The organism is Vibrio chagasii (assembly GCA_041879415.1).
GTDB lineage: Bacteria > Pseudomonadota > Gammaproteobacteria > Enterobacterales > Vibrionaceae > Vibrio.
The window spans coordinates 2,477,838-2,535,508 of sequence record CP090851.1 but is presented as its reverse complement, the minus strand read 5'-3'; the positions used below and the strand labels follow the sequence as shown (position 1 = coordinate 2,535,508).

Here is a 57,671-nt window from a genome sequence, read left to right as displayed (position 1 = left end):
GGCGTACTGAGTGATTTGTGCCACTCTTGCCACACTCGCTCAGCAGTAAGATGCGCAAGCTCTCCTGATTCAACGATTGTCGCCATCATGGCCATGGTTTCCGGTGCAACGCTAAAGCCGAGGTGGTGAAGCTTGGCTGCGAAGCGCGCAACTCGCAGCACTCGAAGTGGATCTTCGACAAAGGCATCGGATACGTGTCTAAGAATACGATCGGAGAGATCTTGCTGGCCGTGGTAAGGATCGTGAAGGTTGCCAGCATCATCTTGAGCGATGGCGTTGATCGTTAGATCGCGGCGCATGAGATCTTCTTCTAGGCTAACATCTGGCGCGAAGTAACATTCGAAGCCTGTGTAACCAGAGCCTGACTTCCTTTCTGTGCGCGCCAGTGCGTGCTCTTCCTTGGTTTTTGGATGCAGGAAGACTGGGAAGTCTTTACCCACTGCAGTGAAGCCAAGGCTTTCCATCTCTTGAGGGGTACTGCCAACAACTACCCAATCTTTATCGTAGCTATCAATATTGAGTAGCTTATCGCGCACCGCTCCACCGACTAGATAGCGCTGTAGCCCATTCTCTTTTGGTAGGCTATCGTATATTTGCAACTTATCACCTCGAAATGTTTTATCACTGCTGGACTTTACGGCAAGCAATGGTACTTTCCATTAATCGTAATTATAGGGCAGCACATGTATAAGGAATATTTTGGCTTCGTTGAGATGCCATTTTCGATTGTACCAAATTCTCGCTACTTGTTTTTGAGTCAGCGCCACCAAGAGGCGATGCAAAACCTACAAGCCGGTTTAGGCGAGGGTGGGGGCTTTGCAATGCTCACTGGTGAGGTGGGAACCGGTAAAACAACGGTCGCTAAGGCGATGTTGTCCTCCCTTGATAGCCATACTCAAGCTGGCCTTATACTCAACCCTACATTTTCCAATACTGATTTGCTTGAAGCTATCTGTGATGAGTTCGAGATCGACTATCCGCAGCAGGCATCACTCAAACAGCTGAGTCAGGCGATTCACTATTTCTTACTAGATAGCCATGCCGAAGGTATTCAAACCTTATTGGTGATAGATGAAGCTCAGCACTTAGCTGCCGATGTGTTGGAGCAGCTACGGCTTTTAACGAACTTGGAAACTGACAGCCGCAAGCTATTAAAAGTATTGCTGGTTGGCCAACCTGAATTACAACAGCACCTGCAGACTACGCAATTGCGCCAACTAGCGCAGCGTATTACGGGACGCTATCATTTGTTGCCGCTCAACATTCAAGAGACAGGTAAGTACATCGCGTTTCGTTTAGAGACGGCTGGTGGCGAGCAGATGCTGTTTTCGAATCGTTCCGTTAAGCTGATTGCTCAATATACTCATGGTATTCCAAGATTGATTAACTTGGTGTGTGATAAGGCGCTGCAGCTAGCGTTTCATGATGGAGAGCCAACACCGAGCAATGACACGGTCAACAAAGCGTGTCAGCAGATCATGGCGTTTCAAGCCGAGGTTTACCATGTTGAAAAACCTCGAGTAGCGAGCGCGCTACCAAAACTAGTTAAATACGCGAGTGCTACTACCTTGAGTGTTGTGCTTGCGATGGCGACCTTCCACTTTGCTCCAACCTACATTGACACATGGCTAACAACTCAACCTTCGAATGAAGCCCAAGCATTAAGCTCAGCAAAAATGCAGCGTTCGTCAATCGCAGATATGCCTAAGGTGGTTGTTGAGTCTGAGACAGACAAGTTCGCACTGCCAACACATATTCAGCAACACTTGATGCAAGGAACTAACCGTTCGCTGGCGATCAAGGACTTATATACGCTTTGGGGATACCAATCCTCCCTCCGTGATGGTTTATGTCTGAGCGAGCCACAAAGCGTGTTCGTATGTGAGCAACAACAAGCAAGCTTAGATGACCTTCTAGAGTTAGGCGTTCCTGTGGTATTGAACCTAGATGTAGAGCAAGAGCCTGTGTTTGCGGTGCTTTATGGTGCATCACAAGACGCTGTCGAGTTACTGGTGAATGAAAAACTGTTAGTCATGCCGAAGCAGTCTCTAGAGAAGGTTTGGCATGGCGATTATGTCGCGATTTGGAAACAGCCGCTGCGAGAGACGTTGAAAGAGGGCTATCAGGGTGAAGCTGTCGCTTTGCTTGATTTGTTGCTTTCTGAGGTTCTTGGAGAGGTTGTATCTGGTAGTGATGTATTTGATTACGAATTAAAAATGAAAGTCGAAGCATTTCAAACTTGGCAGGGCATGTCGGTCGACGGTATTGCTGGTCAACGAACTTTAGCTAGGCTACAAAGATTAGCTCAGCTAGATTCTCCTAAGTTAATGTCATTAAGCGGAGGAGCGAGCTAATGTCACGCATTATGCATGAGTTGAATCAGTCCCCAGACAAATCTAGCTTCAAGGGCTACCAAAACCATCAAGTGTCGAGTTCTGCAAAGGGTATAAGCAACAAACGCGGTTCGTCGTTGGCTATGGGGTTGCTTGTTTTACTTGTGCCTTCTCTGTTGGTAGGTGGTGCCTTGGTGTATCAATCTTACTATCAACAGCAAACGGCTAACCAAGCTGGTATTAGTTCGAGTTCAGAATCAGAAACCCAGCCTGTTCAAGCTAAAGATATCGAAACGATTGATTTGAATGCCGAAGAAGAAGTCGAAGATGAGCCTCTGTTTGTGGTGCGCCCAGCACCGACTGGCAAGACGCTAAAATCGTTACCTCGCCAAGAGGTTTATGCTCAGGTTAATTCTGACAGCTCTAACTTTTCTGGTGGAGTTACCGTACCGGTAGTCACTGCCGAGAGCAGTGCGCGAACGGCCGATGATTCGGAACTGGCATTTGTTGAGCCGAAAGTTGAACCTGGTGTCAGCAATGAAAGCAATTACCAGCAATCAGACAGCGACCTACTACAAGGGCTAGACTTGACCGAGTTACCGCCTGACTTAGCATTGAAGCTAGAAACGATTATGGATCAGCAGCCAAATGAGCCTGAGCCAATGGATTCGCGACCAGCAAGCCAGATGGAACCTCAAGTTATTGAGATCGAAAATCACGTTAACAGTTTGTCTGGTGTATTACCTAAGCTCGATTTGCAAACCCATATGTATTCAAGCAGTGAGAACAAGCGTTGGGTTAAAGTGAATGGGCAAGAGGTGTCGCAGGGAGATTGGATTGGCAACGATGTGCAATTGCTAGAGATAAAGCCGCAATCTGTGGTTGTTGAGTTTAACCAGCAGAAGATAGAGATTCCTGCTTTGTATGAGTGGAAGGGCTAACCTAAGGCTGCAGCAAGCACTTTGATAATATGCTGAGATAAATAAAAAGGAGCACTTAGGTGCTCCTTTTTGGTATTCGAGATTGAATTTACTTTGCTTAACGCAAAACAGTCAAACGAAACGCTTACGCCCAGCCGTTTGGTGACTTTTTACGACGAGGAATGATGTGTGGCAGAACAAGGCCTAGAAGTAGACCGATACCAGCAACACCACCACCGTACATGAAGTACTTCAATAGTAGGTCATCTTTCTGCGTGTCTAGCTTAGCGCGTAGCTCACGGTTTTCTGTTTGAGAGCTTGTTAGCTGTTGGCTAATCTCGCTGTAGTTCTGTTCTAGTTCAGCAATCTGCTTATTACGAGAATCTAGAGAACTTGCTAGGCCTGCCTTTTCGCTGTCAGCTGTTTGACGTGCATTAGCCAGCTTAGTTTTCACTTCTGTCAGCTCTTTTTCAAGCTTAGGCATACGCAGAGCCATGCTTTCTCTTGTGCTTACAAATTTGCTCTCAACCCAACCTTTACGGCCACGGTTGTCTTGGATCTGAGTGTAACCTGTGCTCTTGTTTGCTTGCAGGTAAGTGATCTTCTCACCAGCATCAACACTGCCGATGATACGGTAGGTGTTGTTTGGGCCAGAATGCATATAAGTAAATAGTTTGTCAGCAATATAACGGTCTTGTGCAAAGGCAGCTGGAGCCGCAAGCATTGCGAACAAAACTAAGCTAATCAGTTTTTTCACAGTAAATCCCTTAACGATTCAAGTTGGGTAGGCGGATGAGTCAGCCTCAATGAGCAAATAATATTTAGTTTCTTTATGCGGTGCAACAAAGAAGGGAGGCAAAGCCTCCCTTTCTGTGCGTTTGAGTCAATAATGACATGGCATTTACATATCGTTACTGAAGCTCACATAACTCTGACGCTAGCATTGGCTAACGCAGTGGCACTTACATGCTAAACATAGCCTGAATACCGTAGAAGAACACAACAGCAAGTAGAGCACCTGCTGGCAGTGTCACAATCCACGAAGCTACGATATTACGTACAACACCTAAGTTCAGTGCCGCGATACCACGAGCAAAACCAACACCCAATACCGCACCAACTAGTGTTTGTGTCGTAGAGATTGGAAGACCAGTACCTGATGCTAGAACAACCGTACATGCTGTAGCAAGTTGCGCTGCAAAGCCACGGCTTGGTGTTAGTTCAGTGATACCAGTACCAACCGTTGCCATTACCTTATGACCAAGAGTCGCAAGACCAACAACGATACCAAAACCACCTAGAGGAAGAATCCACCATGCGATAGTGCTCTTACCCGTGATTTCGCCCATGTGCTCAACCGTTGATACAACAGCAGACAGTGGACCAATCGCGTTTGCAACGTCGTTTGAACCGTGTGCGAATGCCATCGCACAAGCTGTGATAACCATTAGTACAGAGAAGATGCCTTCAACACCAGCAAAGCCGTGGTCTTCTTCGCGGTTAGCGAATTTCTTCTGGATGTATAGGTAACCACCAATCATTACAACAGCAGATACGCCTGCAGCCCAAACCCATGCTTCAGTGTTGCTTAGGTGAAGACCAACGTGCTTAAGACCTTTCTTGATTGTTACCAGTGCAATTACCATCGTTGTGATGAACATGTACACAGGAACGAAACGTTTAGCGTTAAATAGTGGGTTCTCAGTATCAAAGATCAGTCGCTGAGCACTCACAAAGATAACGTAAGCGAAGAAACCAGAGATGACAGGAGTAATAATCCAACTACCCACGATACCTTGAACGCTGCCCCAGTCTACCGCTTCAGTACCTACAGATACGCAAGCGAAACCGATGATTGCACCGATGATTGAGTGAGTAGTAGAAACAGGCCAGCCCATGTATGAAGCTAGAAGTAACCATGTACCAGCAGCAAGAAGCGCTGACATCATACCGAATACAAGTACGTCTGGTTGATGTGCGAATAGAGACGTCTCGATAACACCTTTACGGATCGTATCGGTAACTTCGCCACCAGCAAGATATGCACCAGCGAATTCAAAGATCATTGCGATAATGATCGCTTGTTTAACGGTTAGAGCTTTAGAGCCTACTGAGGTGCCCATTGCATTCGCAACGTCATTTGCACCAATACCAATAGCCATCAAGAAACCGAAAGCTGCTGCAACAATAATCAGGACAGTGCCGTAGTTAGCAAGGATATCCATCGTAATACCTAGTTGTTTGATAACAAGCGGAACAAATTTAGACGCAAAAAACCGCTCAGCGAGAGAAATACTCAACGCATAAGTGGTTTGTTCAAAAAATGCTCTTCGTTATATGGTTAACGTATGATTTAAGATCGAGAAAGCATTACTTCAAGACGAGCGCCTACACGCTGTGCTTGATCTGCAATACCACCAACCCATTCAAGAATTTTGTATAAGAACATGATATCAACTGGATTCAGATCGCCTTCAATCGCCATTAGTTGTTGGCGTAGTTCGATCTGCATCGCATCCGTGTCATCTTCAATTACATCTAATTGATGAATCATTTCAGCAACGAGTGTTACTTCGCGGCCTTTAAAGCCAGTCTCAAGTAATTCGTCTAGTTCATTGATTACGTTTTGTGCTTGGTTCGCTGCATCTAGACAACGTTTAACGTAAGCGATGAAGTTTTCTTGTAGAGGAGCAGGAATGACAAGTTGACGACCATATACACGGCCAGCAATGTCTTTCGCTAGGTTTGCTAGTTTGTCTTGCTGAGTTAATAGCTCCAACATGTCGGTGCGATCAACAGGCATAAACAAACCACGAGGAAGTTTAAGGCGAATTTCACGTTTTAGTACGTCAGCTTCTTTCTCAAGGTGAGAAATCTGAGCTCGAATTTCAGCTGCTTTTTCCCAGTCACCCTTTGAAGAAACTTCAAAGAAATTAACCAGGTGAGAACAACATTCGTTCACGCATACTACGTGACGCTGCAAAGGTTTAATTGGGGACTTTGCAAATAACCCCATAATTGTATTTACTGGCATGGTCATCCAACCTAATAAATAATAACCTTAAAACAACATACACCATATTCATGGTGAAATGTTAAGCGATGGCTACAAAGTCGCGCATGTTAACCTAATCAATCTCTCATTAAAACTGTTTTAGATCATCATAAGGGCGATATTTCTGACTTGCCGACTTTGAAAATTGGCAATATCCTGTCCCTATCTTCACAGAAAGGTATAACTATGGAAACCGAGATAGAACTGAAGTTTTTTGTTTCTCCTGATTTTTCAGAGACTTTACGCAATAAAATTGCTGAAACTAAAGTACTTCAGCACAGTTGTCGTGAGCTAGGTAACATCTACTTTGACACCCCTGACAACTGGCTACGCAAGCATGATACCGGCTTGCGCATTCGACGCTTTGATGACGTATTTGTACAAACGGTAAAGACAGCTGGTCGCGTTGTTGCAGGTCTACACCAAAGGCCTGAATACAATGCAGAACACGACAGCAATCAGCCCAAGCTTGCCTTGCATCCAGAAGATATCTGGCCTGAAGGTAAAGACATCGAAACACTGGAAGCCGAGCTTACTCCACTCTTCTCTACTAACTTCACACGAGAGCAGTGGCTGATTGGTATGCCTGATGGTAGCCAAGTTGAGGTTGCCTTTGACCAAGGTTTCGTTGAGTCAGGCGATCAGCAAGAGCCGATTTGCGAGGTTGAACTCGAACTTAAATCCGGTCAAACCGATGCTCTGTTTACACTGTCTCGCCAATTCTGCGAACAAGGTGGTATGCGCTTAGGTAACTTAAGCAAAGCTGCTAAGGGTTACCGACTTGCTCAAGGTTATCAAGGCGATGAAGTTACTCCTTTGACCTTAGTTGATACTGACAAAACTGACACCGTTGAATCGTGTTTCATTCAATCTTTAGAGCATGCTCTCGCTCATTGGCATTACCACGAGCAAATTTTCACCGAGCGTCAGTCGATTGAAGCCCTTCATGAGATCAGCCATTCACTAAGCTTTATTCGCCAGACTTTCACCATTTATGGCGGCATTGTGCCAAGACGTGCCAGTGCAATTTTACGCCAAGAGCTGAAGTGGTTAGAACAAGAGTTGGATTGGCTAAAAAGCTATGACCATTTTGAGGATTTGCTAGAAGATAAAGGCCACGTTCTGCGTAAGCTTGATGCTCGTAAATTCTTAGTGGCTGAGCTAAAAGAGATGCAAGAGCAATTGCCAGATCGTGAAGAGTTACTGACTCTCTTGAGCTCTGCTCGTTACACCGGTCTTCTGCTTGATTTAAGCCGTTGGATTCTTACTCGAGGTTGGCAACCATTCTTGGACGACAAAGCGCGTGAGCAAATGGGACGCGGGATTGAATGGTTCTCTGTGAAGCAGCTTGATCGCACCTGGGCGGAGTTGATGGAAGCTTTTCCACCAGAGCGCGTGATGACAAGCCAAGCCTACATCGATCAGCAGTATCGTTTGATGCGTAACCTGTACTCTGGTGTTGGCTTTGCGAGCTTATACGATGACGATGAGCGTAATAGCTTCCGTTTACCTTGGGCAGACATGGTGCAAGGTATTGACGATTTGCTGATGCTGCGAACCTTACAGCCACTCACTGAGAAGTTAGAAGGTGACGAGAAGGATCAGTTAGAACGTTGGCTTGCTCGACAAGAAGTTTCGATTCTGCATGCGATGGAGCAGACTCGCCAAATCAGTGTTGAAGTTGAGCCATACTGGCAAGACTAGTCTCGACACTAATATCCATTTTTAAATAGGGCTTCGGCCCTATTTTTTTGTCTGTCGTTCAAGTGACTCGAGCCGTTCAAGTATCTGTTGTTGCTGTTCTAAAATCTTATCCAGCTTGCGTTCTTTGTTTTCTAACTGTTGGTTTTGAAGGTCGGTTGGCTCGGTAATTAGCGAGGTGATTAGACCTGAGATCATACCAAATACCCCAACCCCACAGATGATCACAATCGACGCGATTAACTGACCTGCAGTGGTTACTGGATAGTGGTCACCATAGCCAACAGTACTTATGGTGACGAAAGCCCACCATAATGCATCATGGCCAGTCGTGATATTGGCATTAGGATCTTTGTGTTCCAATAGCAGGATCGTGCCAGCCCCGATCGTCAGTAAGATCACCAAAAGCAGAATGATGGAAGCGAAAGTGGTCTCTTTTCTATTACGAAACAACTCTCTGAAAATACGTTTGCTTGAACGCAGAACCAAGATGACTCGCAGAATTTGAAAAATACGAGCGAAACGGAGTGGCTCGATCATTGGGATGCTTGCCAAGAAATCGATCCAGTGTACTTTGAGGTATTCTTTCTTGTTTTGTGATCTGAATAGATCAATCGTGAGCTGAAAAAGAAAAACACTACAGATTATAAAATCGAGGCCGATAAGGACTTGTTTCGATTCTTTATCGATAGGCGCAAACAACAAGCCAGAGATCACAAATAACGCTAAGAAAGAGAGAATCAGTGATAATAAGCTCATCGGCTTAGGTGTGTCTTTGATACTATTTAACATTCATACGAGGCTCAAAATAAATCGCGAACCTGAATAAATCAGCCATCTCGCGGGTATAGAAGCCATCAATATATAAGAGTTAATGGAGAACTGACAATGACTAAACTGTCATTCAAGCCGTGGGAAAGGGTAATCTCTGATATTCGTCTCGTTCCGAAAATGATCATGCTAATGGTGTTCAGTACCATCTTGATCATTGCTAAGCAGTTATGGGATGCGAGCACGTTTTACGATTCATTGCTTGCTGCAACGAACAATGCTCAGGTTGCACAGCAGCATTACGAGACTTACCTAGTTCAAGTCGCTTGGCAGACAGGCTTGATGATCATTGTGTTTGTGGTTCTTCTATTAGCGGCGGCTCGTGTGATGCTGCGTCAAACTCAATACCTCAGTGATGCTATCAAAACGATGGCAGACAAAAACCTATCTGTGCCGATTCACATGGATTGTAAAGATGAGTACGGCGATGTAGCACGTGAGCTAGAAAAAACACGAGTGCAGCTACACGATATGGTGAAAGCTCAATTGGCTTCTTCTGATGAGCTATTTGCTCTAACAGAAGTGATGACCATCAGCATGTCAGAGACCAAAGAGTCTGCTCAAGAAGAGTTTAACGAGATCGACCAACTGGCAACGGCAATGAGTGAAATGACCTCTACCGTTCAAACGGTTGCTGAACATGCACAAAGCGCTTCTTCTCTTACTGAACAAGCATCAGGCCAAGCATTGACGGGGCAGAAGTTCGTTCAGGGCTCTGTATCTAAGATGAGTGAACTCTCTTCAGATATCGCAGCATCTGCAGCAGCGGTAAACCAAGTTGAAGAGCGCGTTGATTCAATCGGTAGCGTTGTCGGTACTATCCAAGGCATTTCAGAACAAACCAACTTATTGGCACTAAACGCAGCGATTGAAGCAGCGCGTGCAGGTGAAGCTGGTCGTGGTTTTGCTGTGGTTGCTGATGAGGTTCGTAACCTTGCACAGCGTACTCAGCAAGCAACCGTTGAGATTCAAGATATGATCAGCCATCTACAAAGCAGTGCAAATTCTGCGGTAGAGCTGATGGAAAAGAGTGTTGTTGAAGCGGCTGAAGGCGTAGACCTTGTGACTAACGCAGGCTCTGAGCTTGATGGCATCGTAAGCCAAGTGAACCAAATCAATGACATGAACTTCCAGATTGCTACGGCTGCAGGCCAGCAGAGCAGCGTTGCGGAAGAGATGAGTGTTAATCTGACCAATGTTCGCGAGCTTGTTGAAGCTTCGGTTGTAGTGGTTGGTGAGCTGCTAGAAACTTCTCAAATCATGCAAAGTAACGCAGAAGAACTGGACGGTAAGATTAAGCAATTTAAGGTATAGCCTTACTTGCTCAATCCCCGTTGTTAGTGCCTGTTTTCTAGAGAGAAAGGTCTAACTCGATAAGTTAACCGATAAAACGCCCACATTACTGATGTGGGCGTTTTTTATTAGCGTAACTTTGGTATAACTTATGTTTAATCATGAAAACTCGTTATTGAAAAACTGAACCGATAAATTGATTGTTCGCGCGCAGCTTATACAAGGAAGAAACATGCCATTGCCTCCTCAACTCGTCACTCATTCGCAGTCAGCTTATGAGCAATTATTAGAGCACCAAAGTGAAGCCATTAATGCTTGGCCAGAGCCGCTAATTGAAGACCTTAAACGCGTCTTAGGATTAAGCTGCTTTATTGGTGATTGCTTACAACGTGACACGACCTTATCGACGACTCTACCGGATATGTTGGAATGTGAGGGGCGTGCAGAAGGGTATCGTGGACGATTGGCTGAGCTGCTTTCAGATTGCACTGACGAAATGAGCGGCCAGCGAGTGCTGCGTCAATTCCGCAACCGAGAAATGACCTATATTGCATGGCGTGACTTTATGGGCTCTTGGGAGCTTGAGCAGAGCTTAAGCCATCTCTCTATGTTGGCAGAAGCGATGATCTTCGAGACCTACCAATGGCAGTACGACATTTGCTGTAAAGAGTGGGGCACACCCTGTAATGAACAGGGTGAAGCACAACCGATGCTTATCATTGGTATGGGCAAGCTCGGTGGTGGTGAGCTCAATTTTTCTTCTGACATCGACCTTATTTTTACTTACCCTGAAAATGGTGAGACCCAAGGTGCAAGACGCAGTATCGCTAATGCGCAGTTCTTCACTCGCTTAGGGCAGCGAATTATCAAAGCGCTCGATCAACAAACCTTTGATGGGTTCTGCTATCGAGTCGACATGCGCCTGCGTCCGTTTGGGGAGAGTGGTCCATTGGTTATGAGTTACGCTGCACTGGAAGATTACTACCAAGAGCAGGGTAGAGACTGGGAACGCTACGCCATGGTTAAGGCGCGTGTTATGGGCAGTGAGATGTACCCAGAATATCAAGAGTTGCGCAAGATGCTACGCCCGTTTGTATTCCGTCGTTATATCGATTTTAGTGCGATTCAATCTCTGCGTCGCATGAAATCGATGATCAGTAGTGAAGTGCGTCGTCGTGGCTTATCCAATAACATCAAGCTCGGCTCAGGCGGTATTCGTGAAGTTGAGTTCATTGCACAAGTCTTTCAACTGATTCGTGGTGGTCGTGAGCCAAGTCTACGTGGACGAGGGCTTTTAGAGACATTAACCGCCATTGACTCTTTGCATCTGCTAGAACCCAAAGAAGTAGCTGACTTGCGCGATGCTTACCTATTTTTACGTCGCCTAGAGAACTTGTTACAGGCGATGGCTGACAAGCAAACCCAGACACTACCGGATGGTGAGTTTGAACAGCTTCAGCTTGCGGTTGCTATGCAATTCAATGATTGGGAGAGTTTGATTACTGCAACTCGCACTCATATGGCGAATGTACATGGTGTCTTCGAAGAGCTGATTGGGATTGATGAAGAGGACGCTAACCCAATCGCGAGTCACTTCATCGAGTTGTGGGATATGGCCCATAAGCCGGATGTTATCGAGCATGTATTGGAGCATGATATTGCTATCGCCAACCCGCCAGAGGCGGCGAAAACCATCATTCAATTTAAAGCGGATATTGCTAAGAAAACTCTTGGCCCGCGTGGACGTGAAGTTCTCAATAGACTGATGCCGAAAGTCTTTCAGGCTTTGTATACTGCTAAAGACGCTGAGTTTGGCTTATCGCGTGTACTGCATCTACTGCATAAAATCGTCACACGCACCACTTACCTTGAGTTGCTCGATGAGCACCCTGCCGCGTTGACTCAACTTGTTCGTTTGTGTACGGCGAGCCCGATGATTTCAGAACAGCTGGGACGTTACCCAATTCTGTTAGATGAACTTATCGACCCTCAACAGCTCTATAATCCAGTGCCACTCGAGTCTTACAAGACAGAATTACGTGATTACCTTGCTCGTATTCCTGAAGACGACATGGAGCAGCAGATGGAAGGCCTGCGTCAGTTTAAGCAGACCTGTATTCTGAGAATTGCCGCAGCTGACATTGCTGGTGTGCTGCCAGTTATGAAGGTGAGTGATCACCTAACTTACTTAGCGGAAGCGATTGTTGAAGCTGGCGTAAACCAAGCTTGGTTACAGGTGTCGGCTAAGTTTGGTGAGCCTACTCACCTTAAAGACCGTGAAGGTCGCGGCTTTGCTGTTGTCGGCTACGGTAAAGTTGGCGGCTGGGAGCTAGGTTACAACTCAGACCTAGATATTGTGTTTATGCACGACTGTCCGGTACACATCTATACTGATGGTAAGAAAGAGATTGATGGGCGCCAATTTTATCTAAGGTTGGCTCAGCGTATTATTCATATCTTCTCGACCAGAACCGCGTCGGGAATCCTGTATGAAGTCGATACTCGCTTGCGTCCATCGGGTGCATCAGGCTTGTTGGTTAGTCCAACGGATGCCTTTGATGAGTATCAACACAACGATGCGTGGACATGGGAGCATCAAGCTCTGACTCGAGCTCGTATGATCTACGGTGATGAGCAATTGGCTTCCGCGTTCAATAAAACACGTCATGAAGTGTTGTGCCTGCCACGTGATGAAGCCACGCTGAAAAAAGAGGTGGTGGATATGCGAGAAAAAATGCGTGATCACCTTGGCGGCAAAAAAGCCGATCGATTCATGCTCAAACAGGACGCTGGTGGTATTACTGATGTTGAGTTTTTGGCGCAATACTTGGTGTTACGATACAGTCATGAGAAGCCAAAACTGACACGTTGGTGTGACAATGTCAGAATCTTTGAGAGCTTGTTATCACAAGGAATCATGGACGAGCAACAAGGCATGTTATTGACTCATGCGTACACAACGCTACGTGATGAAATACATCACCGTAATCTCCTCAACCTAGACGCGGATGTGGCGATTGATAAGTTCGAAATGGAAAGAGAACATGTGGTCCAAGCATGGAAGCAGTGGATGGAAGCGTAACTTGTCTTGCGCTTAGCTATCACAGTGCCTATCGAGATAGGCTTTACTCATTTTTCTATGGTTTAGCCACTGTAATCAGTGTGCTAGACTCTAGCCAGATTCGATTTTTGGAGATCCATAATGAAACCAATTCTACCTGACTACAGCCAATCAGGCGTTCTTGTTGTCGGTGATGTCATGCTTGACCGTTACTGGTATGGTCCGACTGGCCGTATTTCACCAGAAGCGCCCGTGCCCGTGGTAAAAGTAGAAAATAACGAGGAGCGTCCTGGCGGTGCTGCTAACGTTGCAATGAACATTGCTTCGCTTGGTGGTCATGCTCATATCGTTGGTTTGACTGGAAAGGATGAACCTGCTGAAGTGCTAAAAAATACCCTAGGTGCACTAAAGGTTAAGTGTGACTTTGTTGAGTTAGAAGACTATCCAACGATCACCAAACTGCGTGTGATGAGCCGCGGTCAGCAGTTAATTCGTCTTGATTTTGAAGACAAATTTGAAAACACTGACCCTGAGTTAGTTCTATCTCGTATGGAGCAAGCGCTACCAAATGTCCGTTCGGTGATCTTGTCAGATTACGCGAAAGGGGCATTGGAGCACGTACAGGCTTTTATTCAGAAAGCACGTGCAGCGAATGTACCGGTATTCATCGATCCAAAAGGTGCTGACTTTGAACGTTACCGTGGTGCGACTTTACTTACGCCAAATATGGCGGAGTTTGAGCTTGTTGCTGGTAAGGTAAAAAATGAGGAAGAGATGATCGAAAAAGGGCTCGCACTTATTGAAGAGTTTGATTTCGATGCACTACTTGTGACTCGTAGTGAACATGGTATGACATTACTACGCAAAGGTCAGGCGCCATTCCACCTACCAACTCAAGCGAAAGAAGTGTACGACGTGACTGGTGCAGGTGATACGGTTATTTCCGTTCTTGCTGCTTCTGTTGCTGCAGGTAAACCATTAGATGAAGCCTGTGCATTAGCAAATGCTGCCGCAGGTGTTGTAGTTGGTAAGCTAGGTACATCAACCTTGTCGACAATTGAACTAGCGGAAGCGATTCACGGTAGCCAAGATACAGACTACGGCGTTATCTCGGAAGCGGCACTGGTTAAAGCGGTGAAACGCGCTCGTGCTAAAGGTGAGAAAGTAGTTATGACTAACGGCTGTTTCGATATCCTTCATGCGGGCCATGTTTCTTACATGAACCATGCAGCGGAATTGGGTGATCGCCTGATTGTGGCTGTGAATACCGATGAGTCTGTTAAACGCTTGAAAGGTCCAGGTCGTCCTGTGAATCCTACCGATCGTCGTATGGCGGTATTGGCGGGTTTAGGTGCGGTTGATTGGGTTGTTCCTTTCTCTGAAGATACACCTCAACGTTTGATCTCTGAAGTGCTACCAAGCATTTTAGTAAAAGGTGGTGATTACAAACCTGAAGAGATCGCAGGTGGTGCGGAAGTGATTGCTGCGGGTGGTGAAGTTAAAGTACTTAACTTTGAAGATGGTTGCTCTACCACTGAAATCATTCAAGCGATCAAAGGTGGCCGAGGCTAACTTTAGCTCTGATTACCCTGCTTAATGGATAATAAAAATGCCGCTCAATGAGCGGCATTTTTGTAGCTGTAGCTAGCGTAATTTAGAATTACTTGCTTGCGACTTTTAGACCTGCGTTTACATCAACGATGTCTTGCTCGCTTAGCGTACCAACTGCTTGACGTAGCTGAAGTACACTTAGGATGTAGTTGTAACGAGCGTCTGAAAGGTTTTTGTTCGCATCGTACAGACGACGAGTTGAGTCTAGTACGTCAACGATAGTACGAGTACCTACATCGAAACCTGCTTCTGTCGCTTCTAGAGCTGACTGAGCAGAAACAACAGATTGTTCATAAGCGCGTAGAGCACCAATTGAAGCACTGATGTTGTTATTGAATGCACGTACGTCTTTAACAACGCTACGGTAAGTTGCTTCTAGATCTTCACTTGCTGCAACGTAGTTGTATTCAGCCTGTTTGGTTAAAGAAGTTGTGTTACCACCTGTGTATAGAGGTACAACTAAGTTCAAACCAATGTTCAGGTTATCTGCATCGTAATCGTTTTGGCTGTTAGAACTGTCAGTTTGTTCTGAAAGACCATAGCTACCATCTAGCGTTAGGCTTGGCAGGTGACCAGAGCTTGCTAGAGAGATGTTGTCTTTTGCTACGTCTTGAGAGATACGCGCAGCTAGTAGGCTAAGGTTCTTTTGCTCGGCTTGCTCAACAAGTGCTGCAGCTGATTCTGAAGACTTGCTTGCTGAGAAACGGTCAGTATCTAGGATACTTAGCTGAGAGTGCTCTTGGCCTGTAATTTCACGTAGACCTTCGTAGCTGTTAGTCAGAGTGTTCTCTGCCAATACTTCATCTGCTAAAACGCCATCGTACTGAGCTTGCGCATCATGTACATCGGTAATTGCAGAAAGACCTACTTCAAAACGTTGCTTAGTTTGCTCAAGCTGACGAGCAACAGCTGCTTTTTCAGCACGAACAAATTCTAGGTTGTCTTGAGCACGAAGTACGTCGAAGTAAGCTGTCGCTGTACGTAGAATCAACGCTTGTTGTTCTGCTGCATATGCTGAATCAGCCTGACGAGCCGACTTCTCGGCGGTATCTAGAGTGATCCATGAAGAGCGTTGGTATAGCTCTTGGCTAAACCCAATGCCAACACCCCATTGGTTGTTGTCATTGCTCATATCACTACGATCACCACGGTTGATGTCGTAGTTTGCTGTTAGGTTAATTTGCGGTAACAAAGAGCTACGGCTTGACGTTACTGCTTCAAAAGCGGCATCGCGCTGCGCTGCTGAACGAAGAAGCTGTGGATCGTTCTGTTTTGCTTGGTCATAAACTTCAGCTAGCGTATCAGCGAAAGCTGATGAACTCAGGCTGCCAATTGCTGCACTGATAAATAGTGGAAGCAGTTTTTTCATTTTCCTATTCCTGCCTTTAATAGAATTTTCTTTAAAAGAGTTTAACCCAGTTTGGTGGTAATTTACTCGAAACTTTGCACTTTTTTACATTTAACTGTCCACTTGTGCAATATTTATTTTTTAAAACTTAACTTTAATTGTAAGTTTTATATAAAAAGTTGAACCTTATCCTTGGTAGTTAACTCGGACAATGAGTAAACTATAAAGATCACTTAGTGAGGTACCAAATGCAACAGTCTGACAATCAACGACATGAGTTTACTCCACAAGATGTGGAAATAGTCTCAAAAGAGACGCTGTTTCGTGGTTTTTTTAAAATGGTTAAGTACACATTTAAGCATAAGCTGTTTGAGGGAGGCTGGAGCCAACCAATTGAGCGTGAAATGTTTGAACGTGGTCATGCTGCCGCTTTGTTACCTTATGATCCCGTGCGTGATGAAGTCGTGATCGTCGAACAGATCCGTGTTGGTGCTCTCGAACATGAGCACCCGTGGCAATACGAAATTGTTGCCGGGATTATCGATACCGATGAATCACCACAAGATGTGGCTCGTCGTGAAGCGATGGAAGAAGCTGGAGTCGAAGTCGGATCTGTGCTGCCTATCACTTCGTATTACCCTTCATCAGGCGGCTGTTCAGAGAGGCTTGATGTTTTTGTTGGTTGTATCGATGCCACGACAGCCAAAGGGGTACACGGGTTAGATTACGAAGGTGAAGATATTCGTGTACAGGTGATGAGTCGTGAAGCGGCTTATCAACTGGTTAAAGATGGTGTGTTTGAAAATGGGGCCACGATCATTGCGCTGCAGTGGCTACAATTGAACTACCAAGAATTACAGTCAGAGTGGGTAGCTTAACGTTATGCCAAATATAGCGGTCAAGAAACCGTATCATGTTGATCTTGCTGAATTGATGCGAGTCTATGAGACGAATTATGCCAAACTAAACGCTTTACTACCGGTTGGGCATGAGGTTGGTGATGTCCGCTGTTACCAAGCCGTTAATATGGTGTATCAATTGACAGTGAATGAGGTCACAAAATACACCACATTAATAGATATATGTCAGAGTGACGCGATGCCAGTGTTTCCTTTGCCAAAAATGTCTGTCAGGCTATATCACGACGCTCGAGTTGCAGAAGTGTGCGCCAGTGGGGATTTTTCGCGAGTTAAAGCGAAATACGACTATCCCAACACTAAGCTTCTGCAAAAGGATGAGAAATTTCAATTGAATAAATTTCTTGGGGAATGGTTAACGTTTTGTTTAAAAACTGGTATCAGCCGTAGCCCTATTGCCTTTTAATTGAGCTTATTTAAGAACACTTTTAACGTCTAAACAGTAACGTATCTGGATTTGTTATTTTGGAATTATCACACACTTCAAAATTTGATGAGAGCAGTATTAAGCTTGTGCAGCTAACGGATACGCATTTATTTGCGCCGAGCAATGGCAGCTTACTAAGCATCAACACTCAAGATAGCTTTCGTGCTGTAGTCGATGGCATTGTTAGTCAAGGCTTTGACTATCAAGCGATCTTAGCGACTGGTGACATTTCTCAAGATCACAGCGCAGAGTCATACCAGAAATTTGAATCAGGGATTCAACCGTTAGAGAAGCCGTGTTATTGGCTACCTGGAAACCATGATTTTAAGCCGAATATGGGCAGTGTTTTACCATCACCACAAATTCAGTGTGTTGAACATGTATTGCTAGGCGAGAGCTGGCAAATGATCATGTTGGACTCTCAAGTTGTTGGCGTTCCACATGGACGCCTTAGCGATCAACAACTTGATTTGCTTGAGCAAAAGCTGGCGGAATTCCCTGAACGCAATACTTTGGTTTTGTTGCACCACCATCCGTTGCTAGTTGGCAGTGCATGGCTTGATCAACACAATTTAAAAGATGCTGATCAGTTCTGGGATGTGGTTCAACAGCATTCTAATGTCAAAGCGGTATTGTGTGGGCATGTTCATCAAGACATGAACCGAGAACACCATGGTGTACAAGTTATGGCAACTCCGTCGACTTGTGTTCAGTTCAAACCGAACTCAGATGACTTCGCTGTAGATACCTTATCTCCTGGCTGGAGAGAGATTGAACTGCACCAAGACGGTACGGTGAGTACTCAAGTTCGTCGCTTACCTAACGGACAATTCTTACCTGATTTTGAAGCTGCTGGTTATTAATGAAGGTAGCTAATGATGCCTGAACCTATCGAGCAAACTGCAAAACCATCACTGCTTCTCTATATTCATGGCTTTAACAGCTCATCTCGCTCTCACAAAGCGACGGTGATGACTGAGTATTGCGCCGAGCATCGTGCGGATATTAAGGTACTAACACCTCAATTGCCTAGCTTCCCGCAGCAAGCTGCACTTTACCTGCAGCAGCTGGTGGAACAATACAAAGATCAGTACCAGATCGCACTGGTTGGCAGCTCGTTAGGAGGCTACCTTTCAACTTGGCTCAACAGCCACTATGGCTTCAAAGCGGTTGTAGTAAACCCTGCGGTGAAACCATATGAGTTACTTGTCGACTACTTAGGTGAGCAAGTAAACCCATACACAAATGAACGATATGTCTTAGAGACTAAGCATATCGATGAGTTGAAGGCATTAGATGTTCCGGCTATCACAAAGCCAAGTGACTTCTGGTTACTTCAACAAACGGAAGATGAAGTTCTGGATTACCGACAAGCGGTAGAGAAGTATCAAGGTGCAACCCAAACAGTAGAAGAGGGTGGGGATCATAGCTTTGTTGATTTTGAACGCTACCCACAGCAAATCATCACCTTTCTAAACCTATAACCTGTTTTCTTCACTGAGTCGTTGTCTCTCTTTTTGCCTGTTATTTCATCTATCAATGGTGAAATATCATAGTTTGATGTCTTAGTTTTTGAACTAGCTTGACATCATTAGTCAGCTTCCAGACTATATTCCCCAATACTTCGCTCGTTCGCTCTGCTATGACGGTTCATAGTAATGATTCTGCTTTAGTGAAACTGGAGCCAGCGAACTGACGCAAACTTTTTGAGTAAACTCCGTATTATGACTGAACAATATAATGCAAAAGACCTCGAGGTACTTGAAGGTCTCGACCCTGTGCGACACCGCCCAGGTATGTATACCGAGACAGAAAGACCGAACCACCTTGCCCAAGAAGTCATTGATAACTCGGTCGATGAAGCACTAGCGGGACACGCTAAGAAAATCAAAGTTGTGCTTCATGCAGACCAATCATTAGAAGTTACCGATGATGGTCGTGGTATGCCTGTCGATATCCACCCTGAAAAAGGCATCTCAGGTGTTGAGCTGATTCTAACCAAGCTCCACTCAGGTGGTAAGTTCTCGAACAACAACTACAAGTTTTCTGGTGGTTTGCACGGTGTAGGTATCTCGGTAGTAAACGCGCTATCTAAACGTGTTGAAGTTACGGTTCGCCGTGAAGGTCAAGTTCACGAGATCGCACTAGAAAACGGTAAAGCGGTTACTGAACTGACGGTTACTGGTACTTGTGGTCATCGTAATAGTGGTACATCAGTACATTTCTGGCCTGATCCTAAATACTTTGATAGCTCTAAGTTTTCAACGCTTCGTCTGATCAATAATCTGCGCGCGAAAGCGGTACTTTGCCCGGGGTTAGAAATTACCTTCAGCGACAAAGTGAACAACGAAGAACACAAATGGTTCTATGAAGATGGCCTAAAGGACTATCTTGCTGAAGGCGTAAAAGGTTATACCTTATTGCCTGAAGAACCTTATGTTGGCGAATTTGTTGCTGAAACGGAAATGGCGAACTGGGCGATCATCTGGCAGCCAGAAGGCGGCGACATGATCACCGAGAGTTACGTGAACTTGGTACCGACTAAGCAAGGCGGTACGCACGTAAACGGTCTACGACAAGGTCTGTTGGATGCAATGCGTGAGTTCTGTGAATTCCGTAATTTATTACCACGTGGCGTTAAGCTAACGGGTGATGACATCTTCGACCGCTGTTCATACGTGCTATCGGTGAAGATGCAAGATCCTCAGTTTGCAGGTCAAACAAAAGAGCGTTTATCTTCTCGTCAAACTGCTGCATTTGTTTCTGGCGTTGTAAAAGATGCCTTCAGCCTATGGTTGAATGAAAAGCCACAACTGGCAGAGCAGTTAGCGGAAGCTTGTATTGCCAACGCGCACCGTCGTATGCGTGCGAGTAAGAAAGTAGTACGTAAGAAAGTCGCATCTGGCCCTGCACTGCCGGGTAAGCTAACCGACTGTTCAGTTCAAGACTTGAATCGCACTGAAATCTTCTTCGTGGAAGGGGATTCGGCGGGTGGTTCTGCTAAGCAAGCTCGTGACCGTGAGTTCCAAGCGGTAATGCCACTACGCGGTAAGATCCTAAATACGTGGGAAGTGTCGGCTGACCAAGTGTTGGCGTCTCAAGAGGTACACGATATCTCAGTCGCTTTGGGTATTGACCCAGACAACGACGACTTATCAGGCCTGCGTTACGGTAAGATCTGTATCCTTGCCGATGCGGACTCGGATGGACTTCATATCGCGACACTACTATGTGCACTATTCACTCGTCACTTCAGCGCTCTTGTTGAAGCGGGGCATATCTATGTAGCCATGCCGCCACTGTATCGTATCGACTGCGGTAAAGAGGTGTTCTACGCACTGGATGACGATGAAAAAGATGGCGTACTTGAGCGTCTGTCTAAGAAGAAATCCAAAATCAACGTACAACGATTCAAAGGTCTGGGTGAGATGAACCCACTTCAGCTACGTGAAACCACCATGGATCCAAATACTCGTCGCCTTGTTCAATTAACCATTGATGACAACGAAGCGACTCTTGAGATGATGGACATGCTGCTAGGTAAAAAACGCGCTGATGATCGCCGTACATGGCTACAGACTAACGGTGATATGGCCGAGGTATAATGGATGTCTAACGAAATTACATTTGATGGCGTTGAACAATTGCCAATGCGCAAGTTCACCGAAGACGCCTACTTAAACTACTCAATGTACGTAATCATGGATCGTGCATTGCCTTATATCGGTGACGGCCTTAAGCCAGTACAGCGTCGTATTATCTATGCGATGTCTGAGCTTGGTCTATCTGCCGCTTCGAAGTATAAAAAATCAGCACGTACCGTTGGTGACGTTCTAGGTAAGTATCACCCACACGGTGACTCTGCTTGTTACGAAGCCATGGTTCTAATGGCGCAGCCGTTCTCTTACCGTTACCCATTGGTTGATGGTCAAGGTAACTGGGGTGCTCCTGATGACCCGAAATCATTTGCAGCGATGCGTTATACCGAAGCAAAACTGTCTAAGTTTGCTGAGGTACTACTTGGTGAATTAGGCCAAGGTACGGTTGAGTGGCAACCTAACTTTGATGGCACGATGAAAGAGCCACAAATGTTGCCTGCGCGTCTTCCTCATATCCTACTTAACGGTATTACTGGTATCGCGGTAGGTATGGCGACAGACATTCCACCACATAACGTGCGTGAGATTGCTGATGCGACGATTAAGTTAATCGATAGCCCGAAAGCCGAGCTATCGGAGATCATGGAAAGCGTACAAGGCCCTGACTATCCAACAGAAGCTGAGATTATTTCTCCGAAGTCGGATATCGAAAAGATCTACAAAACGGGTCGTGGCAGCATCAAGATGCGTGCAGTTTGGCATAAAGAAGGCTCTGATATTGTTATCACCGCTTTGCCTCACCAAGTTTCGGGCGCTAAGCTACTTGAGCAAATCGCTAACCAGATGCGCGCTAAGAAGCTGCCAATGGTTGATGACCTGCGTGATGAATCGGATCACGAGAACCCAACGCGTATCGTAGTGGTGCCTCGTTCGAATCGTATCGATTGTGATCAGTTGATGAGCCACCTGTTTGCTTCAACGGATCTTGAGAAGAACTTCCGTGTTAACTTGAACATGATTGGCCTAGACAGCCGCCCTCAAGTTAAAGGTTTGGTTCAAATCCTGAAAGAGTGGATTGAGTTTCGTCGCACAACGGTTCGCCGTCGTCTGCAACACCGTTTAGATAAAGTGCTAGCACGCCTACACATCTTGGAAGGTTTGTTGGTTGCTTACCTCAATCTTGACGAAGTGATTGAGATCATCCGTACCGAGGATGACCCTAAAGCGGTTCTGATGGAGCGCTTTGGTATTACTGAGATCCAAGCTGACGCTATCCTTGATACTAAACTTCGTCACCTTGCTAAGCTGGAAGAGATGAAAATTCGCGGCGAGCAAGATGAGCTAGAGAAAGAGCGTGAGAAGCTAGAGAAGCTACTGGGCTCTGAGCGTCGTCTAAACACACTTATCAAGAAAGAAATTCAGGCGGATGCTGAGAAATACGGTGATGACCGTCGTTCTCCATTAGTTGAACGTGCTGAAGCAAAAGCGATGACTGAGCGTGATTTGGTGCCTAGCGAACCAATCACAGTAGTGCTTTCTGAAAAAGGTTGGATTCGTCATGCGAAAGGGCATGAGGTTGACGCTGAAGGCTTGAACTACAAATCGGGTGATAAATTCCTAGCAAGTGCTAAAGGCAAGAGTAATCAGCAAGCGGTGTTCCTTGGCAGTGATGGCCGAAGCTACTCCCTTGAGTCTCACTCATTACCATCTGCGCGAAGTCAAGGTGAGCCAATTACTGGTCGCTTGAATATCAGCGCGGGCACTTCTATTCGCCAAGTGGTGATGGGAGAAGATGACCAGCTATGGTTGGTTGGCTCTGATGCGGGTTACGGCTTTGTTTGTAAGGGTAGCGATCTGCTGTCTAAGAACAAGAGCGGTAAAGCTCTGGTTAACCTACCGCAATCTTCAGAAGTGATGGCGCCTAGTCCGATTGCTGATTTGGAAAGTAACCAGATTCTAGCGATTACTAACCAAGGCCGTATGTTGTTGTTCCCAATTAAAGACCTACCTCAATTGAGCAAAGGTAAGGGTAACAAGATCATCAACATTCCTTCTGCAAAAGCCAAAGAGCGTGAAGAGTTTGTATCGCACTTGATGGCTATTCCTGAGAATGCAACGCTGACCATCTACGCAGGTAAACGTAAGCTTGGCTTGAAACCAGCGGACCTTGAAAACTTCCGTGGTGAACGTGGTCGTCGCGGTGGTCTACTGCCAAGAGGCCTACAACGTGTGACTCGCATTGATATCGAAGAGCCAAGTGACTCGTAAAGGCACTTGATGCTATCTTCGGATAAAAGAAAACCCAGCCTGTGAGCTGGGTTTTTTGTATTTGTTTATTAGCAATTTACATCTAGTCACTTGAACATCTTAGCCACAGAGACTTCTCTATAGGCGAGTATCTTCAGCAATCGTTACTTTAAGGGTCTTGCTTTCACCTTGGCGCAAGATGCCGACATCGATCACCGTACCTGGACGTAAATCAGTAACGATGTCCATCACGCTCTGACGTCCATTCACCTGATTATTGTTGATGCTGACAATAATGTCTTGAGCTTCAAAACCTGCATCCGCAGCCGGACCATTTGGATCGATACCCAGCACCACAATCCCACCGATATTCTTAGTACCCAACATGCGAGAGGTGACGGAGTTAATATCTTGCCCGTCGATACCGATGTAACCGCGAATCACACGACCATCAGCAATGATCTTTTCCATGATTTTATTGGCAAGTGGGTAGGGGATAGCAAATGAAATTCCATAGGTTTCCATGTCAGTCGCTTGTTGAAAAGAAGCCGTATTGATGCCGACCAACTCACCTTGTGAGTTCACCAGTGCACCACCAGAGTTGCCTTCATTGATCGCAGCATCGGTTTGGATAAAGGCTTGATGACCGTCAGCGCTGATCGAAGAGCGACCTGTCGCCGAGATGATGCCGAAGGTAGTAGTTTGACCTAGGTTGTACGGGTTACCGATAGCCAATACCACATCGCCAACGTTAGCTTTGTAGTTCGGGTTGAGTGGAATAACTGGAAGGTTGTCGCCGCTGACTCTGAGTATCGCGATATCGGTGCGCTTATCTGAGCCAACTAATTGTGCAGCAGCCACTCGGCCGTCTTGAAGTGCTACAACAATTTGGTCAGCTTGAGCCACAACGTGGAAGTTGGTAATTATGTAGCCTTTTTCGCTGACGATTACCCCAGAACCTAAGCCTTGTGTGAGGAGTTTGTTGCGATCACTTTCTGCGTATTTACGGCTATAAATATTAACCACCGCTGGCGCAGCGCGGCGTACAGCTTGGTTAAATGAAATCTGAAGAGAGCCAATATTATCGACTTTGGGATTAGTCACATCTGCGACAATCGCTGGCCTTAGGCTAGGAAAGGCTAGAAGAATCAGCGCCGCTGAAACGAGTCCAAGGGAAATAGAACGAAATAGAAAGGACAGCATGTTTCCCTCTTAGACAGGTAAGGTATTGAGCCTCCACGCATGGGTGACTAGTTTGAATTACTTGTGAAGCATAGCATTTTGATTCATCTAAATAAAAGGGAGACTGAGTAAGTTTAAAGCAAACTTACAAAGTCTCCCTGTGTTTATGTCGGTGAAGTAGCTATCGAATTACGAGGTAGATGGTTCTATCGCCTCGTTGGATATTGAGTGCTAATACGCCTGGTTGTTTTTCAACAATCGCTCTAAACTCAGCGAGGTTTTTAACCGGCTGACGGTTCACTCCAATGATGATGTCATCTTTTAGAAGTTGATAAGCTTCTGCCGGAGAGCCTTGAGCGACGCTTGATACTTTCACGCCAGTTGCGGGGTCATTGCTAGTGGTGTTGGTAAGCTCAGCGCCAGTTAAACCTTCGTGAAGTTTCTCAGCTTTGGTTTTGCTATTGGTTGACTCACCAAGCGTGACATCGAAGGTTTTATTCTTACCATCGCGAACCACACCTAACTCGATCTCTTTGCCTGCACCGAGCGTTGCGACTTTTGCTCTTAACTCGCTGAAGGTATCGATGCGTTTACCATTAATAGAGACGATAATGTCACCCGCTTTTAATCCAGCGTCATCAGCGGCACTGTCTGGCACAACTTGGCTAACGAAGGCGCCTTTGCTGGATTCATAACCTAATGCCTCTGCTAGTTCTGAGGTGATCTCACCACCTTGAACGCCAAGCATGCCGCGTTTAACTTCACCGAAATCGATAATCTGTTCTGTCAGGTTTTTCATCATGTTGGATGGAATTGCAAAGCCGATGCCGACATTACCTCCGTTGGGGCCAAGAATGGCTGTGTTGATACCAATCAGCTCACCGTTTAGGTTCACTAGCGCGCCACCTGAGTTACCGCTGTTGATAGCGGCATCGGTTTGAATGAAGTTTTCGAAGTTTTCGAGATTGAGGCCGCTTCGGCCAAGTGCAGAAACGATACCTGATGTCACGGTTTGGCCCAGTCCAAATGGGTTACCAATCGCCACAGTGAAATCACCGACTCTCAACTTATCGGAGTCGGCGAGTTTTATCTGAGTCAGATTCTTGGCTTTTTCTAATTTTAAGAGGGCAATATCGGACATCTGGTCACCGCCGATAAGCTCAGCATCGTATTCACGTCCGTCATGAAGTCTTACTTTGATATCATCGGCACCATCAATTACATGATAGTTGGTGACGATATGGCCTTTCTTGGCGTCAATGATCACGCCTGAGCCTAACCCGCGAAATGGACGCTCACGAGTTTGCTCTGGGCCAAAAAAGAATTGGAATTGTTCAGGGATTTGCTGACGTTGTACCTGTTTGCCTTCAACGGCGATACTAACCACAGCGGGGGTCACTTGTTCAAGCATAGGCGCAAGGCTTGGTAATTGTTCATTACCCACACTTAATGGTAGTGCGGCGGTTGCTTGAATGGGGGTGATGATTGAACTTAAGCTTAAAGTCAGTACAGATAAAGCAAGCAAAGGTTTTTTCATCATAAACTCCTCTCTAGTTAAGGTCTTACCCCTCTCATTACGTCTAAGACGTATGAGAAGTTTCAAATGACCTGAGTGAAAGTTATGACTCAAAAACCTTTGTAAAGTTCACCTAAGTGTTAAATGTTTATGATGCTTTTGCAGTGACTACATCAGGAGCATCAATGATTTCTTTCTTCTGCTCGGTAAATAAACCAGTCGCACCATTCGCGTAATCTTTAGGTTGCTCTTCCAGTGCTGCTTCTTTGTTTGCCGACTTTTCTTGTGGCTTCTCTGAATGAGCGGCCGCTGTCTTCACAAACGGGTTGTCTTGCTCTGGCAGGTTAGGGATCAGCTCCGAGCTGGTTTTTTCCATGTGTTGGTACAGTTTTGTGTAGTCCTTACCTAAGGTGTCCAACATCTCTGCTGATTTCGCAAAGTGATCAGCCAGCTCTTGTCGCTGCTGTTCAAGGGCAAACTTTGCGCTATCTAATTCTTTCTGTACGTTCTTTTGCTTCTTGTATTCAGGTGTCATGAGACGAGAAATAGCGACCCCTAGAATAACTCCGACTAGTAAACCGGCAATGGCATACATCCAAGGCATAACAGCTCCTTATTATTGTTTTTTAACATGTTTGTTACTGCTTAGTTACACGTGCTACGGCTCCATGGTACTATGAGAAAGCCGCAGTATAAAGAGAAATGCATGTGCGCTACTTAGCAGTTTAATGCTGCATTATTCGCCGCATAATGTCACGTCCCTTACTGTTTGAGCTTAATTTTATTCGCTGTCTGATATCGCTTTCATTGTGGAAATGTCGTCATGAATCCCGTCAAAAAATACGAACAAGATATAAAAGAGCATGGATTTCAAAGAGATCCAGCACAAGAGCAAGCCGTTAAATCTTTAGATGAACTTTTTCATCAGTTCCAAGATTATGTGAATACTCCTATTCCTCAATTGACTCGATTTCAGAAATTGCTCGGTAAAAAGCCAGAGCTACCAACGCCACCTAAAGGGCTCTATTTTTGGGGCGGTGTAGGGCGCGGTAAAACTTATCTGATGGATACGTTCTACGATGCCTTGCCGACCACTAAAAAAATGCGAGTGCACTTTCATCGTTTTATGTATCGAGTGCATGATGAATTAAAGGCGCTGGGCAATGTGAGTGATCCATTGCCTTTGGTTGCGGATAAGTTGAAGCAAGAGGCGGATATTATCTGTTTCGATGAGTTTTTCGTTTCAGATATCACCGACGCGATGATCTTAGGCACCTTATTCCAAGAACTATTCGCACGAAACGTTATCTTGGTTGCGACCTCAAATATTCCTCCTGCAGACCTGTATCGTAATGGTCTGCAACGTGCGCGTTTCTTACCTGCGATTAAACTGATTCAAGACAACTGCCATATTCTTAATGTGGACAGCGGCATTGATTATCGTCTGCGTACCTTAGAGCAGGCCGAGATATACCACTATCCACTCGATAGCCAAGCGAACATCAATCTTGAAAAGTACTACAACCAACTGGTTGGGGAAGATAAAGAGAGACTCAAGCAGATTGAAGTGAATCATCGTCAGTTAGACGTTATCGAAGCAAGCGATGGCGTGTTGCATGGAACTTTTGCTCAGCTTTGTCAGTCGGCCCGAAGCCAGAACGACTACATTGAACTGTCTCGCGTTTATCACACGGTTCTCTTGGCTGATGTTCTGCAGATGGGCGCGACTTCTGATGATGCAGCAAGACGTTTTATCGCATTAGTGGACGAGTTCTATGAGCGTAATGTAAAGCTGATTATTTCCGCCGAAGTAGAGCTAGATAATTTATATACCCACGGCCAGCTAGAGTTTGAATTTAAACGGTGTCAGTCGCGTTTAATTGAAATGCAGAGCCATGAATATTTAGCAAAAGAGCACTTGAGTTAGATAGGATTATCTCGATTGAGAAGTAGAAATAAAAAAATCGTGATTTTGTTCAAAAAGAGGTGATTTTTTCTTCGCTCTTCTCTATAATCCTGCGACCTACCGTTACTGCGGGCCTCTAACGATGAGTTAAATCACGTTATGCCAAGAGTTTTCCAACACTCGAAGGGGTGATGAATGGTGACTCTTAGACAGTGGGAATACGCGAGTATTCCTTAAGTGTAAATTTTTTAAATAGGTAATTATTAGCATGAAAACTTTCGTTGCTAAACCAGAAACTGTAAAACGCGACTGGTATGTTGTAGACGCTGAAGGTAAAACTCTTGGTCGTCTAGCAAGTGAAATCGCTTCTCGCCTTCGTGGTAAGCACAAAGCAGAATACACTCCTCACGTAGACACTGGTGATTACATCATCGTTGTTAACGCTGAGAAAGTTGCTGTAACTGGTAACAAAGCTAAGGGTAAGGTTTACTACCGTCACTCTGAGTTCCCAGGTGGTCTTAAGTCTATCACTTTCGAAAAGCTGATCGACAAGAAGCCAGAAATGGTTCTAGAACTAGCTGTTAAAGGTATGCTACCACGTGGTCCTCTAGGCCGCGCTATGTACCGTAAGCTAAAAGTATACGCTGGTGCTGAGCACAACCATGTTGCTCAACAACCACAAGTACTAGACATCTAATTGGGGATTATGAAAATGGCAGAGAATCAATACTACGGCACTGGTCGTCGCAAAAGCTCAGCAGCTCGTGTTTTCATCAAACCAGGTTCTGGTGAGATCGTAATCAACAAGCGTAGCCTTGATGTTTACTTCGGTCGTCCAACTTCTCGTATGGTTGTTAAGCAACCTCTTGAGCTAGTTGAACTAACTGAGAAACTTGACCTTTACATCACTGTTTCTGGTGGTGGTATTTCTGGTCAAGCTGGCGCAATCCGCCACGGTATCACTCGCGCTCTTATGGAGTACGATGAAACTCTACGTCCTGCTCTACGTGCAGCTGGCTACGTTACTCGTGACGCTCGTTGCGTTGAACGTAAGAAAGTTGGTCTACGTAAAGCACGTCGTAAACCTCAATTCTCTAAGCGTTAATTTTTCTTTACGAAAAAGTATACGCTTCCAGTTTTATTACTGGAATTGTGGTTCAAAGCTCGGCTATATGCCGGGCTTTTTGTTTTTATACCCCCGCTAAACGCTTTCCCCCTCTCGTTTTATTTCCAAATTCTTATATTTTGAAAGCTTTTGTAACCCAATGTGCGCTTTGCCTCATGATTGTTACAAAAAGGTAGCTTTATCTTGTCAAAAAGTAGGGTTTTATTTATCATTTGCCGTCAATAAATAGAACTAAATACATATTTTGTTAGCCATGCTCTTTAATCGGAATAATTTCAATCCACAAGGAGCAAATGGGAGAATGTTTGGATGAGCAACGCGCCTTTAAATAACGGTCGCAGGCGTTTCTTAACCGCAACAACAGCCGTTGTTGGTGGTTTGGGAGCTGCTGCTGTAGCCGTGCCTTTTATTAAATCATGGAATCCGAGTGCCAAGGCGAAAGCTGCGGGTGCACCGGTGGAAGTGGAAGTCAGCAAGTTAGAACCGGGACAAATGGTTCGTGTCGAGTGGCAAGGTAAACCTGTATGGGTTGTACGCCGTGCTGAGTCGGTACTAGAAAACCTAAAATCTATCGGTGGTCAACTTCGTGATCCTCAATCTGAAGCTGAACAACAACCTGAATACGCACAGAACGAATTCCGTTCAATTAAGCCGGAATTCTTCGTTGCTGTTGGTTTCTGTACGCACTTAGGTTGTTCTCCGACTTACCTACCTGATTCTTTCGCAGAACAAGTACAAGGTGTTAAGTCTGGTTTCTTCTGTCCGTGTCATGGTTCGAAATTTGATATGGCTGGTCGAGTATTCCAAGGCGTACCAGCACCATTGAACCTTGTTGTGCCAAAGCATATGTATTTAAGCGACACCAAGATCCTGATCGGTATTGACGAGGGAGATGCATAATGCAAGGACTACTAGACTGGGTTGAAAAACGCATACCCGCGATGAATGCTTACAAAAAGCACTTATCTGAATACCCAATGCCTAAGAACTTTAACTTTTGGTACCTTTTCGGTTCTTTGGCAATGTTGGTATTGGTTAACCAAATCCTGACTGGTATTTGGTTAACAATGAACTACGTACCGTCTGGTGATGGTGCGTTTGCTTCAGTTGAATACATCATGCGTGACGTAGAATACGGTTGGCTACTACGTTACATGCACTCGACGGGTGCTTCGGCATTCTTCGTAGTTATCTACCTGCACATGTTCCGTGGTCTAATCTACGGTTCTTACCAAAAACCTCGTGAGCTACTTTGGATCTTCGGTATGTTGATCTTCTTGGTGCTTATGGCTGAGGCTTTCATGGGTTACCTACTACCATGGGGTCAAATGTCTTACTGGGGTGCTCAGGTAATCATTTCTCTGTTTGGTGCGATTCCTGTTATCGGTGATGACCTAACGCTTTGGATCCGTGGTGACTACATCATCTCTGGTGCAACGCTGAACCGTTTCTTCGCACTTCACGTTATCGCGCTACCAATCGTACTTCTGCTGCTTATCGTACTTCACGTACTAGCACTGCACGAAGTGGGTTCGAACAACCCAGACGGTATCGAGACTAAACTACCTAAAGGTACGATGGGCGACGACTACAAAACTCAGTTCCCATTCCACAAGGATTACACTAAGAAATACGACATCATCGACTCTATTCCTTTCCACCCATACGGGACTGTGAAAGATATGGTAGGTGTTGCTGGTTTCCTATTCTTCTTCTGTTACGTGTTGTTCTTCAACCCTGAAATGGGTGGATATTTCCTTGAGCCGCCTAACTTTGAAGCTGCGAACCCACTGAAGACTCCTGAGCACATCGCTCCTGTATGGTACTTCACGCCGTTCTACGCAATCCTACGTGCGGTTCCAGATAAGCTGCTAGGTGTTGTAGCGATGGGCGCATCAATTGTTGTGCTATTCCTACTACCGTGGTTTGACCGTTGTAAAGTACGTTCGTACCGTTACCGTAGCAAATTGCACTTGATTAATATCATCCAATTCACAATAAGCTTTATTGCGCTTGGTGTACTTGGTGCGCTTCCAGCAACGCCAACTTACACGCTACTAGCACAAATCTTTAGCTTAGGTTACTTCATGTTCTTCGTTCTACTGTGGTTCTACAGTAAAAATGAAGCGACGAAACCATTACCAGAAAGGGTGACATTCAAATGAAAAAGTGGATTGTAATTTTATTTGCTATGTTGCCGTCTTTGGCGATGGCAGCGGGTGTAAACGTACCATTAGACAAAGCGAACAATGACTTAACGGACAAAGCTTCATTGCAAAATGGCGCTAAGATGTTCATGAACTACTGTTTCGCTTGTCACTCAACGCAGTACCAACGTTATGAACGTGTTGCGAATGATTTAGAGATCCCTGTAGATCTAATGAAGGAAAATCTGATTTTCGACCCAGAAGCGAAAATTGGTAGCTTGATGGTTAATGCTATGCCAGCTGAGCAAGCGGCAAGTTGGTTTGGTGCTCCGCCACCAGATCTAACTTTGGTTGCTCGTGTTCGTGGTGCAGATTGGCTATACACGTACCTTCGCACTTTCTACGAAGATCCATCTCGTCCATTTGGCGTGAACAACATTGTTTTCCCAAGCGTAGGTATGCCGCACGTACTTGAAGAACTACAAGGCATCCCAACGCCAATCTACGAAACTCACATCGTAGATGGTGAAGAGGTTGAAGTGGTTGTTGGTACTGAAACTGACGGTTCTGGTGAACTAAGTGCTGGTGAGTACGACGACGCAGTTCGTGACCTAGTTAACTTCCTTGTTTACTCAGGCGACCCTGTGAAACTTGAGCGTCACGCAATGGGTTGGTGGGTAATGGCTTTCTTAGTACTGTTCACGATCATCGTGGTTCTACTGAAGAAAGAGTATTGGCGTGATGTGCACTAATTGTGCTATAATACCGTGCTAATTCCCAAATTATGTTAATGTTCAATGGAGGCTTTAGGCCTCCATTGTTTTTATTTAAAGTGTACTGGAGGGCTCCATGGCTGTAGCTGCCAATAAACGTTCTGTAATGACTCTTTTCTCAAGTGCTTCTGATATGTATAGCCATCAGGTGCGCATCGTTCTTGCTGAAAAAGGCGTAAGTGTTGAAGTTGAGTTGGTTGATGAAAAAAATCTTCCAGCAGAGCTTGTTGAACTGAACCCGTACAAATCAGTACCAACTCTTGTTGATCGTGAGCTTGCTCTTTACGACTCTAAGATCATCATGGAATACCTAGATGAGCGTTTTCCTCATCCACCATTGATGCCTGTATACCCTGTTGCTCGTGGTAACAGCCGTCTAATGATGTACCGTATTGAGCGTAACTGGTACTCAGTTGCAGAGAAGATTGTTAAAGGCAATGCTGAAGAATCTGAAGCAGCACGTACTAAACTACGTAACGATCTACTGACTCTTGCTCCTATCTTTGCTGAGTACGAGTACTTCATGAGCGAAGAATTCAGCCTAATCGATTGCTACCTTGCTCCGCTACTATGGCGTTTACCTGAGCTTGGTATCGAGCTAATTGGCCCTGGTTCTAAAGAGCTTAAAGTTTACATGAACCGCGTATTTGAACGTGATTCATTCCTTGCTTCTCTAACAGAAGCTGAGCGCGAGATGCGACTAGTTCGCTAAGCGTTATGGATATTTCAAATATGACACCACGCCGACCATACATGCTACGTGCATTTTATGATTGGCTGGTTGATAACGAATTAACTCCGCATCTTGTTGTTGAAGCAACATTACCTGGTGTGCGAGTTCCAGAAGAGTTTGTTCAAGATGGTCAGATTATTCTGAACATCGCGCCTCGCGCGGTTGGCCAACTTGAGCTGGGTAACGAAGCAGTCACGTTTAGTGCTCGTTTTAGTGGTCGTCCTCACTCTGTGATCGTTCCACTTTATGCTGTACAAGCGATTTACGCTCGTGAGAATGGTGCTGGTACCATGTTTGAACCTGAAGAGGCTTACATGACTTCGCTTGAAGAAGGGATTGAAGAAGGTCCTTTCGAAGAGCCAGAAAAAGGCCCATCTTTGAGTGTTGCAACGGCTGAACCAGAAGCTGAAGAGCCAGACTCAGATCCTGAGCCTCCTCGCCCAGCGAAAGGTCGCCCAAGCCTTCGTGTTATCAAATAACGTTAGTTATAAATAACGATTCAATAAAAAAGCAGCGACTCACCGCTGCTTTTTTCTTTTCTGTTTCCTGCTGAACTCTGTACAGTTTCAGCTTAATCGCTAGTTAACGGCTGTCTCGTCTTCACCATATTCAAATGCTCGGATTACCTGCTTCACACCTGAAATGTTGCGTGCTACTTCGGTCGCGATATCTGCATGTTCACGAGATACTAAGCCCAGTAAGAATACTTCTGAATCTTCAGTGATCACTTTCACTTTGATGCCGTTAAGCTCAGAGTTAGCCAGCAGAGCTGATTTCACTTTAGTGGTAATCCAGCTGTCTTTGCTGATAGCGCTAACTGATAGAGGTTCTTTCACGCGAATCTGGTTGTGAATCGTTTCAACACCAGGTACATCTTTCGCTTGGCTTTCAAAAGAGCGGCGTTCAGCATCTGTTGTAGCTTGACCCATTAACACCACAGAGCCGCGGTAAGAGCTGGCAGTAACACGAACGCTACCACGGTATGGCTGTTTATTGGTGATTGCTGCGACTTCAAATTCGATATTGTTGTCGTTCCAAATCTCTTTGGTGGTACGAGTGTCAGTGACAATGTTTGCTGTGGTTGCTGCACCAGCAATGAAAATGCCAGCACAACCAGATAAAGATAGTGTAAGTAGCGAAACACTAATCAGCTTGAATAGCGTCTTAGAGGTAAATAATTTCATTGTGATGCTCCGTATATCACTCTTCGTGAGCAGGGAAGAGTACTTGATCGATAAGGTCACATAGGCAGTGCAGTGTCACCATGTGGACTTCATGAATACGTGCAGTACGGTGTGATGGGATGCGAATCTCAACATCGTGCTCACCAAGCAAACCTGCCATTTCACCACCGTCTTTACCGGTAAAAGCGATGATCGTCATGTCACGAGTTACCGCTGCTTCCATCGCTTTGATGATGTTTTTGCTGTTACCGCTAGTAGAGATAGCCAGTAAAATATCACCCGTTTGACCAAACGCACGTACCTGCTTAGAGAAGATCTCTTCGTAGTGGTAGTCGTTTGCAACCGCAGTAAGCGTGGTGTTATCAGCGGTAAGAGCCATTGCTGGTAGGCTAGGGCGCTCGGTTTCAAAACGGTTAAGTAGGCACGATACAAATTGCTGAGCGTTTGATGCAGAACCACCATTACCACAACATAGGATTTTGTTTCCGTTGAGTAAGGTCGCAACCATAGCTTGAGCTGCGTGCGTGATTGCGTCTGGTAGTGCTTCTGCAGCCGCAATTTGGATTTGAATACTTTCTGTAAAACTTTCTTTAATGCTGTCTAGCATGTTTATCCTTGGGTAATCGCGTTTTGAATCCAGTTGATATGATCATCCGGCCCTTCAATGGCAATGATATCAAACCTGAAGTCTGTGGAGTGTACCGACAAGCCTTGCTGTATCAGCCACACTTGGGCTGTTTTGAGTAGCCTTTGTGACTTCTTCGCTGTCACCATCTCAGCGGCATGTCCGTAGCGAGTTTGCTTACGGTATTTTACCTCGGCAAACACAATCGTATTGTTATGGCGCATTATAAGATCAATCTCGCCACATTTTGCTATGAAGTTTTGTTGAATTAACGATAAACCGTGGCGGGTCAGATAGGCCTTTGCCACGGCCTCGTATTGATCACCTACCTGTTTATGGGTGACCGTTGCTTTAGATAAGAACGTTCGGCTAAAAAGCCCCATGCTCTGCCCAGCTGATTTCACGTTGTACCACACAGTTGTTGTCGATGGTTAACACACCAGTTTCACCCGGGATGCTGTAACCTTGTACGGCTTTCATCTGTGGTAGCGCATCCATTAGGTAGTATGCATCCATACCTAACGCTTGCAGACGTTTCTGTCCGTTTGAATGTGCTGGCCATAGTTCGTTAAGCTCTTTGTTCAGCTCGCCTTTGTTTTCAACAAGTAGTGGGATATCGCTGTAGAATACACCTGTTAGGTCTTCATACTGCTTATCACCACTGTTGCTGCGTGAGTTAGAGAACAGAGCTGGCTGGCTCGCGTCTGGGTTGATCGCAACTTCAATGAAAGGCTTGATCAGCGTTAGCTCTGAGTTCTTCGCCACGATGTAGACAGAATCGATATCACGACGACTGCGTGGTTCGGTCTCTAGGTCAAGATCAAGTAGGTTATCCATTTGCGCGATACGCTGTTGGCTCTCTTGTAGACCGAATACCTGATTCACGTTGCGTTGAAGTTGGCGTTTGTCAGAAAAGAAGCTGATTGCCACATCGTTGTTGCTGTATTTCTTCCACTCTTCTTTAAACGCTTGCTCAACACGATCGCCAAGGCGACCCTTCGGAGCCAGAATCAGTGGGTATTTGTAGCCTTGAGCAAACAGGTGTTTCGCTGCTTGAGCAACTTCTTGCTCTGGTGATAGAGCGAGGTAGCAAATATTGGTGTCAGGTTCTAGCTGAGTTGGAATATTCAGAGCTAAAGCCGGGATTGAATTCTCGTGGTTTTTCTGTGCTTGCTGAAGCTTAGTGATGTTGCTCTTAATCAGTGGACCAACGATGAAATCAACATTGTTCTCTTCTAGCGTAGCTTTAATCTCAGCGGCACTTTGAACATTGGTATCCATAACCGTTAGCGTTGCATCTTCTTCGCGCTCTTTGTCATTCATCATCGCAAAGATAAAACCATCACGTACCAGTTGTGCTTGCTTGCCATATTTACCCGTTAGCGGTAGCAGCAGTGCAGTACTGGTTGGTTTGCTGATCTCTAACGCTAGGATGTCAGTGATTGCTTGCGGTGTGTAAGTAGCAGCAGGGTGCTTAGGGTTTTCGGCTAACCAATCAGACAGGGTTTCCTGTAGGTTTGGAAGGTTCGAGTTAAGCGTCTTCATATAAATAGCGAGCTGTAACCAACCGGCTAAAACGTCTTCCGTCGGCGACGTTTTTAGCTCTAGAATCTCATATTGAGAGTAGCTATTTAGATTTTGCCAGATTCGATCAGCGGTTTGCTGTTGGAGCTCGTCGTTATCTTCTGCGTACTCAGAATAAAGAACAAGTTCACGGCTCGCCTCGAAATACTCGCTTCGCATCTCTGAAATATTCGCGCGTAGCTCGTGGTAATCTTTCCACTGCTCGTTTGGTAGTTTCCACCAAGGCTGGAAGTTTAGTTGGCTGTACGCTTGATCCAGCTGTGAGTTATTCACCAACAGTTGAGCTCGAGCGAGTTGCCACTCTGCTTGCTGAACTTCAGTAAGTTCTTGTTTTGCTATGCGTTTAATAAGCAGAGTCGCTTGGTCAGTTTTGCCAGCCTGCACAGAAGCTTTAAGCGCCATGATTAACCAGTCGTTTTGTAGGCTTCCTTTGCTACTATCCGCTTGCATCATGTAACTTTCAGTGGATTGCACTGGATCTAGTGTAATATCTACGCTTGTTGGTGCTTGCGGACCTGAAGAACAAGCCGCCAATGTAATTGCTAATGCAATTGGAGTTAGTAAGCGTGGTACACTGAGTCTCTTATGGTTCATCGTTGCCATGAGTTCTTTAAATTCCGTATAAATTTGTATCTATATTAATCGTTGAAGTGATGGTAAACAAATGACAGATAACAAAACCTTGCTCACAGAGAGCCCAACTCTCTACATTGTGCCTACCCCAATCGGAAATTTGGGAGATATCACTCAAAGAGCAATTGAAATTTTATCAAGTGTCGATGTTATTGCAGCCGAAGACACACGCCACACGGGTAAGCTGCTTGCTCACTTCAATATATCAACCAGAACGTTCGCTTTACATGATCATAATGAACAAACTAAAGCTCAAGTTCTAGTCGAAAAGTTATTAGAAGGTCAGTCTATCGCATTAGTCTCTGATGCGGGTACACCTTTAATTAGTGACCCAGGTTACCATCTTGTATCACAATGTCGTCAAGCGGGTGTGAGAGTTGTGCCACTTCCTGGTGCTTGTGCGGTGATTACCGCGTTAAGTGCGTCAGGTTTACCATCGGATCGTTTCAGCTTTGAAGGCTTTTTGCCACCAAAGAGTAAAGGTCGTAAAGATAAGTTCCTAGAGATCGCGAAAGCAGAGCGTACGTGCATCTTTTACGAATCACCGCACCGCATTTCTGACTCTCTACAAGACATGCTTGAGATCTTAGGTCCTGACCGTGAAGTTGTGTTGGCGCGTGAGTTAACTAAGACTTTCGAAACCATTCAAGGTCTGCCTCTTGGTGAGCTGATTGAGTGGATTGAGGAGGACGCAAACCGTAAGCGCGGAGAAATGGTTCTCTTGATTCATGGTCACCGCGAAGAAGCGAGCACAGAACTACCAGATGAAGCGACTCGCACGCTAGGTATTCTGACCAAAGAACTGCCTCTTAAAAAAGCGGCGGCAATGACTGCAGAAATCTACAACCTGAAAAAGAACGCGCTGTACAAATGGGGCCTAGAGCACCTGGATGGTTAATGCTTCTTTGAGCAGTTAACAAAGATACAGATAAAAGAGCTCGCAATGAGCTCCTTTTATCTGTATCTCTCAACACAGCACTCTAATCCGCTTTTAGTTCTGTTCTCATCTCGAATCTCGCCACTCGCATCTGCTCTTTAGGTCAATTCCCCACCAGTTAATCATTGGTTTGCACCATATTTGTGATCTCGCTAGACACTGCACACTAATCTCTATACAATCCGCCCTCGGAGTTGAACGGGTAATCGCTGCTTTGCTGATGTCCTTCGGGAGACTGACGTTGAGGTCCTTCTGGAAACTGACGTTGAAGTCCTTCGGGAGACTGGCAGAGGGGAGGAACGTCCGGGCTCCATAGAGCAGGGTGCCAGATAACGTCTGGGGGGCGCGAGCCCACGACAAGTGCAGCAGAGAGAAGACCGCCGATGGCCTCATTTCTTCGGAAGGGGCACAGGTAAGGCTGAAAGGGTGCGGTAAGAGCGCACCGTGCGACTGGTAACAGTTCGTAGCAAGGTAAACTCCACCCGGAGCAAGATCAAATAGGCCCTCACATTGCGTTGCTCGCGTATGGGGGCGGGTAGATTGCTTGAGCCTGTGAGCGATTGCAGGCCTAGACGAATGGTTACCGCCGCGCAAGCGGAACAGAACCCGGCGTATGTGTCAACTCCACCCATTTTAAGAACCCATCATTACTTAACGGTAGTGATGGGTTTTTTGCTTTATATTGACGTAAATTATTTAGATTTCCTTAAAATCCGTCATCTTGGTATGAGCTTGGGTCAAAAATTCCCAAAGCCTGTACACAATATGGTGGAGATACAGCGTGAAATCAGTACACTAAAACGTTAACAGAACAAATTATTGCCGAACTAATGGCTCAATCCACTCACTGAGAAGACTATGACAGAAGCATTCAAACATATTTCAGTATTGCTTAACGAATCTATTGACGGACTTGCGATCAAACCTGACGGTACCTACATCGATGGTACTTTTGGCCGTGGTGGTCACAGCCGTACAATCCTGTCTAAACTGGGCGAGAATGGACGACTATTTAGTATCGACCGCGATCCACAAGCGATTGCAGAAGCACAAAAAATTGATGACCCTCGCTTTACTATCATCCACGGCCCATTCTCAGGTATGGCTGAATACGCAGAGCGTTATGATTTAGTGGGTAAAGTTGACGGTGTTCTGCTGGATTTAGGCGTTTCTTCTCCGCAACTTGATGACGCTGAACGTGGCTTCAGTTTCATGAAAGATGGCCCACTAGATATGCGTATGGACCCAACTTCGGGCATCCCTGTATCTCAGTGGCTACTAGAAGCGGATCTTGATGATATCACTTGGGTGATTCGTGAGTTTGGTGAAGACAAGCACGCTCGTCGTATCGCAAAAGGCATCATCGCTTATCAAGAAAACGAAGAGAATGAGCCATTAACTCGTACTGGTCAGTTGGCTAAGCTTATCTCTGATGTCGCACCAAAAAGCTTCAAAGAGAAAAAGCACCCAGCAACACGTGCTTTCCAAGCATTCCGTATCTACATTAACAGTGAATTGGAAGAGATCGATACGGCACTAAAAGGCGCAGCAAGCATTCTTGCCCCAGAGGGTCGCCTGTCTGTTATTAGCTTCCACTCACTTGAAGACCGTATGGTGAAGCGCTTTATTCGTAAAGAGAGCCAAGGCCCACAAGTGCCTCACGGTCTCCCTTTAACGGAAGAGCAGATCAAAGCACTAGGCAGTGCTGTTCTTAAGCCGGTAGGCAAAGCGATAAAACCATCGAAAGGCGAAGTGGATGAGAACACTCGTTCACGTAGCTCAGTATTACGAATCGCAGAAAAGCTATAGTCAATGAAGACCTCCAAGCCGAACTTAGCCAAGATAATATTTTTTGATTTGATCTCCGTGGGTAAACTCCCATTGGTGTTGCTTATCTGTATCTTCGCGAGCGCGATGGGGGTCGTTCTCACGACACACATGTCACGTCAGGCAATCACGCAAAAAGACATGGCATTGAGTGAGCGTGAGCAGCTTGATAATGAATGGCGAAATTTAATGCTTGAAGAGACGGCTCTGGCTGAACACAGTCGCGTTCAAGCATCGGCAAAACGAGAGCTAGACATGAAACGTCCAGACTCCGACAAAGAAGTTGTGATCACACTGAAATGACCGGAAAAAAGGAAAAAGCACCCGCGAAAGCCGTTAAGAAACCAACGAAAGAGCGAGTGAAGAGCGAAAAGGACTCGGATCCAATTCTGATTAAATGGCGTTTCAACGTCGTTATTGCTTTTGTGTTGGTTGCCTTTTCTGTACTAGTCGGTCGTGTGGCTTACATCCAAGTCATTGAACCAGATAACTTAATTCGTCAGGGCGACCTTCGTTCTGTACGTGTTAAGGCTATTCCTTCTGCCCGCGGTATCATTTCAGACCGTAATGGCGAACCACTTGCTGTTAGTGTGCCTGTTGAAGCGGTATGGGCTGACCCGAAAACCATCTTCGATAAAAATGGTATGGCCCAAATTGATCGTTGGTATGCACTAGCTGATGTACTCGGTTTAGATCGACAATCGATGATCAACAAGATCTCCAGCGACAAATCCCGTCGTTTTATCTACCTACAAAGACAAGTTAGCCCAGCAATGGCGAAATATATCCGCGACTTAAAGCTGGTGGGTATTGGTCTTAAAGCAGAATCTCGTCGTTATTACCCAGCCGGTGAAGTCAGCGCGCATCTTATTGGTGTGACCGGAATTGACGGACACGGCCTAGAAGGTGTCGAGCGCAGCTACGATAAGTGGCTAACGGGTGAAGCAGGTAAACGTACAATCCGTAAAGACCGTTACGGGCGAGTCGTTGAAAACATTGCACTAGAAGAGCGTGAAGAGGGGAAACCACTCGAATTAACCATCGATCAGCGCTTACAAGCCATCGCTTATCGAGCGATTAAACAGGCGGTAGCCGATCACAAGGCGACGTCTGGCTCTGCTATCTTATTAGACGTAAAAACGGGGGCGGTTTTGGCCATGGTCAACGCGCCGTCTTACAACCCAAACAATCGTGCTGATTTACAAAGCTTTAAGATGCGTAACCGCGTGATTACTGATGCTTTTGAACCAGGTTCGACGGTTAAGCCTTTTGTCGTGCTAGCCGCTCTCGAAAATGGTACCGCGGATGCTGATACTGTAATTGATACGGGCAACGGCATCATGCAAATCGGCGGTAGCCGTGTACGTGATACTTCTAAAGTTGGCAAGGCAGACTTAGCGTTAATCCTTAAGAAGTCGAGTAACATCGGTGTGGCGAAATTAGCACTGGATATGCCGCTGGAAGCGCTATTGGGTATGTACAGTTCAGTAGGCCTAGGTGAGATGTCTGGGCTGAACCTAGTAGGTGAAACTGCCGGTATTTTCCCTAACCGTCGACGCTGGTCTAAGTTTGAAATTGCGACCTTATCCTTTGGTTATGGCCTAGCGATTACTCCACTTCAATTGGCTCATGCCTATGCGACGTTAGCGAATCACGGTGTTTACGAACCTATTCATATCGTTAAAAGCAACGACCAAGATTTCTCAAAACAGATCATCAAGCGCGAAAATGCTGAGTTGGTTTTGAACATGCTAGAAGGCGTAACCCAAAAGGGTGGTACAGCGACAAGAGCTGCCGTGCCGGGTTACCGAGTAGCAGCAAAAACAGGTACATCTAGAAAAGCGATTTCCGGTGGTTATGGAGACGAGTACTTCGCCTATACCGCTGGTGTTGCTCCGGTGAGTGATCCAAGAGTCTCTTTGGTTGTGATGATCAATGAACCTCAAGGTGACCTCTACTATGGTGGCTCGGTCGCAGCCCCTGTTTTTTCCGAAATCATGAAGGGCGCACTGCAAATTCTGAATGTCCCTGCTGATGAAAACAAGTTTCAAGAATAGAGCTAATCAGGATTCAATATGAGTAATAGCCTCACGCTGTCATCTTTACTTTCTCCTTGGGGAGATTTTAGTGCTCCCGAGTTAGCGTCGATTGCGGTTGAGCAATTGGAGCTCGACAGTCGTGCCATCAAGGACGGTGATATTTTTGTTGCCATTGTAGGGCACGCAGTCGATGGTCGTCGTTTTATCGATAAAGCCGTTGCTCAGGGCGCAAAGGCGGTTATTGCACAAGCTAGCGATGACAAAGTGCATGGTTTGGTTGAATGGTTAAATGAAGTGCCGGTGATTTATGTATCAGAGCTAAATTCAATTCTCTCTGAACTGGCGGGTCATGTTTACTCTTCTCAAGCAACCAAGCTTATTGGCGTTACTGGCACCAATGGCAAAACCACCATCACTCAATTGATTGCTCAGTGGCTAGACCTAGTGGGTCAACGCTCTGCGGTAATGGGCACCACGGGTAACGGTTTTCTAGACAACCTTAAAACGGCGGCTAATACGACTGGTAGTGCGATTGAAATACAACGCACACTGAGTGAGTTGGCTGAAGAAAATGCCGTTTATACCGCGATGGAAATCTCGTCCCATGGTTTGGTTCAAGGCCGAGTCAAGGCGTTGGACTTTGAGGTTGGTGTATTTACCAACCTGAGCCGTGACCACTTGGATTACCACGGTACGATGGAAGAGTACGCACTGGCTAAGAAGAGCTTGTTTACTCAGCATAAGTGTAAGCACGCTGTGATTAATGTGGACGATGAAGTCGGTAAAGCTTGGATGGCAGATCTGTCCAATGCAGTAGCCGTATCATTGCTTCCGTTATCGGGTTACCAGCAGTCAGTATGGGCATCGGATGTTGGTTATGCAGAGACAGGTATCAAACTCGCTTTTGATGGCAGTTGGGGACAGGGACAACTGTCTGTTCCTTTAATTGGCCAGTTCAACGCATCAAATGTATTGGTTGCTTTCGCGACATTACTTTCACTAGGCATCGACAAGCAAACTTTGATCGACACAGCACCTCAATTGCAACCGGTTATTGGTCGCATGGAATTGTTCCAAGTACCAAACAAAGCAAAAGTAGTGGTCGATTACGCGCATACACCAGACGCACTAGAGAAAGCATTAGCAGCACTGCGAGTTCACTGCTCTGGAAAGCTATGGGCAATCTTTGGCTGCGGTGGTGATCGAGATACCGGCAAGCGCCCTATGATGGCGGTGACCGCGGAGCAGTTCGCCGACAACATTATTATTTCAGATGACAACCCTCGCAGCGAAGATCCGGCATTGATTGTTAAAGACATGCTGGCCGGCTTAAGTGAGCCTGATGCCGCCTTTGTTGAACACGATCGTTTTCAGGCGGTTAAGTTTGCTTTAGAGCAGGCGGGTAATAACGACATTATTCTTCTGGCAGGTAAAGGCCATGAGGATTACCAAGTATTGAAAGACAAAACGATACACTATTCGGATCGAGAGTCTGCGCTACAACTTTTAGGTATTTCATAATGATTGATGTATCACTCGAGCAGATCTGCTCAGCGGTGAGCGGCCAGCTGATAGAGGCTGGCAAATCGAGCAATAGTTTGATCAATGCGGTTTCTACCGACACTCGCACTGTTGAAGAAGGTGCGTTGTTTGTTGCTCTTGTTGGTGAACGTTTTGATGCACATGATTTTTGCGGTCAGGCTGTTGAGGCTAATGCGAGTGCGTTATTAGTCGAACGAAAACTTGACCTAAATATTACTCAAGTTGTTGTTGAAGACACTAAACTAGCTTTAGGTCAGCTAAGTGCTTGGATTCATGAGCAATGTAACGTTCCAACTATGGCGATTACAGGCAGCTGCGGCAAGACGACAGTAAAAGAGATGGTTGCGAGCATTTTGCAGCAACGTGGCAAGGTGTTGTTTACAGCGGGTAACTTCAATAATGATATTGGGGTACCGTTAACTCTGCTGCGTAGTGAGCCAAGCGACGACTACGCAGTGATCGAACTAGGCGCCAATCACATCGGTGAAATTGCTTACACCACTCAGCTTGTTAAACCACAGGTTGCGTTGGTGAACAATGTCGCGGCAGCACACTTAGAAGGTTTTGGTTCTATCGATGGTGTGAAGCAAGCGAAAGGCGAAATTTTTCAGGGGCTTGCTGCTGGTGATACTGCTATTGTTAACCTAGAGAGCAATGGCGGTGATTTCTGGAATGATGTGCTTGCAGATAAAAGCGTGCTGACTTTTTCTGAAAGTGATGATGCTGCAGATTACTTTGCGACGAATATTCGCATCAATGAGCAGGGTGAAGCTTGCTTTGATATGCAGACTCCGCAAGGTGCCATCGATGTCGAACTTGGCATTATTGGTCAGCACAATGTGGCAAACGCATTAGCGGCAGCTGCACTGAGCATTCAATTCGGTGCCACGCTTGAAGAAATTAAAAGCGGTTTAGCGAATCTTATCTCTGTGAAAGGCCGAGTTGAGGTTCAACAATTAAGTCAGAATATCAAGCTGATAGATGACAGTTATAACGCCAGCGTACCGGCAATGAAGGCTGCAGCGAAATTGCTGTCGAGCTTCAAAGGTCAGCGCTGGTTGATTTTAGGCAATATGGCTGAATTAGGCGATGAAAGCCTTGCACTTCACCGTCAAGTCGGTGAATATGCTGCCCCATTCGCTTTTGAGCATGTACTCACTTACGGTGATGATACCAAGGTGATTAGTGAAGTGTGTAACGGCACCCACTTTGCAACGCACGAAGCGATGATCGCGCACATAGAGCAGCACTTGAGCTTGCCAGAAAACACGCCACATACCTTGTTGGTAAAAGGCGCCAATAGTGCAGGAATGAGTAAAATAGCCGCTGCTTTAAAGGAGAACTTTTCATGATAATTTGGCTTGCAGAGCTACTACAGCCACACTTTTCTTTTTTCCGTTTGTTCGAATACTTATCGTTTCGTGCAATCGCGAGCATTTTGACGGCTTTATGCCTGTCGCTGTGGATGGGACCTCGTTTAATTGAGCGTCTGCAAATGCTGCAAATTGGCCAAGTTGTTCGTAACGACGGCCCTGAGTCTCACTTCAGCAAACGTGGTACACCAACCATGGGTGGTGTGATGATCCTGGCTGCGATCATTATTACAGTCTTGCTTTGGGCTGATTTATCAAACCCTTACGTTTGGGCCGTGCTTGTCGTGCTAGGCGGTTACGGTGCAGTTGGTTTTGTTGATGATTATCGTAAAGTTGTTCGTAAGAACACTGATGGTCTGATTGCTCGTTGGAAGTACTTCTGGCAGTCGGCGATTGCTTTAGTAGTGGCATTTGCTCTGTATGCTCATGGGCAAGACACTGCAGCAACACAATTAGTGGTGCCTTTCTTTAAAGATGTGATGCCACAACTTGGTTTACTGTACATTGTTCTAACTTACTTTGTTATTGTGGGAACCAGTAACGCCGTAAACCTAACGGACGGCCTTGATGGCTTGGCGATTATGCCAACGGTTATGGTTGCAGCGGGTTTTGCTGTTATCGCTTGGGCGACAGGTAACGTTAACTTCGCAGCCTACCTACACATCCCATACATTCCATACACCTCTGAACTGGTTGTGGTATGTACTGCTATCGTTGGTGCTGGTCTTGGTTTCCTATGGTTCAACACTTACCCAGCTCAAGTATTCATGGGCGATGTTGGCTCTTTAGCTCTGGGTGGTGCGTTAGGTGTGATTGCGGTACTTGTTCGTCAAGAGTTGGTATTAGTGATCATGGGTGGCGTGTTTGTAATGGAGACCTTGTCAGTAATCCTGCAAGTTGGCTCTTACAAATTACGTGGCCAACGTATTTTCCGTATGGCACCGATTCACCACCACTACGAGCTTAAAGGCTGGCCAGAACCACGTGTTATCGTGCGCTTTTGGATCATCTCAATGGTGTTGGTACTGATTGGTTTAGCGACACTGAAAGTTCGTTAATCCTATGTGAGCCTCTGTTATAGGGGCTCTTTAAAACTATTAAGAGCATCTTGTTTAAATGGAACGTTGGCAAAATATTCAAAATGTAGTGGTTGTGGGGCTCGGTATTACCGGGCTCTCTGTCGTTAAACATCTCGTAAAATATCAGCCTCAAACGCATGTAAAGGTCATTGATACGCGAGAGCTGCCACCAGGAAAGGAATCTTTGCCTGAATCGGTAGAGCTGCATTCTGGAAGTTGGAATAGCCAATGGCTAGCTGAAGCTGACTTGGTAGTTGCTAACCCAGGAATTGCTTTAGCGACGCCGGAAATTCAAGATGTGCTTCAAGCAGGAACGCCTGTCGTTGGTGACATTGAGCTATTTGGCTGGGCAGTCGATAAACCTGTTGTGGCGATCACTGGTTCAAACGGTAAGAGCACCGTGACGGATTTGACTGGTGTGCTTGCTAAAGCTGCTGGGCTTAATGTTGGTGTTGGTGGCAATATTGGTATTCCTGCTCTAGACCTCTTAGAGCTTGATGCCGATTTATATGTCCTTGAGCTTTCAAGTTTTCAGCTAGAAACCACATCGAATTTAAACCTTGCCGCTGCGGCATTCTTAAACCTGTCTGAAGATCACATGGATCGCTATCAGGGCATGGCTGATTACCGTGAGGCTAAGCTAAGAATCTTTAATAACGCGCAGTGTGCGATTGTAAATCGTGAAGACAAAGAGACTTACCCTGACCAAACAATGCCATTGGTAACTTTTGGCCTAGATAACCAAGAGTTTGGTGTGTCAACGATTGATGGTAGTGAATGGCTGGTCGATAACGGTAAACCGGTCCTTACTACTCAAGATTTAACATTGGTTGGACGTCACAATGTGGCGAATACGTTAGTCTCTCTTGCACTATTGAAGCAAGTTGGTATCGACTACAACAAAAGTCTAGAGGCTTTGAAGGCCTATAACGGTTTGACGCATCGTTGCCAAGTGGTGGCTGATAAGCGCGAAATCAAATGGGTTAATGACTCCAAAGCAACAAACGTTGCCAGCACATTGGCGGCTCTGTCTGGTTTGGAGTATCAAGGTACGCTATATCTTCTTGTTGGCGGCGTGGGTAAAGGTGCTGATTTTAGCGAGTTGGAACCTGTATTAGCGCAACTTGAACGTGTTCAATTGTGTTGTTTCGGTGAAGATGCAGATCAATTCATGCCACTACACCCATCGGCACAAAAGTTCGATACCATGCAGCAGATAATCGAATCCATCTCGCCACAGCTGGTGGCTGGAGATATGGTGATGCTGTCTCCGGCGTGCGCAAGCTTCGATCAATTTAATAATTTCATGGCAAGAGGTGATGCGTTCACTGAGCTTGCTCATGAGTATGCTTAACGTGTTGAAGGACTAACATTCAGTGCAAAGAGTCAAAGAGATTAATCAATCCATCTGGCAGTGGCTAAACCGTGCTACTCCTGAGGCGCTTTACGATCGTCAATTGGTATGGATTGCTCTTGGGCTAATGCTGACAGGTTTGGTGATGGTAACGTCTGCTTCGTTCCCAATCAGTGCTCGTTTAACCGATCAGCCGTTTCACTTTATGTTCCGTCACGCGATCTTCCTGTTGCTCGCATTGGGTGTATCCAGTGTGATATTGCAAATCCCGATGAAGCGCTGGTTTCAATACAGTATGTACCTGTTGGGTTTATCCTTCTTCTTGCTGGTCGTGGTATTAGCCGTCGGTAAGTCAGTTAACGGTGCATCTCGCTGGATACCTCTTGGGCTATTTAACTTACAGCCTGCCGAGGTCGCTAAGCTTTCCTTGTTTATCTTCATGGCGGGCTACTTGGTTCGTAAACAAGACGAAGTGAGAAAAACCTTTTTTGGTGGTTTTGCAAAACCCATCATGGTGTTTGGTGCTTTTGCCGTCTTGCTACTTGGTCAACCCGACTTAGGTACCGTAGTTGTAATGTTGGTGACCCTGTTTGGCATGTTGTTCATTGCTGGTGCCAAGTTGTCACAGTTTATTGCCTTGATGGTCGCTGGTATTGCCGCCGTCGTTGGTTTGATCGTAATTGAACCTTACCGTGTTCGACGTGTGACTTCATTCTGGGAACCTTGGAATGACCCATTTGGTAGTGGTTACCAATTAACTCAGTCATTGATGGCGTTCGGCCGTGGTGATTGGATGGGGCAAGGTCTTGGTAACTCGATTCAAAAACTCGAATACCTACCAGAAGCGCATACCGACTTTGTATTTGCGGTCTTGGCTGAAGAGCTTGGTTTTGTCGGTGTTACCTTAGTATTAATGTTGATCTTTAGCTTGGTGTTAAAAGCTATTCTGATTGGCAAAAAAGCCTTCGAACATGATCAGGTATTCAGTGGTTATCTGGCTTTTGGTATTGGTATTTGGTTTGCGTTTCAGACGCTTGTTAACGTAGGTGCTGCATCTGGCATTGTTCCGACCAAAGGTCTAACCCTGCCGCTAATTAGTTATGGTGGCTCGAGTTTAATTGTTATGTCTGTGGCGGTATCAATGCTGCTGCGCATTGACCACGAATGCCGAATGCAACAAAAACAACAAGCTGACAATCAAAACGAATTAGTAGAATAAGAATCTAACGCGATGAAACAAAACAAAAAACTTTTAGTGATGGCTGGTGGTACTGGCGGTCACGTTTTCCCTGGGTTAGCAGTAGCGAAAAAGCTTCAGCAACAAGGTTGGGAAATTCGCTGGTTAGGCACAGCAGACAGGATGGAAGCGGATTTAGTGCCAAAGCATGGCATTGAGATCGACTTCATTAAAGTGAAAGGCCTGCGTGGTCAAGGCATTAGCAAGCTAATTAAAGCCCCATTCCAAATTATTAATGCCATACTTCAAGCAAAGCAGCATATCAAAGCATGGCAGCCTGACGTGGTACTTGGCATGGGTGGCTATGTGAGTGGCCCAGGTGGTATTGCGGCATGGCTATCAGGCATTCCAGTGGTTTTGCATGAACAAAATGCTGTGGCGGGTCTAACCAACCAGTGGCTATCTAAGATTGCGAAAAAGGTTTTCCAAGCCTTCCCTGGGGCATTTCCTACTGCTGAAGTAGTGGGGAACCCAGTTCGTGAGGACGTGGTAGCTTTACCGGAGCCTGAGCAGCGCATGGCTGAGCGTGATGGCGATATCCGCATTTTAGTTATGGGTGGCAGCCAGGGGGCTAAAATCCTCAACGATACTTTACCTATTGCGATGGCACAGCTTGGAGAAGGCTTCACTGTGGTGCACCAAGCGGGTAAGAACAATCAACAGCAAGTGATTGAACAATATAAATCACATTCTGTAGATAATGTTCAAGTGACTGAATTTATTGATGATGTGGCGCAAGCTTATGAGTGGGCAGATCTACTAGTGTGTCGCTCCGGTGCGTTAACGGTATCAGAAGTGTCTGCAGCCGGTGTCGGTTCTATTTTTGTTCCGTTCATGCATAAAGACAGACAGCAAGCACTGAATGCCGACCATTTAGTTGAATGTGGTGCGGCGTTAATGATTGAACAGCCACAACTGACAGCTGAAAAGTTAGCGAACACCATCGCTGATCTTGATAGAAATGAATTAAAAATGATGGCAACAAAAGCGCGTCAAGCAGCCAAGCTTAATGCTGACGTTACCGTCGCTGAAGCGATTAAAGCTTTAGCAAAATAATGAGACTGAATTGATGACGATTGAACATACCCAAGACTTAGCGCAAATCCGTGCAATGGTGCCAGAGATGCGCCGTGTTAAATCTATCCACTTCATTGGTATTGGTGGTGCTGGAATGAGCGGGATTGCTGAAGTCTTGCTAAATGAAGGCTACCAGATCACTGGTTCTGATATTGCTCAAAACCCAGTGACAGAGCGTTTAGTTAGCAAGGGTGCGACTGTTTTCATTGGTCACCAAGCAAGTAACGTTGCTGATGCAAGTGTGGTCGTGGTATCAACCGCTATCAACGAAGAGAACCCTGAGATTATTGCCGCTCGTGAAGCGCGCACACCTATCGTTCGTCGTGCAGAAATGCTGGCTGAGCTGATGCGTTTTCGTCACGGTATTGCCGTGGCAGGTACGCACGGTAAGACAACAACGACTGCTTTGGTTACACAGATTTACTCTGAAGCTGGCCTAGATCCAACGTTTGTAAACGGCGGTTTAGTGAAAAGCGCAGGTACCAATGCACGTTTAGGTTCAAGCCGTATCCTTATCGCTGAAGCTGATGAGAGTGATGCATCATTCTTACACCTGCAACCTATGGTGAGTATCGTAACCAATATCGAAGCCGATCACATGGATACCTATGGCGGTGACTTCGAAACACTAAAGCAGACGTTTATCGATTTCTTACACAACCTGCCATTCTACGGTCAGGCTGTGATGTGTGTGGATGACCCTGTTGTTCGTGAGCTTATTCCTCAGGTTAGCCGCCAAGTGATTACTTACGGCTTCTCAGAAGATGCGGATATCCGTATCGAGAACTACGTACAAGAAGGCCAGCAAGGTAAGTTCACAGTAGTTCGTGAAGGTAAAGCTAATCTTGATATTACGCTGAACATCCCAGGTCGTCATAATGCACTGAATGCATCGGCGGCAATTGCAGTGGCGACAGAAGATGACATCAGCGATGAAGCGATCCTAAAAGCGATGGCGGGAACCGAAGGTACTGGACGTCGATTCGATCACCTTGGTGAGTACGAAACTGGTAACGGTGTCGCAATGTTGGTGGACGATTATGGTCATCACCCAACGGAAGTTGATGTAACAATTCAGGCTGCTCGTAGTGGTTGGGCTGATAAGCGTCTTGTGATGATTTTCCAACCACATCGTTATAGCCGAACGCGTGACCTATATGATGACTTTGCTAACGTTCTTGAGCAGGTTGATGTCTTAATCTTACTAGATGTTTATTCTGCTGGTGAGAAACCTATTGCAGGGGCAGACGGACGCTCGTTAAGTCGAACTATTCGTGGGCGTGGTAAGATTGACCCAATCTTTGTGGCTGATATTAATACTCTGCCATCGGTTTTAGCTAACGTAATTCAAGGCGGCGACCTTGTACTGACGCAGGGTGCAGGCGATGTTGGTCGTGTGGCTAAGCAGCTAGAATCATTACAGTTAGACATTAATAAAATGAAGAACGTGTAGCAGAATACTGTCTACATACTGTGGTCAATCGCTCACTTCTTGCGATTGACCTAAAATTGACCAAAAATCTTATTATCAACGTTTGATAGTTTGATTTTGCTCAGTATAATTCATAGGTTAAAGTAAGTGCTTTTACCTCTATTACGAAGATAGGGAATAGAATTGCGAACCAACGACAGGGAAAGCGGGCTTTGGTAGAAAGTACTTTTAGCGAAAACCGCCACCTATTCAGTTTACCATCGCTCAAGAAACACGCTTTAGGCGGGTCTTTTTTTGTCATGGTATTGCTATTCATTGGGTTTCTTTTCTATACCACTCTGACTTGGATGTGGGACGATCAGCGATTGCCTCTCTCCAAAATAGTTATTCAAGGTGACTTAACTTATGTAACCGCTGGTGATGTTCAGCATGCTTTTGGCAAACTTGAGCATATTGGTACATTCATGTCGCAAGACATCGGTGTGTTGCAAGACAGTTTAGAAGCGTTGCCTTGGGTGTCAGTCGTCTCTATCCGTAAACAGTGGCCAGACACTATAAAAGTATTTTTGACTGAGTATCATGCGGCAGCAATCTGGAATGGCAACATGCTGTTGAATGATGATGGTCAGGTGTTTAATGGCGATATCGGCCTTCTGAAAGGCGATAGAGTTAAGCTTTACGGCCCAGATGGCACCAGCCAAGAAGTGATCGAAAAGTGGAGAAAGATAACCCCTTTGATTAACAGTCTAGGGTTAACCGTTACCTCACTTGTTCTCAACGAACGTCGCGCTTGGCAAATAATCCTAGATAACGGTATCCGTTTAGAACTAGGTAAAGATTCTTTAGATGAGCGTGTTGAACGCTTCATTTCGCTTTACAACGAACTTGGTAGTAAGGCGAATCAAGTGAGCTACATCGACCTCAGGTATGATACGGGAGCCGCTGTAGGCTGGTTTCCAGAGCAAGAGTTAGAAGAGAGCACAGATGACTAAGACCGCAGATGACAACATAATCGTTGGTCTTGATATAGGCACTGCGACCATATCAGCTCTGGTTGGTGAAATACTGCCTGATGGTCAAATCAATATCATTGGCTCTGGGCAAAGCCCATCCAGAGGTATGGATAAAGGTGGTGTGAACGACCTAGAGTCGGTAGTTAAGTCGGTTCAGCGAGCAATTGATCAAGCAGAGTTGATGGCTGAATGCCAAATCAGCAATGTGTTTATCTCGCTATCAGGCAAACATATCGCAAGCCGAATTGAAAAAGGCATGGGCACTATCTCTGATGAAGAGGTGTCTCAAGACGATATGGATCGAGCGATCCATACCGCGAAATCAATTAAAATAGGTGAAGAGCAGAGAATTCTGCACGTGATCCCACAAGAATTTACCATTGATTATCAAGAAGGGATTAAGAACCCACTTGGTCTGTCTGGTGTCCGAATGGAGGTGAGCGTTCATCTAATTTCTTGCCATAGCGACATGGCGAGAAACATTATTAAAGCTGTTGAACGATGTGGTCTCACAGTAGAGCAAATCGTGTTTTCAGGACTTGCCTCAAGTAATGCGGTAATTACTGAAGATGAGCGAGAACTCGGAGTGTGTGTGGTTGATATCGGCGCGGGTACAATGGATATTTCCATCTGGACTGGCGGTGCACTACGACACACAGAAGTCTTTTCCTACGCAGGAAATGCAGTAACCAGTGATATTGCCTTCGCTTTCGGTACGCCAGTGAGTGATGCCGAAGAGATAAAAGTAAACCATGGTTGCGCTCTGAGTGAGCTCGTTAGCAAGGATGACTCTGTTAACGTCCCAAGTGTTGGTGGTCGCCCATCGAGAAGTTTGCAACGACAAACTTTGTCGGAAGTGATTGAACCACGTTACACTGAACTTATGGGGCTCGTTAACCAAACTATCGATACGGTTCAATTACAGCTACGAGACGAAGGTATTAAACACCACCTTGCAGCTGGCGTCGTTCTCACTGGTGGAGCGGCACAAATTGACGGGTTGGTAGAGTGTGCGGAACGTGTTTTCCGCAATCAAGTTCGAGTTGGTAAGCCATTAGAAGTTAGTGGCTTAACTGATTATGTTAAAGAGCCGTATCATTCTACGGCGGTTGGTTTACTTCATTACGCAAGAGATTGTCAGATCAGTGATGAAGGTGATTACAGCGAACCTAAGCGTTCAGCACCTTCGATGTCTGGTTTATTTGGTAAATTGCGTAATTGGATACAAAAAGAGTTTTAACCTGAGTTGCAGGAAAAAACGGAGATAACACATGTTTGAACCGATGATGGAAATGTCTGACGATGCAGTAATTAAAGTCGTTGGAGTTGGTGGCGGTGGCGGTAACGCTGTTGAGCACATGGTACGTGAATCAATCGAAGGCGTAGAGTTCATCAGTGTTAACACTGATGCGCAAGCACTTCGTAAAACAAGCGTGAGCAGCGTGATCCAAATTGGTGGTGATATCACTAAAGGTCTTGGCGCTGGTGCAAACCCACAAGTAGGCCGTGATGCAGCTCTCGAAGATCGAGAAAGAATTAAAGAAGTTCTAACTGGCGCCGATATGGTATTTATCGCAGCTGGTATGGGCGGTGGTACTGGTACAGGTGCTGCTCCAGTTATTGCTGAAGTTGCGAAAGAGCTTGGTGTGCTAACCGTTGCTGTTGTAACTAAGCCATTTAGCTTTGAAGGCAAAAAGCGTCTAGCGTTTGCTGAGCAAGGTATCGAAGAGCTTTCTAAACATGTGGATTCATTAATTACGATTCCAAATGAAAAGCTACTTAAAGTACTAGGCCGTGGCGTTACACTGCTAGAAGCTTTCGCAAGTGCAAATGATGTACTTAAAAACGCTGTACAAGGTATCGCTGAGCTAATTACTCGCCCTGGTATGATCAACGTCGACTTCGCGGATGTTCGCACCGTAATGTCGGAAATGGGTCATGCAATGATGGGTAGCGGTATCGCAAAAGGTGAAGACCGTGCTGAAGAAGCTGCTGAAACGGCAATTTCTAGCCCACTACTAGAAGACATCGACCTAGCTGGTGCGCGTGGCGTTCTTGTGAACATCACAGCTGGCCTAGATATGCGTCTAGATGAATTCGAGACAGTAGGTAACACAGTTAAGGCATTCGCTTCTGATAACGCAACAGTTGTGATTGGTACTTCTCTAGACCCTGATATGACGGACGAAATCCGTGTAACTGTTGTTGCAACAGGTATCGGTACAGAGAGAAAGCCAGACATTACATTAGTTGCTGGTGGTAAAGCTAAGGTTGCACCAACTCCTCAACCACAAGTAGCGGCACAAGCTGCACCAAAAGTGGAAGAGAAAGTGGCACAGCCATTGCAAGAAAAAACTGAGGTAAAACCTCAAGTTAAGCCGCAGCCAACAACGTCGCCTGTTTCTTCAGGTACAGGCGCTAGCCAAAGTGCAGCACCTAAAGCTGAAAAAGAGAGCGGATACTTAGATATTCCAGCATTCTTACGACGTCAGGCTGATTAACAATTACCCAAAATTTGACTATCGTCGAATTAATGGTAAAATTCGCGGTCGGTAAATACTGACCGTGATTTGTAGCACTGATAACGAGGCAAGCAGATGATCAGACAACGTACTCTGAAAGAAATTGTGAAAACAACTGGTGTGGGTCTCCACTCTGGTCGTAAAGTCACACTTACTCTTCGCCCGGCAGCTGCAAATACAGGTATTGTTTACCGTCGTACTGATGTAAATCCACCTGTAGATTTTCCAGCTGATCCAGCATCAGTTCGTGACACTATGTTATGTACTGCTCTTGTGAATGACGAAGGCGTACGTATTTCTACAGTGGAACACCTTAACGCTGCTCTAGCGGGCATGGGCATCGACAACATTATTGTTGAAGTAGATGCACCAGAGATCCCAATTATGGATGGTAGCGCAAGCCCATTCGTATACTTGCTTCAGCAAGCGGGTGTTGAAACACTGAATGCACCAAAACGTTTCATTCGCATTAAAAAGCCAGTTCGTTTTGAAGACGGTGATAAGTGGGCAGAATTTGTACCATTTAACGGCTTCCGTATGGACTTTGAGATCGACTTTAACCACCCTGCAATTGAATCTGATGAGCAACGCTTGTTGTTTGATTTCTCTTCACAAGGTTTTGTGAAAGAGATTTCTCGAGCTCGTACTTTCGGTTTCATGCGTGATATTGAGTATCTACAATCTCAAAACCTAGTGCTTGGTGGTAGCTTCGATAATGCAATCGTACTAGACGAATACCGCATTCTTAATGAAGAAGGTCTACGTTTTGACAATGAGTTTGTAACTCATAAAGTGCTAGATGCGATTGGTGACCTATACATGTGTGGACACGCTATTATCGGTGAGTTCCGTGCATACAAATCAGGTCACGGCCTAAACAACCAACTACTACGTGCAGTACTTGCTGACGCAGAAGCTTGGGAATGGGCAACATTTGAAGAAGAAGCTGGCTCGCCAGTGGCTTTTGCTGAACCTGGAATGGTTTTAGCGTAATTGTTGTTTTCAACAATGTAAGATTTCGAAAACCAGGCTATCGGCCTGGTTTTTTTGTATCTATTTTCCAGATACAGTGTCATCAACATCCGAAAGTCATCGACTAATGGGCGCCAGTCTGGCTAATCCATCAGCAATTAGAAAGAAAAGTTCCAAGCACATCAAACAAATGGGGTTATAAATGGTCGTTGGTGTGAAAATTACTTACACTAAGGGGCATTAATTTTAACTCAAGCCTTGAAAACTCTACTCTCAAGTACAATATCAGAAATACTAGATTTATCTCAGTATCCTTGGTTAGTAACTGAAGACTGGTTCATCGCTAGTAGAGACTGACGGCATTTAAAATAGATCGCGGACGATCTGAGAACGAAGAGATTCCAAGCACATGATTACTAAGCTGCTGACAAAGGTAATTGGCAGTCGCAATGACAGAACACTGCGCCGCCTTAGAAAAATTGTAAAAGAAATTAATAACTACGAGCCAACGTTTGAAGCGCTTTCTGACGAAGAGCTAAAAGCGAAAACTGTTGAGTTTCGTGAGCGCTTAGATAAAGGTGAATCACTAGACCAACTTCTACCTGAAGCATTTGCTACGGTACGTGAAGCGTCTAAGCGTGTTTACGGCATGCGTCACTTTGACGTGCAATTGATTGGTGGCATGGTTCTAAATGCAGGCCAAATTGCAGAGATGCGTACTGGTGAGGGTAAGACTCTTACAGCAACTCTACCAGCTTATCTTAACGCCCTACCAAGCAAAGGTGTTCACGTAGTAACGGTGAACGACTACCTAGCTAAGCGTGATGCGGAAACTAACCGCCCATTATTTGAATTCCTTGGTATGACTGTTGGCGTGAACGTGCCAAACATGGCTCCGCCAGAGAAAAAAGAAGCATACCAAGCGGATATCCTATACGGAACAAACAACGAGTTTGGTTTCGACTACCTACGTGACAACATGGCTTTCCGTGCTGAAGATCGTGTTCAACGCGAACGCTTCTTTGCTGTAGTCGATGAGGTTGACTCAATCTTAATCGATGAAGCGCGTACACCTCTTATTATCTCTGGCCCGGCTGAAGATAGCTCAGATCTTTACACGCGTATTAACACATTGATTCCTCATCTTGAGCGTCAAGATAAAGAAGATTCAGAAGAGTACCGTGGTGAAGGTCACTACACCATGGACGAAAAATCTAAGCAGGTTCACCTGACTGAAAACGGTCAAGAATTTGTTGAAGAGCTAATGGTGAAAAATGGTCTGATGGAAGAGGGCGATACGCTTTACTCTCCAACAAACATCAGCCTACTGCACCATGTTAATGCTGCACTTCGTGCACACGTATTGTTTGAGAAGAACGTAGACTACATCGTAACTGAAGAAGGCGAAGTGGTTATCGTTGACGAACATACTGGTCGTACAATGCCAGGTCGTCGTTGGTCTGAAGGTTTACACCAAGCTGTTGAAGCAAAAGAAGGTGTGAAGATTCAGAATGAAAACCAAACGCTAGCTTCGATTACTTTCCAAAACTTCTTCCGTCTGTACGAGAAACTGTCAGGTATGACAGGTACAGCTGATACTGAAGCTTTCGAATTCCAGTCTATCTATGGCCTAGAAACAGTTGTTATCCCAACTAACAAACCTATGGTTCGTAACGATATGCCAGATGTGGTTTATCGTACAGAAGAAGACAAATTCAATGCGATCATTGAAGACATTAAAGACCGTGTTGCTGCAGGTCAGCCATCACTGGTTGGTACGGTTTCTATCGAGAAATCAGAGCTACTGTCTAACGCACTGAAAAAAGCAAAAATTAAGCACAACGTACTAAACGCGAAATTCCACGAGAAAGAAGCGGAAATCGTAGCGCAAGCAGGTACACCTGGTGCAGTAACCATCGCAACTAACATGGCCGGTCGTGGTACCGATATCGTGTTAGGTGGTAGCTGGCAGTCTGAAGTTGAGAAACTACAAAACCCAACTCAAGAGCAGATCGACAAGATCAAAGCGGATTGGAAAGTGGTTCACGACAAAGTACTAGAGTCAGGTGGTCTACACATCATTGGTACAGAGCGTCACGAATCTCGTCGTATCGATAACCAGTTACGTGGTCGTTCTGGTCGTCAAGGTGATGCAGGTTCTTCACGTTTCTACCTATCGATGGAAGACTCTCTACTACGTATCTTCACATCTGATCGTATGGCTGGTCTTATCCAGAGCGGTATGGATGAAGGTGAAGCGATCGAATCTAAGATGCTATCTCGCTCTATCGAGAAAGCACAACGTAAAGTTGAAGGCCGTAACTTCGATATCCGTAAGCAACTTCTAGAGTACGATGATGTAGCGAATGACCAACGTAAAGTGGTTTACGAGCTGCGTGATGAGCTAATGGGCTCTGACGACATCAGCGAAATGATCGAACATAACCGTGAAGACGTGTTTACGTCGGTTATAGATGAGTACATTGCTCCTCAATCGCTTGAAGATATGTGGGAT

At 45.6% G+C, this 57,671-nt stretch carries 49 protein-coding genes and 1 other RNA gene (2 of these 50 cut by a window edge); 37 read left to right on the top strand and 13 right to left on the bottom strand.

Features of this window, described 5'->3' with window-relative positions; all coding sequences use genetic code 11:
- A protein-coding gene (locus L0991_11370) for a multifunctional CCA addition/repair protein (protein ID XGB62004.1) crosses the window boundary here: on the bottom strand, window positions 1-647 show its beginning. It extends 670 nt beyond the left edge of the window; the window shows 647 of its 1,317 coding nt (coding positions 1-647); the start codon lies at window positions 645-647; its stop codon lies beyond the left edge, outside the window.
- Between the two features lie 36 nt (window positions 648-683).
- Between L0991_11370 and L0991_11365 the strand changes: the two genes are divergently transcribed.
- Together L0991_11365 and L0991_11360 are read left to right on the top strand one after the other, a co-directional pair.
- Window positions 684-2,354, top strand: a complete 1,671-nt coding sequence (locus tag L0991_11365) for an AAA family ATPase (GenBank protein ID XGB62003.1) — start codon at window positions 684-686, stop codon at window positions 2,352-2,354.
- On the top strand, window positions 2,354-3,274 hold the full coding sequence (locus tag L0991_11360; GenBank protein XGB62002.1) for a general secretion pathway protein GspB: 921 nt from the start codon (window positions 2,354-2,356) through the stop codon (window positions 3,272-3,274). The genes L0991_11365 and L0991_11360 overlap by 1 nt, the downstream gene beginning before the upstream one ends.
- A 124-nt stretch (window positions 3,275-3,398) precedes the next feature.
- Here the strand turns inward: L0991_11360 and L0991_11355 are convergent, their stop codons facing one another.
- The 3 genes from L0991_11355 to L0991_11345 all read right to left on the bottom strand — a co-directional run bounded on the left by L0991_11355 (window position 3,399) and on the right by L0991_11345 (window position 6,287).
- Window positions 3,399-4,010 (bottom strand): SH3 domain-containing protein, encoded by a 612-nt coding sequence (locus tag L0991_11355; protein ID XGB62001.1) that lies wholly within the window; start codon window positions 4,008-4,010, stop codon window positions 3,399-3,401.
- Window positions 4,011-4,215: 205 nt separating this feature from the next.
- Window positions 4,216-5,478: an inorganic phosphate transporter gene (locus L0991_11350; protein XGB62000.1), complete on the bottom strand. Its 1,263-nt coding sequence runs from the start codon at window positions 5,476-5,478 to the stop codon at window positions 4,216-4,218.
- A 128-nt stretch (window positions 5,479-5,606) separates the two neighbouring features.
- Window positions 5,607-6,287, bottom strand: coding sequence for a TIGR00153 family protein (locus L0991_11345; GenBank protein ID XGB61999.1), 681 nt, complete (start codon window positions 6,285-6,287; stop codon window positions 5,607-5,609).
- Window positions 6,288-6,494: 207 nt separating this feature from the next.
- Between L0991_11345 and L0991_11340 the strand changes: the two genes are divergently transcribed.
- Window positions 6,495-8,012: an inorganic triphosphatase gene (locus L0991_11340; protein XGB61998.1), complete on the top strand. Its 1,518-nt coding sequence runs from the start codon at window positions 6,495-6,497 to the stop codon at window positions 8,010-8,012.
- A gap of 39 nt (window positions 8,013-8,051) precedes the next feature.
- On the opposite strand, the gene L0991_11335 is transcribed toward L0991_11340, so the two are convergent.
- Window positions 8,052-8,801 carry a potassium channel family protein gene (locus L0991_11335; protein XGB61997.1) on the bottom strand — a complete coding sequence of 250 codons (750 nt, stop codon included), beginning with the start codon at window positions 8,799-8,801 and terminating at the stop codon, window positions 8,052-8,054.
- A gap of 96 nt (window positions 8,802-8,897) precedes the next feature.
- Between L0991_11335 and L0991_11330 the strand changes: the two genes are divergently transcribed.
- The 3 genes from L0991_11330 to hldE all read left to right on the top strand — a co-directional run bounded on the left by L0991_11330 (window position 8,898) and on the right by hldE (window position 14,766).
- Complete coding sequence (locus tag L0991_11330; GenBank protein XGB61996.1) at window positions 8,898-10,154, top strand: methyl-accepting chemotaxis protein; 1,257 nt, start codon at window positions 8,898-8,900, stop codon at window positions 10,152-10,154.
- Window positions 10,155-10,365: 211 nt separating this feature from the next.
- Complete coding sequence (glnE, locus tag L0991_11325; protein XGB61995.1) at window positions 10,366-13,215, top strand: bifunctional [glutamate--ammonia ligase]-adenylyl-L-tyrosine phosphorylase/[glutamate--ammonia-ligase] adenylyltransferase; 2,850 nt, start codon at window positions 10,366-10,368, stop codon at window positions 13,213-13,215.
- 120 nt (window positions 13,216-13,335) lie between these two features.
- A complete protein-coding gene (gene hldE, locus L0991_11320) occupies window positions 13,336-14,766 on the top strand; it encodes a bifunctional D-glycero-beta-D-manno-heptose-7-phosphate kinase/D-glycero-beta-D-manno-heptose 1-phosphate adenylyltransferase HldE (protein XGB61994.1) in 1,431 nt (476 codons plus the stop codon).
- A gap of 88 nt (window positions 14,767-14,854) precedes the next feature.
- On the opposite strand, the gene tolC is transcribed toward hldE, so the two are convergent.
- Entirely contained in the window at window positions 14,855-16,174 is a 1,320-nt protein-coding gene (gene tolC, locus L0991_11315; protein ID XGB61993.1) for an outer membrane channel protein TolC, read from the bottom strand.
- Window positions 16,175-16,401: 227 nt separating this feature from the next.
- On the opposite strand from tolC, the gene nudF reads away from it, so the two are divergent.
- The 6 genes from nudF (at window position 16,402) to parC (ending at window position 23,364) form a co-directional block, all read left to right on the top strand.
- Window positions 16,402-17,031, top strand: a complete 630-nt coding sequence (nudF, locus tag L0991_11310; protein ID XGB61992.1) for an ADP-ribose diphosphatase — start codon at window positions 16,402-16,404, stop codon at window positions 17,029-17,031.
- Window positions 17,032-17,035: 4 nt separating this feature from the next.
- Window positions 17,036-17,476, top strand: coding sequence for a DUF1249 family protein (locus L0991_11305; protein ID XGB61991.1), 441 nt, complete (start codon window positions 17,036-17,038; stop codon window positions 17,474-17,476).
- Window positions 17,477-17,535: 59 nt separating this feature from the next.
- Window positions 17,536-18,360, top strand: a complete 825-nt coding sequence (gene cpdA, locus L0991_11300) for a 3',5'-cyclic-AMP phosphodiesterase (protein ID XGB61990.1) — start codon at window positions 17,536-17,538, stop codon at window positions 18,358-18,360.
- A 15-nt stretch (window positions 18,361-18,375) separates the two neighbouring features.
- Window positions 18,376-18,981: an esterase YqiA gene (gene yqiA / locus L0991_11295; protein ID XGB63894.1), complete on the top strand. Its 606-nt coding sequence runs from the start codon at window positions 18,376-18,378 to the stop codon at window positions 18,979-18,981.
- A 240-nt stretch (window positions 18,982-19,221) separates the two neighbouring features.
- On the top strand, window positions 19,222-21,102 hold the full coding sequence (gene parE, locus L0991_11290; GenBank protein XGB61989.1) for a DNA topoisomerase IV subunit B: 1,881 nt from the start codon (window positions 19,222-19,224) through the stop codon (window positions 21,100-21,102).
- Between the two features lie 3 nt (window positions 21,103-21,105).
- A complete protein-coding gene (parC, locus tag L0991_11285; protein XGB61988.1) occupies window positions 21,106-23,364 on the top strand; it encodes a DNA topoisomerase IV subunit A in 2,259 nt (752 codons plus the stop codon).
- A gap of 117 nt (window positions 23,365-23,481) precedes the next feature.
- Here the strand turns inward: parC and degS are convergent, their stop codons facing one another.
- The 3 genes from degS to L0991_11270 all read right to left on the bottom strand — a co-directional run bounded on the left by degS (window position 23,482) and on the right by L0991_11270 (window position 26,645).
- Complete coding sequence (gene degS / locus L0991_11280; protein ID XGB61987.1) at window positions 23,482-24,546, bottom strand: outer membrane-stress sensor serine endopeptidase DegS; 1,065 nt, start codon at window positions 24,544-24,546, stop codon at window positions 23,482-23,484.
- Between the two features lie 160 nt (window positions 24,547-24,706).
- Entirely contained in the window at window positions 24,707-26,062 is a 1,356-nt protein-coding gene (locus tag L0991_11275) for a DegQ family serine endoprotease (protein XGB63893.1), read from the bottom strand.
- Between the two features lie 127 nt (window positions 26,063-26,189).
- Window positions 26,190-26,645 (bottom strand): DUF1043 family protein, encoded by a 456-nt coding sequence (locus L0991_11270; protein ID XGB61986.1) that lies wholly within the window; start codon window positions 26,643-26,645, stop codon window positions 26,190-26,192.
- Between the two features lie 219 nt (window positions 26,646-26,864).
- On the opposite strand from L0991_11270, the gene L0991_11265 reads away from it, so the two are divergent.
- The 8 genes from L0991_11265 to sspB all read left to right on the top strand — a co-directional run bounded on the left by L0991_11265 (window position 26,865) and on the right by sspB (window position 33,205).
- Window positions 26,865-27,968, top strand: a complete 1,104-nt coding sequence (locus tag L0991_11265) for an AFG1 family ATPase (GenBank protein XGB61985.1) — start codon at window positions 26,865-26,867, stop codon at window positions 27,966-27,968.
- A gap of 247 nt (window positions 27,969-28,215) precedes the next feature.
- Window positions 28,216-28,644: a 50S ribosomal protein L13 gene (gene rplM, locus L0991_11260; protein ID XGB61984.1), complete on the top strand. Its 429-nt coding sequence runs from the start codon at window positions 28,216-28,218 to the stop codon at window positions 28,642-28,644.
- Between the two features lie 15 nt (window positions 28,645-28,659).
- The gene (gene rpsI, locus L0991_11255) at window positions 28,660-29,052 is read left to right on the top strand and encodes a 30S ribosomal protein S9 (protein XGB61983.1); all 393 of its coding nucleotides are present in this window, start codon (window positions 28,660-28,662) and stop codon (window positions 29,050-29,052) included.
- 330 nt (window positions 29,053-29,382) lie between these two features.
- Window positions 29,383-29,973: a ubiquinol-cytochrome c reductase iron-sulfur subunit gene (gene petA, locus L0991_11250; protein XGB61982.1), complete on the top strand. Its 591-nt coding sequence runs from the start codon at window positions 29,383-29,385 to the stop codon at window positions 29,971-29,973.
- Window positions 29,973-31,238, top strand: a complete 1,266-nt coding sequence (locus tag L0991_11245) for a cytochrome bc complex cytochrome b subunit (GenBank protein XGB61981.1) — start codon at window positions 29,973-29,975, stop codon at window positions 31,236-31,238. The genes petA and L0991_11245 overlap by 1 nt, the downstream gene beginning before the upstream one ends.
- The gene (locus L0991_11240) at window positions 31,235-31,972 is read left to right on the top strand and encodes a cytochrome c1 (GenBank protein ID XGB61980.1); all 738 of its coding nucleotides are present in this window, start codon (window positions 31,235-31,237) and stop codon (window positions 31,970-31,972) included. Before L0991_11245 ends, L0991_11240 begins: the two co-directional genes overlap by 4 nt.
- Before the next feature lie 97 nt (window positions 31,973-32,069).
- Window positions 32,070-32,705, top strand: coding sequence for a stringent starvation protein A (gene sspA, locus L0991_11235; GenBank protein XGB61979.1), 636 nt, complete (start codon window positions 32,070-32,072; stop codon window positions 32,703-32,705).
- A gap of 20 nt (window positions 32,706-32,725) precedes the next feature.
- Window positions 32,726-33,205: a ClpXP protease specificity-enhancing factor gene (gene sspB, locus L0991_11230; GenBank protein XGB61978.1), complete on the top strand. Its 480-nt coding sequence runs from the start codon at window positions 32,726-32,728 to the stop codon at window positions 33,203-33,205.
- Window positions 33,206-33,304: 99 nt separating this feature from the next.
- Here the strand turns inward: sspB and L0991_11225 are convergent, their stop codons facing one another.
- From L0991_11225 to L0991_11210, 4 genes are read right to left on the bottom strand one after another with little or no spacing between them, the layout of a single operon-like run.
- Entirely contained in the window at window positions 33,305-33,910 is a 606-nt protein-coding gene (locus L0991_11225; GenBank protein ID XGB61977.1) for a BON domain-containing protein, read from the bottom strand.
- A gap of 16 nt (window positions 33,911-33,926) precedes the next feature.
- Window positions 33,927-34,517, bottom strand: a complete 591-nt coding sequence (locus L0991_11220) for a phosphoheptose isomerase (protein XGB61976.1) — start codon at window positions 34,515-34,517, stop codon at window positions 33,927-33,929.
- A gap of 2 nt (window positions 34,518-34,519) precedes the next feature.
- On the bottom strand, window positions 34,520-34,918 hold the full coding sequence (locus tag L0991_11215; GenBank protein ID XGB63892.1) for a YraN family protein: 399 nt from the start codon (window positions 34,916-34,918) through the stop codon (window positions 34,520-34,522).
- On the bottom strand, window positions 34,905-36,722 hold the full coding sequence (locus tag L0991_11210) for a penicillin-binding protein activator (protein ID XGB61975.1): 1,818 nt from the start codon (window positions 36,720-36,722) through the stop codon (window positions 34,905-34,907). Before L0991_11210 ends, L0991_11215 begins: the two co-directional genes overlap by 14 nt.
- A 61-nt stretch (window positions 36,723-36,783) precedes the next feature.
- Here L0991_11210 and rsmI point away from each other — a divergent pair, with 61 nt between their 5' ends.
- From rsmI to secA, 17 genes are all read left to right on the top strand, one after another.
- A complete protein-coding gene (rsmI, locus tag L0991_11205; GenBank protein ID XGB61974.1) occupies window positions 36,784-37,650 on the top strand; it encodes a 16S rRNA (cytidine(1402)-2'-O)-methyltransferase in 867 nt (288 codons plus the stop codon).
- 229 nt (window positions 37,651-37,879) lie between these two features.
- Window positions 37,880-38,319, top strand: an RNA gene (gene rnpB / locus L0991_11200) — RNase P RNA component class A.
- Between the two features lie 228 nt (window positions 38,320-38,547).
- On the top strand, window positions 38,548-39,498 hold the full coding sequence (gene rsmH / locus L0991_11195) for a 16S rRNA (cytosine(1402)-N(4))-methyltransferase RsmH (protein XGB61973.1): 951 nt from the start codon (window positions 38,548-38,550) through the stop codon (window positions 39,496-39,498).
- Between the two features lie 3 nt (window positions 39,499-39,501).
- Window positions 39,502-39,819: a cell division protein FtsL gene (gene ftsL / locus L0991_11190; GenBank protein ID XGB61972.1), complete on the top strand. Its 318-nt coding sequence runs from the start codon at window positions 39,502-39,504 to the stop codon at window positions 39,817-39,819.
- The gene (locus L0991_11185; protein XGB61971.1) at window positions 39,816-41,573 is read left to right on the top strand and encodes a peptidoglycan glycosyltransferase FtsI; all 1,758 of its coding nucleotides are present in this window, start codon (window positions 39,816-39,818) and stop codon (window positions 41,571-41,573) included. The genes ftsL and L0991_11185 overlap by 4 nt, the downstream gene beginning before the upstream one ends.
- An 18-nt stretch (window positions 41,574-41,591) precedes the next feature.
- The gene (gene murE / locus L0991_11180) at window positions 41,592-43,076 is read left to right on the top strand and encodes a UDP-N-acetylmuramoyl-L-alanyl-D-glutamate--2,6-diaminopimelate ligase (protein XGB61970.1); all 1,485 of its coding nucleotides are present in this window, start codon (window positions 41,592-41,594) and stop codon (window positions 43,074-43,076) included.
- Entirely contained in the window at window positions 43,076-44,449 is a 1,374-nt protein-coding gene (gene murF, locus L0991_11175) for a UDP-N-acetylmuramoyl-tripeptide--D-alanyl-D-alanine ligase (protein XGB61969.1), read from the top strand. The genes murE and murF overlap by 1 nt, the downstream gene beginning before the upstream one ends.
- Window positions 44,446-45,528, top strand: a complete 1,083-nt coding sequence (gene mraY, locus L0991_11170) for a phospho-N-acetylmuramoyl-pentapeptide-transferase (protein XGB61968.1) — start codon at window positions 44,446-44,448, stop codon at window positions 45,526-45,528. The genes murF and mraY overlap by 4 nt, the downstream gene beginning before the upstream one ends.
- Before the next feature lie 58 nt (window positions 45,529-45,586).
- Window positions 45,587-46,903 carry a UDP-N-acetylmuramoyl-L-alanine--D-glutamate ligase gene (gene murD / locus L0991_11165; GenBank protein XGB61967.1) on the top strand — a complete coding sequence of 439 codons (1,317 nt, stop codon included), beginning with the start codon at window positions 45,587-45,589 and terminating at the stop codon, window positions 46,901-46,903.
- 22 nt (window positions 46,904-46,925) lie between these two features.
- Window positions 46,926-48,122 (top strand): cell division protein FtsW, encoded by a 1,197-nt coding sequence (gene ftsW / locus L0991_11160; protein XGB61966.1) that lies wholly within the window; start codon window positions 46,926-46,928, stop codon window positions 48,120-48,122.
- A 12-nt stretch (window positions 48,123-48,134) separates the two neighbouring features.
- Entirely contained in the window at window positions 48,135-49,196 is a 1,062-nt protein-coding gene (gene murG, locus L0991_11155; protein XGB61965.1) for an undecaprenyldiphospho-muramoylpentapeptide beta-N-acetylglucosaminyltransferase, read from the top strand.
- A 13-nt stretch (window positions 49,197-49,209) separates the two neighbouring features.
- The gene (gene murC, locus L0991_11150) at window positions 49,210-50,670 is read left to right on the top strand and encodes a UDP-N-acetylmuramate--L-alanine ligase (protein ID XGB61964.1); all 1,461 of its coding nucleotides are present in this window, start codon (window positions 49,210-49,212) and stop codon (window positions 50,668-50,670) included.
- 191 nt (window positions 50,671-50,861) lie between these two features.
- Window positions 50,862-51,641, top strand: coding sequence for a cell division protein FtsQ/DivIB (locus L0991_11145; GenBank protein ID XGB61963.1), 780 nt, complete (start codon window positions 50,862-50,864; stop codon window positions 51,639-51,641).
- A complete protein-coding gene (ftsA, locus tag L0991_11140; GenBank protein ID XGB61962.1) occupies window positions 51,634-52,902 on the top strand; it encodes a cell division protein FtsA in 1,269 nt (422 codons plus the stop codon). Before L0991_11145 ends, ftsA begins: the two co-directional genes overlap by 8 nt.
- Window positions 52,903-52,933: 31 nt before the next feature.
- Window positions 52,934-54,163, top strand: coding sequence for a cell division protein FtsZ (gene ftsZ / locus L0991_11135; GenBank protein ID XGB61961.1), 1,230 nt, complete (start codon window positions 52,934-52,936; stop codon window positions 54,161-54,163).
- Between the two features lie 96 nt (window positions 54,164-54,259).
- Complete coding sequence (lpxC, locus tag L0991_11130) at window positions 54,260-55,177, top strand: UDP-3-O-acyl-N-acetylglucosamine deacetylase (protein XGB61960.1); 918 nt, start codon at window positions 54,260-54,262, stop codon at window positions 55,175-55,177.
- A gap of 388 nt (window positions 55,178-55,565) precedes the next feature.
- Window positions 55,566-57,671, top strand: partial view of a preprotein translocase subunit SecA gene (secA, locus tag L0991_11125; GenBank protein ID XGB61959.1) — the 5' portion only. Its footprint extends 621 nt past the window's final position; the window shows 2,106 of its 2,727 coding nt (coding positions 1-2,106); its start codon is at window positions 55,566-55,568; the stop codon falls past the right edge of the window.

What these genes read in the sequence shown, in the direction of transcription:
- L0991_11365 (XGB62003.1), top strand. Translation starts at nt 684, where the DNA reads ATGTATAAGGAATATTTTGGCTTCGTTGAGATGCCATTTTCGATTGTA.
- L0991_11360 (XGB62002.1), top strand. Translation starts at nt 2,354, where the DNA reads ATGTCACGCATTATGCATGAGTTGAATCAGTCCCCAGACAAATCTAGC.
- L0991_11350 (XGB62000.1), bottom strand. Translation starts at nt 5,478, where the DNA reads ATGGATATCCTTGCTAACTACGGCACTGTCCTGATTATTGTTGCAGCA.
- L0991_11345 (XGB61999.1), bottom strand. Translation starts at nt 6,287, where the DNA reads ATGCCAGTAAATACAATTATGGGGTTATTTGCAAAGTCCCCAATTAAA.
- L0991_11340 (XGB61998.1), top strand. Translation starts at nt 6,495, where the DNA reads ATGGAAACCGAGATAGAACTGAAGTTTTTTGTTTCTCCTGATTTTTCA.
- L0991_11335 (XGB61997.1), bottom strand. Translation starts at nt 8,801, where the DNA reads ATGTTAAATAGTATCAAAGACACACCTAAGCCGATGAGCTTATTATCA.
- L0991_11330 (XGB61996.1), top strand. Translation starts at nt 8,898, where the DNA reads ATGACTAAACTGTCATTCAAGCCGTGGGAAAGGGTAATCTCTGATATT.
- glnE (XGB61995.1), top strand. Translation starts at nt 10,366, where the DNA reads ATGCCATTGCCTCCTCAACTCGTCACTCATTCGCAGTCAGCTTATGAG.
- hldE (XGB61994.1), top strand. Translation starts at nt 13,336, where the DNA reads ATGAAACCAATTCTACCTGACTACAGCCAATCAGGCGTTCTTGTTGTC.
- tolC (XGB61993.1), bottom strand. Translation starts at nt 16,174, where the DNA reads ATGAAAAAACTGCTTCCACTATTTATCAGTGCAGCAATTGGCAGCCTG.
- nudF (XGB61992.1), top strand. Translation starts at nt 16,402, where the DNA reads ATGCAACAGTCTGACAATCAACGACATGAGTTTACTCCACAAGATGTG.
- L0991_11305 (XGB61991.1), top strand. Translation starts at nt 17,036, where the DNA reads ATGCCAAATATAGCGGTCAAGAAACCGTATCATGTTGATCTTGCTGAA.
- yqiA (XGB63894.1), top strand. Translation starts at nt 18,376, where the DNA reads ATGCCTGAACCTATCGAGCAAACTGCAAAACCATCACTGCTTCTCTAT.
- parE (XGB61989.1), top strand. Translation starts at nt 19,222, where the DNA reads ATGACTGAACAATATAATGCAAAAGACCTCGAGGTACTTGAAGGTCTC.
- parC (XGB61988.1), top strand. Translation starts at nt 21,106, where the DNA reads ATGTCTAACGAAATTACATTTGATGGCGTTGAACAATTGCCAATGCGC.
- degS (XGB61987.1), bottom strand. Translation starts at nt 24,546, where the DNA reads ATGCTGTCCTTTCTATTTCGTTCTATTTCCCTTGGACTCGTTTCAGCG.
- L0991_11275 (XGB63893.1), bottom strand. Translation starts at nt 26,062, where the DNA reads ATGAAAAAACCTTTGCTTGCTTTATCTGTACTGACTTTAAGCTTAAGT.
- L0991_11270 (XGB61986.1), bottom strand. Translation starts at nt 26,645, where the DNA reads ATGCCTTGGATGTATGCCATTGCCGGTTTACTAGTCGGAGTTATTCTA.
- L0991_11265 (XGB61985.1), top strand. Translation starts at nt 26,865, where the DNA reads ATGAATCCCGTCAAAAAATACGAACAAGATATAAAAGAGCATGGATTT.
- rplM (XGB61984.1), top strand. Translation starts at nt 28,216, where the DNA reads ATGAAAACTTTCGTTGCTAAACCAGAAACTGTAAAACGCGACTGGTAT.
- rpsI (XGB61983.1), top strand. Translation starts at nt 28,660, where the DNA reads ATGGCAGAGAATCAATACTACGGCACTGGTCGTCGCAAAAGCTCAGCA.
- petA (XGB61982.1), top strand. Translation starts at nt 29,383, where the DNA reads ATGAGCAACGCGCCTTTAAATAACGGTCGCAGGCGTTTCTTAACCGCA.
- L0991_11245 (XGB61981.1), top strand. Translation starts at nt 29,973, where the DNA reads ATGCAAGGACTACTAGACTGGGTTGAAAAACGCATACCCGCGATGAAT.
- L0991_11240 (XGB61980.1), top strand. Translation starts at nt 31,235, where the DNA reads ATGAAAAAGTGGATTGTAATTTTATTTGCTATGTTGCCGTCTTTGGCG.
- sspA (XGB61979.1), top strand. Translation starts at nt 32,070, where the DNA reads ATGGCTGTAGCTGCCAATAAACGTTCTGTAATGACTCTTTTCTCAAGT.
- sspB (XGB61978.1), top strand. Translation starts at nt 32,726, where the DNA reads ATGACACCACGCCGACCATACATGCTACGTGCATTTTATGATTGGCTG.
- L0991_11225 (XGB61977.1), bottom strand. Translation starts at nt 33,910, where the DNA reads ATGAAATTATTTACCTCTAAGACGCTATTCAAGCTGATTAGTGTTTCG.
- L0991_11220 (XGB61976.1), bottom strand. Translation starts at nt 34,517, where the DNA reads ATGCTAGACAGCATTAAAGAAAGTTTTACAGAAAGTATTCAAATCCAA.
- L0991_11215 (XGB63892.1), bottom strand. Translation starts at nt 34,918, where the DNA reads ATGGGGCTTTTTAGCCGAACGTTCTTATCTAAAGCAACGGTCACCCAT.
- L0991_11210 (XGB61975.1), bottom strand. Translation starts at nt 36,722, where the DNA reads ATGGCAACGATGAACCATAAGAGACTCAGTGTACCACGCTTACTAACT.
- rsmI (XGB61974.1), top strand. Translation starts at nt 36,784, where the DNA reads ATGACAGATAACAAAACCTTGCTCACAGAGAGCCCAACTCTCTACATT.
- rsmH (XGB61973.1), top strand. Translation starts at nt 38,548, where the DNA reads ATGACAGAAGCATTCAAACATATTTCAGTATTGCTTAACGAATCTATT.
- ftsL (XGB61972.1), top strand. Translation starts at nt 39,502, where the DNA reads ATGAAGACCTCCAAGCCGAACTTAGCCAAGATAATATTTTTTGATTTG.
- L0991_11185 (XGB61971.1), top strand. Translation starts at nt 39,816, where the DNA reads ATGACCGGAAAAAAGGAAAAAGCACCCGCGAAAGCCGTTAAGAAACCA.
- murE (XGB61970.1), top strand. Translation starts at nt 41,592, where the DNA reads ATGAGTAATAGCCTCACGCTGTCATCTTTACTTTCTCCTTGGGGAGAT.
- murF (XGB61969.1), top strand. Translation starts at nt 43,076, where the DNA reads ATGATTGATGTATCACTCGAGCAGATCTGCTCAGCGGTGAGCGGCCAG.
- mraY (XGB61968.1), top strand. Translation starts at nt 44,446, where the DNA reads ATGATAATTTGGCTTGCAGAGCTACTACAGCCACACTTTTCTTTTTTC.
- murD (XGB61967.1), top strand. Translation starts at nt 45,587, where the DNA reads ATGGAACGTTGGCAAAATATTCAAAATGTAGTGGTTGTGGGGCTCGGT.
- murG (XGB61965.1), top strand. Translation starts at nt 48,135, where the DNA reads ATGAAACAAAACAAAAAACTTTTAGTGATGGCTGGTGGTACTGGCGGT.
- murC (XGB61964.1), top strand. Translation starts at nt 49,210, where the DNA reads ATGACGATTGAACATACCCAAGACTTAGCGCAAATCCGTGCAATGGTG.
- ftsA (XGB61962.1), top strand. Translation starts at nt 51,634, where the DNA reads ATGACTAAGACCGCAGATGACAACATAATCGTTGGTCTTGATATAGGC.
- ftsZ (XGB61961.1), top strand. Translation starts at nt 52,934, where the DNA reads ATGTTTGAACCGATGATGGAAATGTCTGACGATGCAGTAATTAAAGTC.
- lpxC (XGB61960.1), top strand. Translation starts at nt 54,260, where the DNA reads ATGATCAGACAACGTACTCTGAAAGAAATTGTGAAAACAACTGGTGTG.